Origin of the sequence: uncultured Cedecea sp., assembly GCF_947498825.1 — a bacterium.
Lineage (GTDB): Bacteria > Pseudomonadota > Gammaproteobacteria > Enterobacterales > Enterobacteriaceae > JGM124.
The window spans coordinates 1-57,671 of the sequence record NZ_CANMLV010000006.1; the positions used below are offsets into that span (position 1 = coordinate 1).

Here is a 57,671-nt window from a genome sequence, read left to right on the forward strand (position 1 = left end):
ATTACCGAACGCCACGCTGTCTTCCTCCGTTGCGCTCGAGGCCTGACCAATGGCCACGCTGTTTGAGCCGCTGGCAACTGCATTAACGCCGTTGTCTGATGAGCCAGTGCTGAAGTATCTGATGGGAATATTTCCCGAATTGATGAGATTCTGTACGCTGGTAATACTGCCATTGAGGTCGGTAATATCGGTAGTGTTCTGGTTAACCTTCGTCCCGAGAGAATTAACAGCGCTGTTCGTTGCAAACAGCTGGCTGCCGTTTACCGCATCGGTGCTACTTGAATTGAGCCGGCCGGCGGCAACGTAGGTAATTTGTCTTTCTGCGCCAACGGCGCCGATACTCAGCACGGAGCCTGCGGTTGGCGTTGCACCTGCAAAATTATAGGTATTGCCATTGATATCTGTACTTCCGGTGGCCACAGCCGCCTGAACGGATGAACCATCACCGAGTGCGATGGCACCATTAAGACCTGCGTTGATACTGATGTTATTCCCTATTGAAAATGCATTATTCGCTGCAACGGTATTGTTGTTGCCCAGTGAATAGGAATTCGTGCCGGATACCGAAGAGGGACTGCCAATCGCTCCGGAATTATCACCGGTAACACTGTTTTTCGCTCCGATACCGATAGCGTTGAGGCCGCCTGCGTTTGACTCGAACCCGATGGCTATGCCGTCAGCTTTCCCCACTCGGGAATAATGCCCTAATGCAATGCCGTGCATTGCATCTGTATCTGTTACTTGAGCATTTTCTCCGATGGCTATTGAGGCATAGCCAAATGTTCCTGTGTACGCGCCTACTGCGATGGTGCGGTCTGCATCAGCGCTAGAACGACGCCCCAGTGCTACCGAATTCCTGTAGATGGCCGTTGCTGCATCACCGATGGCAACACCATAATCATCTGCAGTGGCACCGCTGCCTCCGCCAATCGCAATCCCAAATGTTCCGCATGTGACCGGATCGTTACCCCCGCCTAAAGCTGTGCTTCTTCCAATCTCGTTCCCCTGAAGGCATGTCGCGGCCATAGTGGGGGCTGAGGATGCAAGCAACATAACCACAAGAACTGAATAAATGGGGGAATAATGAAATTTTACTTTTTGGGAACCTGAGAAAGTGTCAGCATCAACTTGTGAATGAGATAAGTTATATGCCTCACCGAATATAAATGATCTATCCATAATCATATTGGCGTAGCCAACCTCCAATAATGCGTCAGGACTCAAGCCTCACGCTATTACATGTTAACAAGGATATGCATTATGAGATTAAAATTTTCCAGAACAGGAGAAATACATAACTTTTTTATATGGTGTCTCATTTTTAAAAAATAAATAACTGTGTTATTTACCCGTTGTAATGGGACAGGTTACCTCCAGTGTTTTTGTATCTATACGGACAAATATCAAGAAACAATCCCAGACACTAAGATTAATCTTAATTTAGAGAAAAGCAATGATTTTATTTATTGTGTAATTTCAATCCTGTTTATAGGATATTATTGAAGTAAATTACCCCAAAAAACAGAGTGTCTTTTGGATGTTTTTTTAGATACAGGTTGGATAAATGTTTTATTCTTTAAGTGGATAGTGTGTATTTCAAGTGTTGCTCTGAATAAATTATTCAACGTGTTTTTACTGTATACGTCAATTAGATGGAGGACTGGAAGGAGATAACCGAATTCTGGTTATTAAGTTTCCTGTAAAATCAATTAATGTTAATTCTTTCAGGTAATGAAATCTACTGACGCTTTATCTGTTCTTAAATATACCCGTCATACTTTAAGTTGCCTGGGTGTTGCCTGCGTTCAGCCCGCAGAATCACAGAGTTTATCTATGCTCATCGACGGGCTGAACTGGATTCCGACAAGCAATTCGAATTATTTTGGGTATAAATAGAATAGAGTTGGTCGGGTCGGGTCGTGTTATATATCATTGTTGCACATAATCATTGCGGCGGAGTGAGATGATAGTTACTGAAAAATACCGGGTGATTTATGAAACAACCTTTCAAGATTCAGTGTCAGGTCAAGTCGCGACGAAAACAAGTACAGTGCCATATTGAATCAGGCACTGTACTTGTTTTCGTATTCGTCATATTCCTGTCAGTTCGCATTGTGCATCTACGTCTGGCAGGCTAAAGCTCAATCTCAATATCGCCCTTTGCTCTGCAACAGCAGGGGAGGATTTCCCCTGGCTGGATAAAGGCAAGTGGTTTAGTCAGCCAGTTAACTTCCCCAGCGACCAGTTTAACCCGGCATGAACCACAGTATCCCTCGCGGCATTGGTACTCAACACAGATATTGTGTGACTCCAGTGCGACCAACAATGAATGATGCTCTTTCTGGGTGATTAACTGTGCGCCAGTAATACTTAGCGTAATGCGAGCCATAACTTAAAGTTGGAAGTTGCTCAGATCGTCAGTATTGACTTCTGAGTCAATCTGACCAACCAGATAAGAACTCACTTCTACTTCTTGCGGTGCAACCTGCACATTGTCGGAAACCAGCCAGGCGTTAATCCATGGAATCGGGTTTGAACGGGTTTTGAAAGGCAAATCCAGTCCGACAGCCTGCATACGGATATTAGTGATATATTCGACATACTGGCAGAGAATATCTTTGTTCATACCTATCATGGAACCATCACGGAACAGATATTCTGCCCACTCTTTTTCTTGTTCTGCAGCCTGAACAAACAGGTCGTAGCATTCCTGGCGACATTCAAGAGCGATTTCAGCCATCTCAGGATCATCTTCGCCAGAACGTAACAGATTCAGCATATGCTGAGTGCCGGTCAGATGCAGGGCTTCATCGCGGGCAATGAGTTTAATGATTTTAGCATTGCCTTCCATCAGCTCGCGTTCAGCGAAAGCAAATGAACAGGCGAAACTGACATAGAAGCGGATGGCTTCCAGAGCATTAACGCTCATCAGACAGATATATAACTGTTTCTTCAGCGCACGCATATTAACTGTCACGGACTTACCGTTAACGTTGTGCGTTCCTTCACCCAGTAAATGCCAGTAACTGGTCATTTCAATCAGCGTATCGTAGTAGCCCGAAATATCTTTTGCCCGTTTGAGGATCTCTTCATTAGTGACGATATCATCAAATACCAACGCCGGATCATTCACGATATTACGAATGATATGGGTGTAAGAACGGGAGTGGATGGTTTCGCTGAATGCCCAGGTTTCAACCCAAGTTTCCAGTTCAGGAATAGAAATTAAGGGTAACAACGCAACGTTCGGGCTACGTCCCTGAATCGAATCGAGCAGAGTTTGATACTTAAGATTGCTCAAAAAAATATGTTTTTCATGATCGGGTAATGCCTGGAAGTCGATCCTGTCGCGGGAAACGTCGACTTCTTCCGGACGCCAGAAGAATGACAGCTGCTTTTCAATGAGTTTTTCAAAAATGTCGTATTTCTGCTGATCATAGCGCGCAACGTTAACTGACTGACCAAAGAACATGGGTTCGGCGAGCTGATCATTTTTATTCTGTGAAAATGTAGTGTAAGCCATTAAAAATATTCCTTATACAGAGGTCACGGGCCACATTCATTTATACCCGCCATCCCTTAAGTGGTTTGGGTATATGTGGCCCGGGAAGCGTCAGATCTTACATGCACCGCTTTCGCAATCGTCATCCTGAGCTGAAGGTAGCAGGTCATCCTGAGTATCTTCTGCACCGTCACGGGTGTTTTGGTAGTAAAGCGTTTTCACACCAAATTTATAGGCGGTGAGCAAATCTTTCAGCAATTGCTGCATCGGAACTTTGCCTGACGGAAAACGCGTTGGATCGTAGTTGGTATTGGCAGAAATCGACTGATCGATAAATTTCTGCATTAGCCCCACTAACTGCAAGTAACCATCATTATTTGGCAGATCCCACAACAATTCATAATTGTCTTTCAGCTTCTCGTAGTCCGGTACTACCTGGCGCAGAATACCGTCTTTAGATGCTTTAATGCTGATATGGCCACGTGGTGGCTCGATGCCATTAGTGGCATTCGAGATCTGCGATGATGTCTCTGAAGGCATCAGTGCTGACAGCGTTGAGTTACGCAGGCCGTGAGTTTTAATCGATTCACGCAGTGATTCCCAGTCAAGATGCAGTGGCTCATTACTGATAGCATCAAGATCTTTTTTATAGGTATCGATAGGCAAAATGCCTTTTGCATAAGTCGTTTCATTGAACCACAGGCAAGCACCTTGTTCTTTTGCCAGCTCATTAGAGGCTTTCAATAAATAGTATTGAATTGCTTCGAATGTTTTATGCGTCAGGTTGTTCGCACTGCCATCTGAATAACGAACACCGTTTTTAGCCAGGTAATAGGCATAGTTGATGACACCGACACCTAAAGTACGGCGACCCATTGCACCACGTTCGGCGGCAATAATTGGGTAGTCCTGGTAGTCGAGCAGGGCATCAAGCGCACGTACAGCAAGTGTTGCCAGGTCTTCTAACTCATCCAGGCTGTCAATAGCCCCCAGGTTAAAGGCTGACAGAGTACAAAGGGCTATTTCGCCGTTTTCATCTTTAATATCAGATAATGGTTTAGTCGGCAGGGCAATCTCAAGACACAAGTTTGACTGACGTACAGGAGCAACGGCCGGGTCAAACGGGCTGTGGGTATTGCAGTGATCAACGTTCTGGATGTAGATACGCCCAGTAGAAGCACGCTCCTGCATCATCAACGAGAACAACTCAACCGCTTTGATATGTTGTTTACGAATGCTGCTGTCTTGTTCGTATTTTGTATAGAGGCGTTCAAATTCGGTTTGATCGGCGAAGAATGCATCGTATAACCCAGGAACATCAGAAGGACTGAAGAGGGTGATATCTTCACCTTTCAGCAAACGGGTATACATTAATTTATTAATTTGTACCCCATAGTCCATATGACGTACGCGGTTACCTTCAACACCCCGGTTATTTTTCAGTACCAGCAGGCTTTCAACTTCCAGATGCCACATTGGATAGAATAGCGTGGCAGCTCCGCCACGAACGCCGCCTTGTGAGCAGGATTTTACTGCGGTCTGGAAATGCTTATAGAACGGAATACAGCCGGTATGGAAAGCCTCACCGCCGCGGATTGGGCTGCCTAATGCACGGATACGCCCAGCATTGATACCGATACCAGCGCGCTGGGATACATATTTTACAATCGCACTTGAGGTGGCATTAATCGAGTCCAGACTATCGCCACACTCAATCAGTACACAAGAACTGAACTGACGGGTAGGCGTACGTACGCCAGCCATGATAGGTGTCGGCAGAGAAATCTTGAAGGTGGAAACCGCATCATAAAAACGTTTCACATAATCAAGACGTGTTTCGCGCGGATAGCCAGAGAACAGACAGGCTGCGACCATAATGTACAGGAACTGTGCGCTCTCGTAGATTTCACCGGTCACACGGTTTTGAACCAGATATTTTCCTTCGAGCTGTTTCACCGCTGCATAGGAGAAGTTCATATCACGCCAGTGATCAATTAATGCATCCATCTGCTTGAACTCTTCTTCCGTATAGTCTTCCAGCAGATGTTGATCGTATTTACCCGCAGCAACCATTTTCTTTACATGATCATAAAGTGCAGGGGGTTCAAACTGACCATAGGCTTTTTTACGCAAATGGAAAATTGCCAGACGTGCAGCAAGATACTGGTAGTCAGGCGCGTCGCGGGAAATCAAATCAGCCGCGGCTTTGATGATCGTTTCATGAATATCAGACGTTTTAATGCCGTCATAGAACTGTATATGTGAACGGAGCTCGACCTGAGAAACGGAAACATCGTTCAGCCCTTCGGCAGCCCAGTCGATTACTCTGTGGATTTTGTCCAGATTGATACGCTCAGTGCGACCATCACGTTTTGTCACCAGCAGACTCTGATTCATGTACGTTATACCTGTCCGTGAGAAGAAGATACCCCTGTTTTATTCACATCAGTTAATCTGTGACTAACTCTGTGGATAAATACTATATGTAGGGGTTTGATTAAAAATAAATCACAAGATGGTGAGTATTTTAGTAAGGAATCTGTTTAGAACAAGTATTGATTTTGACGAAAAAGTCATGTTGTGAACTATGAGTTTCTGTAAGTCCACGCCACATAAGGCTTGGAACCATTGTCAATGGGATGCAAAAAAAATGAAAAATTTTTTTTGCTGCCGATTTCTTAAACTCAATGAATAAATGCGCAGCATTGCACTGCACATTTTTAAATATACATTTCTAAAATTTGCGTACGATTAAGCTTCAGTGTGCAACATATAATTTACATCGACACCAGGGCCGAGGCTAAAACGATTGGTCAGTGGGTTAAAATGTAACCCGGTCATATGACGTTCACGAAGAGGCGTTTGATCAATCCAGTGTAATAACTCAGCGGGTTTAATGAATTTTTTAACGTCGTGAGTTCCTTTTGGCACCATCTGTAATACGTACTCTGCGCCAAAAACGGCCATTAACCATGCTTTGGCATTGCGGTTGATGGTTGAAAAGAACACATGACCACCCGGTTTAACCAACTGTGCGCAAGCCACTACGACAGATTGTGGGTTCGGAACATGTTCAAGCATTTCCATACACGTGACGATATCATACTGACCGGGATGTTCACTGGCATGCTGCTCTACCGTTTCCTGGATATAATTGACCTTTACGCCATGCTCGAGAGCATGCAGTCGGGCCACTTGAAGAGGCTCTGCCCCCATATCGAGGCCGGTAACCTCAGCGCCTTCACGCGCCATACTTTCAGCCAGAATGCCACCACCACAGCCGACATCGAGAATTTTTTGACCAAATATGCCGCCTGAACGTTGGTTGATATAGCCCAGACGCAGCGGATTAATACGATGCAGTGGCTTAAATTCACCCTCCAGATCCCACCAGCGTGAAGCAACGGCTTCAAATTTGGCAATTTCTTGTGGGTCAACATTCTGCGAAACCGATTGGTTTTCAGGATTCATAACGGCGGTAACTCCTTGTAGAAGTGAATAACAGCAGTATATCAGGCTAACCGTGCGAATAAAGCGTCAGTAAAAGCGTTCTGGTTTCCCCACTGTGGGCCGTATGTGTTATAATTTGCGACCTTTGAATCCGGGATACAGTGAGAGGGATAGCGTTTACATGAGCGACCTTGCTAAACAAATTACACCGGTCAATATTGAGGAAGAGCTAAAAAGCTCCTATCTGGATTATGCAATGTCGGTTATTGTCGGCCGTGCACTTCCGGATGTCCGAGATGGACTCAAGCCAGTACATCGTCGTGTACTTTATGCGATGAATGTATTGGGCAATGACTGGAATAAGGCCTACAAAAAATCAGCCCGTGTCGTGGGTGACGTAATTGGTAAATATCACCCTCATGGTGATAGTGCTGTTTATGACACCATTGTACGTATGGCACAGCCATTCTCCTTACGTTACATGCTGGTTGATGGTCAGGGAAATTTCGGTTCAGTTGATGGCGACTCTGCCGCAGCGATGCGTTATACGGAAATCCGTATGGCGAAAATTGCTCATGAACTGATGGCAGATTTGGAAAAAGACACGGTAGATTTCGTCGATAACTACGACGGTACCGAAAAAATTCCAGAAGTGATGCCGACCAAGATCCCGAATCTTCTGATTAACGGCTCATCCGGTATTGCTGTGGGGATGGCGACTAACATTCCGCCTCACAACATTACTGAAGTGATTAATGGTTGTCTCGCTTTCATCGAAGATGAAAACATCAGTGTTGAAGGATTGATGGAGCACATTCCTGGTCCGGACTTCCCTACTGCGGCAATTATTAATGGCCGTCGTGGTATCGAAGAAGCCTATCGTACCGGACGGGGTAAAATTTATATTCGTGCGCGTGCGGAAGTGGAAGCCGACGCTAAAACAGGCCGTGAAACCATTATTGTTCATGAAATTCCTTATCAGGTGAATAAAGCACGCCTGATTGAGAAGATTGCTGAACTGGTTAAAGATAAGCGTATCGAGGGAATCAGCGGCTTACGTGACGAGTCTGACAAAGACGGAATGCGTATCGTTATTGAGATTAAACGTGACGCAGTCGGTGAAGTCGTTCTCAATAACCTCTATTCTCTGACTCAGCTTCAAGTTTCTTTCGGCATTAACATGGTGGCATTACACCAGGGTCAGCCGAAGATAATGACGTTGAAAGAGATCCTTTCGGCATTCGTGCGTCACCGTCGTGAAGTTGTAACGCGCAGGACGATTTTTGAACTGCGTAAAGCACGCGACAGAGCTCACATCCTCGAAGGTCTTGCTATTGCGTTGGTCAACATTGATCCGATTATTGAGTTGATCCGTAACGCATCAAACCCTGCTGAAGCGAAAGTCAGTCTGACGGCCCAATCATGGGAATTAGGCAGTGTCGCAGCAATGCTGGAACGTGCTGGTGATAATGCGGCTCGCCCTGAGTGGCTGGAGCCTGAGTTTGGTATTCGTGATGGAAAATATTACCTCACTGAACAGCAAGCCCAAGCTATCCTTGATTTGCGTCTGCAAAAACTGACGGGTCTTGAGCATGAAAAGCTGCTTGATGAATATAAAGAGTTACTCGAATTTATTGCTGAGTTACTGCATATTCTGGGTAGTGCCGATCGTCTGATGGAAGTGATTCGCGAAGAACTGGAGGCTATGCGTAGCCAGTTTGGTGATGAGCGTCGAACTGAGATAACAGCTAACTCGGCTGATATCAATATTGAAGACCTTATCAATCAGGAAGATGTTGTGGTTACGCTGTCCCATCAGGGATATGTGAAATATCAGCCTCTGACTGATTACGAAGCTCAGCGCCGTGGTGGTAAAGGTAAGTCTGCCGCCCGAATTAAAGAAGAAGACTTTATCGACCGTCTGTTGGTAGCGAATACCCACGATACGATTTTGTGTTTCTCAAGTCGTGGTCGCCTCTACTGGATGAAGGTTTATCAATTACCAGAAGCAAGCCGGGGCGCACGTGGTCGGCCAATTGTAAACCTGTTACCGCTTGAGCAAGATGAACGTATTACCGCTATTTTACCGGTACGTGAATATGCTGAAGGGGTTAACGTCTTTATGGCAACCGCTAGCGGAACCGTGAAGAAAACCATGCTGACTGAGTTCAGCCGTCCACGTTCAGCCGGTATTATCGCTGTGAATCTGAATGACGGTGATGAACTGATTGGTGTTTCCCTGACCGACGGACAAGACGAAGTGATGTTGTTCTCGGCAGCCGGTAAAGTCGTGCGCTTTAAAGAAGATGCTGTGCGTGCGATGGGACGTAATGCTACGGGTGTTCGTGGGATCAAGCTGGCGGAAAACGATGCTGTTGTATCGTTAATTATTCCTCGTGGTGAAGGCTCCATTCTTACCGTGACACAAAATGGCTACGGTAAACGGACTTCTGCTGCTGAGTATCCGACAAAATCGCGCGCTACTCAGGGTGTTATCTCTATTAAAGTGACTGAACGTAACGGCAATGTCGTGGGTGCTGTACAGGTTGAAGATACCGATCAGATCATGATGATAACAGATGCGGGTACCCTGGTACGTACCAGAGTGTCTGAAGTTAGCGTAGTAGGCCGTAATACACAAGGTGTGATTCTTATCCGTACGGCGGAAGATGAGAATGTTGTTGGCCTGCAGCGTGTCGCAGAGCCTGTTGACGACGAAGAACTGGACAGTATCGACGGATCGTTAGCAGAAGGGGATGATGAAATCGCTCCTGAAACTGAGAATGATGATGACGGTGATGTGACTGACGAATAATCTGAAAACAGGGTATTAAATTACCCTGATTCTTCAGGTGCAGAGGCAGTCAATAAGAGGAAAAACGCTTGTTTTTCCTCTTTTTTTTGCGCAGAGGTGGTCAAAAACAGTTGAATGATTTAGTTTTATTGTTTTGACAAAATTATCGACGATAATCTGGATATCACTTAAGGTTGCGGCAATGAGACGATTCGCCATTGCGGCTTCATTGTTTTGCGACTAACTTAACGATATCAGACTCCCTTTTACTCGCTTACTTTCAGGTCTAATTTGAACTATCTTGTCTCCTTCCGTAATACACTGAAAATATCCCGATATCTTTTTCGGGCCTTAGTGCTGTTGTTTTGGTTGCTGATAGTTATTCTGTCTGTATTCTATATTATCAATGCATTACATAATCGCGAGTCTGAAATAAGACACGATTTTAATACTAATTTTGATCAGGCACAGCGCTATATTCAGCGTACCAGTGATGTCATAAAAGAACTTAAATACGTCACCGAAAACCGGTTTGACACCTCCGGTACGATGATCTCGCCGATGGGGGGGGAAGGGCGTTTACCTGATATACCTGATTTTATTTCATTGAAGTCATCATCAGACTGTTCAGCAACCAGTGCACGCTGGAACAGCTCACTGCTGTCGATTGGTGGATATCTTCGTTACTGGCGTGAAAATTTTTCGACTACCCATGATTTGAACCGAATTTTTTTGATTGGTGGTGACGATCACTGTATTGCCGATTTCAGTTTAAGAGATACGCCATTTGAACGTGAAAGGACGTTCAAAATGTTTCAGGACAAGGTGCTGACATATTACAGAACACCGAAAAATGAACGAGCAGGTAATCTTTACTGGGCAGAGCAGGGTTCTCGTCCCGGAGTCGGCTATTTCTATACGGCAACGCCTGTCTATCAGGACAATCGGCTACAAGGGTTACTGGGCATCGAGCAAACTGTACGGATGGACAATTTTTTTGTGCCCGGTTCATTACCTGTCAGAGTCAGTATTTTCGATGACAGTGGGAAAATGCTGCTTTCTCTTAACGCCTCCGAATCGCGTATCGAACTGGAAAGTAAATGGCTACAAAGCCGAACGTGGTTTGGTTACAGCGCGGGTTTTAATTCGCTTATTTTGAAAAAGGATCTACACCCTACCTCATTGATCGTTGTTTATTCAATACCGGTCAATTTAGTGCTTGAGCATATACGTCTACTCATTATTAATGCCGCGGTATTCAATCTGTTGATGGGAATCGGCTTGCTATTGCTTACCAGAATGTATGAGCGCCGGGTTTTTGTTCCTGCAGAAAGTGATGCGCAAAGACTAGAGGAAAATGAACAGTTTAACCATAAAATTGTGGCATCAGCACCGGTTGGGATCTGTATCTTACGTACGCAGGACGGTACCAATATTCTCAGTAATGAATTAGCGCATAATTATCTGAGCATGCTGGCCCATGAAGACAGACAGAAGTTAACGGAGATTATCTCCGGACAGCAGGTTAATTTTGTTGATGTGCTGACCAGTAATCAAACTAACTTACAAATGAGTTTTGTTCATTCACGCTACCGTAATGAAAATGTCGCGATATGTGTTCTGGTAGATGTCAGTGCGCGTGTAAAAATGGAAGAGTCGTTGCAAGAAATGGCACACTCATCTGAGCAGGCGAGTCAGTCAAAATCGATGTTCCTTGCCACTGTCAGTCATGAATTGCGCACGCCATTATATGGCATTATTGGTAATCTTGATTTGTTACGCAGTGAAACACTGCCAAAAGGTGCAGACAGACTGGTGGCTGCAATGAGCAACTCCTCCAGTCTGCTATTAAAAATTATCAGTGATATTCTCGATTTCTCGAAGATAGAATCCGAACAGTTGAAAATAGAGCCGCGTGAATTTTCACCTCGCGAAGCTATTGGCCATATCACCGCGAATTATTTGCCTTTGGTTGTCAGAAAACAGCTTGGTTTGTACTGTTTCATTGAGCCTGATGTTCCTGCCATGTTGTTAGGTGATCCGATGCGACTGCAACAGGTTATTTCAAACCTACTGAGCAACGCCATCAAGTTTACCGATTTTGGCTGCATCGTTATTCATGTTTCTGTTCATGATGAATACTTGAGTTTTCGGGTGCGAGATACCGGGATCGGTATTCCGGCAAAAGAGGTGATGAGCCTGTTTGACCCGTTCTTTCAGGTGGGAAGTGGTGTTCAGCATAATTTCCAGGGTACAGGGCTTGGGCTGGCGATTTGTGAAAAACTCATCAATATGATGGATGGAGATATCTCAGTTGACAGTGAACCTGGAATGGGTAGTCAGTTTACTGTGCGTATACCGCTTTATCGTGCCCAGTTTGATATCGTTACAGTGGCTGATGAGGCATCAGAGTATTGCTGCTGGCTAAATATACGTAATGAGACATTGAGTTGTTTTATTGAATCATTGCTGACTAAATCTGGCATCAATGTACGTTACTGGACGGGAGAATCCCCGGCTGATAATGATGTATTGATAACAGATGAAGAGGTTACTGGTCGCTGGGGCGGGAAGGCGAGAATTCTGTTTAATCGTACCCATATTGGTCTTCCTGTTGAGCGAACTCCCGGTGAGTGGGTTTATAGTACGGTCTCACCGCATGAATTGCCGGCCTTTTTGGCGCGTATTTACAGCTCATCTGCCGCGCATCAGGATGATGTTCCTGAACTTCCCACATTACCGGAAGATAATGCACAAAATGACGATATGATGATCCTGGTGGTTGACGATCATCCTATTAACCGGCGCTTACTGGCTGACCAATTAAATTTACTGGGTTATCGCTGTAAGACAGCCTGCGATGGTGTTGATGCTTTGGGCGTTATCAAAAAGCATCATATCGATATTGTTCTCAGCGATGTTAATATGCCGAAGATGGATGGCTATACGTTAACACAAAATATTCGGCAGCTAGGGTTAACATTACCGGTGATAGGCGTAACGGCTAACGCATTGGCGGAAGAAAAGCAGCGTTGTATCGCATCGGGAATGGATAACTGTCTGTCGAAACCTGTGACACTGGAAGTGGTTAAACAGACTCTGACGCTTTATGCAACCCGCGTCAGAACCGAACGCCTGTCAGATAAGGCTGGCGATGATTTGTCGATTTGATGAGCTATTTCCACAATACAGACAGGAGAATAGCTCAACATGAATATGGCAGCTGGGTGTTATGACTCTTTATCTTCCGGCGTAAGGCTGACGGATGAGAGATAATTCAGCAAGCCAATATCATTTTCGACGCCGAGTTTCATCATGGCGGATTTCTTTTGGCTACTGATAGTCTTGATACTGCGATTAAGTTTACGTGCAATCTCGGTGACCAGAAAACCTTCCGCAAACAGACGTAAAACTTCACTTTCTTTAGGTGACAGACGTTTATCACCATAGCCGCCGGCGTTAATTTTCTCTAACAAACGGGCGACGCTTTCTGGCGTAAAGGTTTTGCCTTTTTGCAGTGCTGCCAGCGCTTTCGGTAAGTCGGTCGGCGCGCCTTGTTTCAGCACAATGCCTTCGATGTCCAAGTCTAATACAGCACTTAAAATTGCTGGATTATTGTTCATGGTTAATACGATGATAGACAAATCTGGAAAATGGCGCTTGATGTATTTGATAAGCGTAATCCCGTCACCGTATTTCTCTCCGGGCATTGAAAGGTCGGTTATCAGCACGTTAGCATCAAGCTTCGGAAGATTATTGATCAGTGCCGTTGAGTCTTCAAACTCACCAACAATATTTACCCACTCGATCTGTTCGAGAGATTTGCGAATACCAAACAGAACTATCGGGTGGTCGTCGGCAATAATAACATTCATATTAGTCATGTAATAGGCTACCTTGCTGAAGCAGACATTTGACATAAGTGTCAATGTCGTTGATATATTTTTGTATTTCCGGAGCATTATTATCGCGGATATGATGCTCTAATGTTTCACATAACTGCTTGCCAGAAAGGAGATTAAGCATAGCAAATACTCCTTTCAGGCGGTGGGCTACCTGCGCCAGTGCGTCAATGTTGTTTGCTGAAAATTCAGCATGTAATTTGGTTATATCTTCAGGTACTGTTTCGACAAACAGGGTGTAATAGCCGCTAGTATAAAGCTGTAATAACTCCTTGTCTGTTGATAATGCCGAGCCTTGCTCAACGGCTAGTTGAGATTCTATGAGATGTAGTACCGCATCTTGCATAGCACTACTGATATTAAAGTTAACTCTCAATTGTCCTGGAGCTATTGTTTGCATTTCAGCCTCATCATCGCTTAAAAGCAAGCCCGGAACGGTAAGGTTAGACAGATTATCGGTGAGAAATATATCAAAATGCTCACTAGAAGTCCTTTCATCAGTGATAATGCAACTTGCACCAAAGTTTTCAAGCCAACGTACGACTATTTTTCGTATGTCGCTGGAGGTGATATCCAGCATCGCGACAACATCATCCAGCAGTTTTTCATCATGGGAATCGGGTACGGGAACCATCGGCATCGTCACGCGTAAGTCGTAACGTGTCCCCATTTGCTGACTGGTTTTAAGCTGCAATGAACCGTCAAGCTTAGCTGCCAGTCGATTACACAGATGAAATGTTAAACCATTTGCCTTGCCATACCTGTCTTGATGCGTTTCATTCAGGAAGGGGAAGGCGAGATTGTCAACTTCTCCCCCTGTGATGCCTGAGCCGGTATCAAGTAAACGGAACAACAAACGGCCTGTTGCTGATTGATCCTCGCTTATTTCCAGCGTTATCTTACCAATTTGTGTGGTGGTCACAGCGTACTGTAACAGTAGTACCAAGATATGACGTAAAGTTTGTGGATCGCCATAACGTTCAGTATTCGGTGCCAGCGTGTTATCAACTACCAGATGTAACCCTTTACGTCTAATTAAAGGTAACATCATCTTGACAACTTCATCAACTAGCGAAGTTAACACGAAAATGCTGTCATGGCGCTGCCAGCTATCGCTTTCCAGACTATTAAGTAGTCTTATCTCATCAACTCTTTGGATAAGCGCCTGTACTGCATTAATAAACGTGGCTCGATGGTCTTCCGGCATTGCTGCTGAAAATTCCATAATATTCTGGGCAGGATGCTGTAAAGCTTCTCCAATATGCTGCATGAAAAGAACGCGTGCTTGCTGGTTTTTTTCATATAAGTTTTGTGCTTGTTTTAGCTTTTTATTCACCAGAATTTCGCGGTCTTGATCGCGGATAAAAAAGAGTTGTGTCTGCGGTGTCATATGACTGCGGAATTGCAGTATTTCATAGAGTTCATTATTGACAGTGACCTGAATAATTCCCTGGTGCTGCTGAGACATAGACATCACTTTCTGTAAGTTCAGATGGGGCAGCAGTCGGTCAGCCTGTTTATTACTTATAAGGGTACGATTTGCTTCCAGGTCCCATGCCACAAATCCCAAAGGAAGGTGGGTAATGATATCGTCATTCAGGATACGTAAAGCGAGCAATTCATCCGTTTTATTAACCGGTTCAGAAGCCGGAGTCCTGGAGCGGCGGAAGGTAATTAGCCCAAAAATAGCGAGTCCCAGTAAGCCGAGATTAAGTAATAAAGGCAGTAGAATATTTCTCAGAATGTCCTGTGCCAGCAAGCTATAGGACACTTGCCATGTTAGCGTCAGTGGTGTGGAGATAATCGGCGCATTAATCTCAAGATAGGCACGATTAAAACGAGTATTGACCACTCGCGGAATATCTTTTTCTGCTTGAGCTAGTTGCCCTGCTGGATTCTCAGGTCTAATCAGAAAATCATCAGGGGACATCGTTGGTGGAAGTAAATTATTAATAGGTAAATCAAAAGCGACCACGGTTGCCAAATGGCCTGGCTGGTTAAATGTTGTTCTCAGAGTAAAGTAATGAATGTTCTGCCAGTTAAGTTTACGCAGTGAGGAGAAGCTTTCACGCTCATCCAGCACATTCGCCTGGTGTAACATCTCAGTGCGGCGTGAGTCGATAATAGCCGCAAGAATGGAGTCACGGAATCCGGATGAAATGTCCCTTAACGGTAGGGTAGAGACGAGAATTAAACTATTATCAAGGCCATTTAAGTAGTACATCGACCAAGAATTGTCCTCTCCTCCCCAGAGAGTATCCAGATAACGAGAAATCTGCTGTGTCATGCCAAGCGTAGCGTTGTCGTGAGTGCCAAAGATCAGCGCTTCTGTTTTTACGCGTGGTTTTTCTAAATAATAGATGTCCTGACGTAGGCGAACCTCCTGAGTTTTGTCATCAGGCGGAGTCGGGTCAACAGTAATATTGTTATACAACTGCCATGTTGCATAACGATATGTCTCCACCCGTTTATTGAGTGAATCAGCAATACTGGCAACCTGTTCACTTTTTGCCTCTATCCAGTTACTTACTGCGCTTTGTAGCATCGCGCCGAGTGTGACTAGTAGCACAACTATCAGTAACAAAAAAAAGTGCGTGGTTTTACCAGACAAAAACGAAGCCTTGTTAACAGAAGCGTTCTCAGATTGATCCATTATTTATGCACAACCAGGCATAGAAGCCTATGTAAAGTGAACTAAGCCATGTCAGACGACGTAACAGAATACCGTAAATCCTCCCCGATCGTCGAACAATAAGCATTACATTTACCCTTCTTTTACAGCATCGAGACAACATTTAATGCGATGTTGAGACGGCATGGTATCAGTATGAAGAGTATAGCTGGTGATAGTGTGAAAAGTTAAAACGATGTAACGGTTTGATAAATAAATTTTTCGTTATAATTTTAAGATTAATCTCGCGTTAAATACTGGATAAGCGTTTACAGAATTTTTTTAGTCTGTAGATATGAACAGAAGATATAAAAATATTTTCTCTCAATCCTGCAAAATAATCGGAGATAACAGAGGGGGATAGCATGAGCTATAAAAAAACGATGGATTAATGACCAGAGAAGAAGTGAAGTTCATAACAGTAATGTAGAAATGTAATGAAAGGTAAAAAAAAACCGGATGTAAACATCCGGCATTAAAAAACGTAAAATGACATTCAGATTCGAATGACGATAATAAATAAAATTAATGATGATAGCGGGATCAATTTTAGGTGTTAGTAAGACAAAATGATTGTCATTCAGTGCTAAATTTCACTTTATTTTCATCTCTTTGATAAATAATGGTTTTATGTTTTTTTGATTATTAGTGCTAATATTATTCCTTAAGTAAGAATTTAAAAAGTTCCCTCTCATTAACTTTTTGTTACATCTATATTGATAAATGAAACATATATTTATTTTTAGTATCATAAAGCCATTGGATTATTTCCTTTTTGTTTCGGACAATGTGTGTGCCTGATGGTTAATACGTTGATCATTGGCAGTGGTAAATAAAAAGGCATATAACAATAGAGGGTCATAATATGAAACTTAAAGCTCTATCCCTGCTGATTCCAGCATTACTGGTAGCTGGCGCAGCTCAGGCTGCTGAAATTTACAACAAAGATGGCAACAAATTAGATCTGTATGGCAAAGTCGATGGCCTGCATTATTTCTCTAAAAATAAAGCAGAAGACGGCGATAAAACTTATGTCCGTATGGGCCTGAAAGGTGAAACTCAGATTCAAAACGATCTGATTGGTTATGGTCAGTGGGAATATGAAGTTAAGGGCAACACCGCTGAAGATTCATCTAAAAACTCTACTCGTCTGGCGTTTGCTGGCCTGAAATTTGGCGACGCGGGTTCTTTCGACTATGGTCGTAACTACGGTGTTGTTTATGATGTTACTTCATGGACTGACGTTCTGCCTGAGTTCGGTGCTGACACCTATGGCGCAGACAACTTCATGCAGTCTCGTGCGGGCGGTGTAGCAACTTATCGTAACACTGACTTCTTTGGTCTGGTTGATGGCCTGTCATTTGCGCTTCAGTACCAGGGCAAAAACAGCGATGGTTCAGAAGGTGGTAACCGCAATAGCCCATTAAACGCAAATGGTGACGGTTTCGGCGGTGCTTTGACCTATGAACTGGGTGACGGTATCAGCATTGGTTCTGCTATTTCTAGCTCTAAACGTACTGGCAGCCAGAACGATTTGGACTACGGCAGAGGTAAAGATGCAACTACCTATACTGGTGGTATGAAATTTGATGCGAACGACATCTATCTTGCTGCCCAGTACACTCAGACCTATAACGCAACCCGTTTTGGTAGCGATTCAAACATCGCTGGTTTCGCGAACAAAGCGCAGAATATCGAGTTAGTTGCACAGTACCAGTTTGATTTCGGTCTGCGTCCATCCCTGGCTTACCTGCAATCTAAAGGTAAGAGCATCAACAGTAACTATGGTGGCCAGAACTATGGCAATCAAGACCTGGTTAAATATATTGATGTTGGCGCAACTTACTACTTCAACAAAAACATGTCTACCTACGTTGACTATAAAATTAACCTGCTGGACAGCAATGAATTCACCAGAGCTGCCGGTATCAACACCGACAACGTTGTTGCTTTAGGTATGGTTTACCAGTTCTAATTTAACGTGCAGTGAAGAGGATATTTTTCCTCTTTGTCAGCCCAAAAAGGCCGCAACGGTAACGTTGTGGCCTTTTTATCTTCTTTCAGAAGCGAGCCAGATTCCCTTCTTTCAAAAGCAAACGCGGCAAGCAATCCAGCTACCATCCCAATGGTAAGATATTACTGACGCTATCCAGTTGCCAAAATTAAAGCCTGTCCGGACAAAGGTTCACCAGGAGCTTATCGGCAACGAATCCAGAATCACCCGCAACGATCAACATTCAGCCCAAGGGCATAACAGAATTAATGGCGGCGGGGAGCAGTCACCAGCTAAGTAAGTGCAATCTATCATTAAGGAGTGTAATGGTACATTGGTGAACGGTGGTATTGCAGAACAGAATGGAATTTGCGCATTTCTGTAATTAAAATAAGAAGATATACCTACAGATAAGGAGACTTTGAAGGCAAAGTGACCATTATTGCCGCCAGTCAGTCACGTTGCTCTCACGGGTTAGTACTATCTCTTACTGAGATTTTTTGTTGCTATTGCTTTCTGTTATCAATCTGTTTTGTATTCTTCTTATATCATATCCTGATATTCCTTAATAATGAGATATTTCCCCATGAATTTGTTTTTTTCTCGCCATAGCTGGCTTATGGTCTTATTTTTTCTCTTGGTGGGTTGTGATAACCAAGGAAAGGCTGTATCGCGTGGGCTGGTCCTTGAAGGGAAGACTATGGGAACTTATTGGCGAGTGAGTTTGGCGGGGGTCGATAGTTCGCAAGAGCAAGGTTTGCGCGAGAAAATTCAGTCCCAGCTGGATGCAGATGACAGATTAATGTCGACCTGGAAACAGGATTCCGCACTATCTCGTTTTAATCAGTTTAACAGCACAGCGCCTTACCCTGTCAGCGAAGCGATGAGTGATATTATTACTATGGCATTGCGTATTGGCGAAAAAACAGAGGGTGCCATGGATATTACAGTGGGGCCTCTGGTCAATTTATGGGGATTTGGTCCTCAGAAATCGCCTGAAAAAACACCTGATGAGGCAGAAATTGCGGCGGCAAAAGCATTAACTGGCTTAGAGCATCTTCAAGTTATTAATACTTCAGATAAACAATGGCTACAGAAGGATTTACCTGGTTTGTCGGTTGATCTTTCAACCATCGGCGAAGGTTACGCGGCAGACCATCTTGCGCGTTTAATAGAACAAAATGGTATCGCTCGTTATCTGGTTTCGGTCGGAGGAACAGTGGTTGCCAGAGGCATGAACAGCGAAGGAAAACCCTGGCGAGTTGCGATTCAGAAACCAACCGACAGAGAAAGTGCAATGCAGGCATTGGTGGATATTAACGGTCACGCGATCAGTACTTCAGGTAGCTATCTGAATTACTATGAACTGGATGGTAAACGGATCTCTCATATCATCAGTCCACAAACGGGAAGACCTATAGAGCATAATTTAGTCTCTGTTTCAGTAATTGCTCCAACCGCAATGGAAGCAGATGGCTGGGATACGGGATTAATGGTTCTGGGAACAGAAAAAGCAAAACAAGTGGCGGAGAAAGAGGGCTTGGCAGTTTATCTGATAACCAAAGGAAGTCAGGGTTTTGAAACCTGGATGTCTCCGCAGTTTAAAACTTTTTTGCTGAATGAGTATAACTGAGACATTACATTTCTGTTTTTTTGCATTAATACATCATGATGCGAGACCGTCAACATTACGGTCTCATCTTGCTTAAACCCGCTAAAGCGAATAAAAATGAGAATTATTCTTGAAGTGAGGAGCAGGCTGTTTAAACTGCAGGCTGTGTTACTTTAGATGATTGAACTATGGAACTTTTACGTGTGGTATACCGGCAGTATCGCTGGCCTTTTTTGATAGTCTTGTTACTTAGCCTTATTAGTGCAGCACTGGGCATCGGTCTGATTGCTTTCATCAGCAAACGCCTGATTGAAACTCCGGATCTTTCGTTATCCGTACTGCCTGAATTTCTCGGTTTACTGTTGCTGTTAATGGCCGTGACGCTTGCCTCTCAACTGGCGTTAACGACACTTGGCCACTATTTCGTCTATCGCCTGCGCAGTGAATTCATTAAACGGATTATGGATACCCACGTCGAACGGGTAGAACGTCTTGGTAGCGCTACTTTGTTAGCCGGTTTAACCAGTGATATTCGCAATATCACCATTGCTTTCGTACGTTTACCTGAATTAGTTCAGGGGATTATTTTAACGATTGGCTCAGTTATCTATCTGGGCTTATTGTCACCGAAAATGCTTTCTGTCACTGCAGTTTGGGTAATTATTACTATTCTCGGCGGCTACGTACTGGTATCACGCGTCTATAAACACCTTGCTGTTTTACGTGAAGTTGAAGATAAACTCTATAATGACTACCAAACTGTCATTGAAGGGCGTAAAGAACTGATGCTAAACCAGGAACGTGCAGAATGGATTTATCATCAAACTTATACCCCCCATGCTGCAAAGTACCGTCGCCATATTATTCGTGCAGACACCTTCCATTTAAGTGCGGTGAATTGGTCAAATATTATGATGCTGGGTGCCATCGGCCTGGTGTTTTGGATGGCAAACAGTCTTGGTTGGTCAGACAGCACTGTTGCGGCGACGTTTGCCCTGACGTTACTTTTTCTACGTACTCCGTTACTTTCGGCGGTCGGCGCTTTACCAACCTTATTAACCGCTCAGGTTGCTTTTAATAAGTTGAATACCTTTAAACTGGCACCTTTCGATCCCGCATTCCCTCGTCCAGCAGAAGCCGCATTGTGGCAGACCCTTGAGCTGCGAGATCTGGTATTTCAGTATGAAGATAATAATTTCAGCGTTGGACCGATAAATCTTACGATTAAACGCGGTGAACTGCTGTTTTTAATCGGGGGTAACGGTAGCGGTAAGTCGACCCTTGCGATGCTCTTAACCGGACTGTATCAACCCGTATCGGGAGATATATATCTTGATGGTAAACGAGTATCGGCTGAAAACATTCAGGAATATCGCAAGCTATTCTCAGCAGTTTTCACGGATGTTTGGTTATTCGATAAACTACTGGGGCCGCAGGGTAAAGAAGCTTCTCCTGAACGGGTTGCTGACTGGTTAGCTTATCTAAAAATGACCGATAAGCTGGAACTGGAAAACGGTAAAATACTCAATCTGAAACTTTCAAAAGGTCAGCGTAAGCGCGTTGCTTTACTTCTGGCACTGGCAGAAGAACGTGAAATTATTTTGCTGGATGAATGGGCAGCGGATCAAGATCCTCATTTCCGCCGTGAATTTTATCAGATACTGCTGCCGTTAATGCAGCAACGTGGCAAAACGATTTTTGCTATTAGTCATGATGACCATTATTTTAGCCATGCTGATCGTTTACTGGAAATGCGTCAGGGAGAACTTAGTGAGTTAACGGGGCTCGAACGGGAACAAGCCTCCCGGGATGCCGTTGCCCGTACTGATGTCTAAATTATCCTGAATGACCTCGACTAATTTCAAGGTGCTGAGCCAGTCCTTCTGATAAATGCAACGATTCATCAGGATTGGCCGGTGCCGGGAATTATGCCAGCGGGCTCCCGGTAGCATTCGTGTCTGCGACGCACTATCATCATAAACAGACTGCATAATTATTGATGAGAGCGGTAGTGTTATACTGCTGATAAACGTTATTCTTATGTCGCTTCAATAACCTGGTGAGCATATTCGGCAAAATAGCGTCAGCAGGTGCATGAGTGCATTCTGGATATTTTGCCCGCGTGATGTCGGTGTGACGGCAGCCGTTTCAATTATTTAGGGTGTATACTAGACAGAGGCTCATTATTTAATTTAAATCTCCATCCGATAAACCAGAGCTTCGCGCCAGGGAATCGCTTATTTATGACTGTCTTACGGAAATACAGTACGAAACAACGCGATATGGATCGCGCACGTATTCTTCATATCTTGCTACTGAATAAAACGGTTGCCACGGCCATTCTGGCGAAAGAGCCATTTGCAGAAGAACCCGGCGTTGAGCAAGATATTGCCGAAGTAATTAAGCTCGTTACCCGCTTGTCAGCGCCTGACTTAGCGGATGTGCTGGAAGCATTACCAACTGAAGAACGTCTTGCACTCTGGAGCCTGGTCGGTGAAGAAAGACGCGGTAGCGTACTGGTCAAAGCATCAGAAACCGTATGGTCTGACTTGATTGAAGATATGAGCGACAAAGCGTTGCTTAATGCTTTGCGGCCACTTGATTTTGACGACCAGATTTACCTCGCGCAGTATCTGCCTCGTGATCTGATGGGGCGTTTTTTACCGACCTTACCTCAGAGTGCCCGGGCGCAAGTACGTAAAATCCTCCACTATGATAAGCATAGCGTCGGCGCTATCATGGATTTCGAGGTTATCACTGTTCGGGCTGATATTACCCTGGAAGTGGTCCAACGCTATTTGCGTATTCGTGGAAAAGTCCCACAAAATACGGATAAATTATTTGTCACGCAACGGGACAATACGCTGATCGGTGAGTTGAAACTGACCACTATCCTGCTTCATCCTCCGCAAACTCTGGTCCAAAAAGTAATGGACGAGAACCCTGCATGTTTTGCCCCTGAGGATAATGACGAACAGGTTGCTCGTGATTTTGAACGTGATGATCTCATCAGTGCCGCAGTCATCGATAGCGGTGGCAAGCTGATGGGGCGTCTGACCGTTGATGAGATAGTTGACTTAGTGTACGAAGAAACCGATACCGACCTGCGTCGGATGGGGGGCCTGAGTGCTGAAGAAGATGTCTTTGCCCCGGTCAGTAAGGCGGTACGCACCCGCTGGGCCTGGCTTGCTATTAACCTGTGTACCGCGTTTATTGCTTCCAGGGTTATCGACCTGTTTGAACATACTATTTCTGAGCTGGTGGCCCTGGCATCCTTGATGCCGATTGTCGCCGGAATTGGCGGTAATACAGGGAATCAGACCATCACTATGATTGTGCGAGCTTTGGCGTTACAGCATATTCAGGCTGGCAATATCTCGTTTTTGATGATGCGTGAATTAGGCGTGGCGGTGATTAACGGTCTGGTCTGGGGTGGGGTGATGGGGGGCGTTACCTGGCTGTTGTATGACGATGTCGCCATGGGCGCGGTGATGACTCTGGCCATGATTCTCAACCTGTTACTTGCAGCGCTGATGGGGGTCGTTATTCCAATGACGATGGCAAAACTCGGTCGAGATCCGGCAGTTGGCTCAAGCGTAATGATTACGGCTATTACTGATACTGGCGGATTCTTTATCTTCCTTGGTTTAGCCACTGTATTCCTGCTTTGAAATCAACCTCTTTCCTGCCCGTAGCCGGGCAGGGAGCCCGTTCTTTCAGCCTGATTTGGGCCACCGTGTGATATTTATTGCAAAAAAAATCCCGCACAATGGCGGGAGAAAGGATATCAGGGCATAACCAATGAGGGTATATATAAGTAAGACCGAGTTGAAGCAGTAAAGTTCACTGTATACATAATAATTCCACTATATTTTTTACTTTGCAGAGGCCCTGACATGCTATCAACCGTTCTCATTGTTCTGGTCGCCGCTATTCATGTCTGTATTCTGATACTGGAAATGTTTCTCTGGGATACCCGCATTGGCCGTAAAGCATTTAATCTGACGGCTGATTTTTCTCGTGCGACAAAAACGCTGGCGGGCAATCAGGGCCTTTATAACGGCTTCTTGGCGGCAGGGTTACTTTATGGAATTTGGGCAGGTGAAAGTGGGCTTGAGTTTAAGATATTCTTTTTGGTCTGTGTCATTATTGCCGGAATCTATGGGGCGATAACCGCGAGTAAAAAGATATTTTATGTACAGGCACTACCGGCATTACTGGCACTTATCACTCTGTTTTTTCATTGATTTATTCCGGGTTTCAGCCATACCGGAACCACCAGTACAGCACAGAAACTGCCAATATATTCAATATTACGCTTATCATAAAATACTTTTTAAAAGGCTGTTTCTGCGTTTTATGCCGAAACAGTTTTTGACCAAAAACTGCACCGGGCCAGCCACCGACAAAACCAAACAGTAACAAAACAGATTCAGGTACTCTGCGCCAGGACTTTCGGGCCGCGTATTTATCGGCACCATAAATGGCAAACGTCAGCAGATTCACGAGACATAACCAAGTCATCTGTGGCTCAGGTTGAGACAGGCTTGCAGCAGCGGAGAGTATCAACAGCAAGTAACAAAAACGTTCAAGATTCATGCTATCAATACCACTGAACATCAGTTTAAAAAGAGATTAATAATAACCGATACTTATTGCTGTTTCATCGCTGTTAAATAAAGATCTTTCTGAATAAACCGCACTCTCATCAGACGCATTTTTGCAATATTGCTCCTGTAAACCTCGGCGATAGTGACCGGACATGTACACCGTCCCGTAGTGGGAATCTTTTGTGATATCCCTGCCTGTGTCTGCGGATCAATTTGTCCTGCTACTGCTTTGTGGTTTGCGACAAAAACGGTCTCTTCTGGCAATGATCCTGCATCGTTAATGACCCATCATTTTATGAATAACGCTTTGGTTAGCCACCATGTATCGGTTTAAACGAACACACCAGACCGCAGCACAGGAACTGTGAGTGTTCTGATTCAGGATTTTCTGCAACTGCGGGAAAAAGTGATAGCGTAAGAAGATGTCAGGCAGTTATGGCTTCACAATATTATTACCATGTTATTTATGACCCGGTTTTAACCGACTATCAAATTGGAATGGAATAGTCTCTGCTTTCCTGGATATCTCGTAGAAATCCGGATGTTCAGGGTTTAACAGGTAGTTATATTCCACGGGGGACAGGGCACTGGGGACGCGTAATGCTATCGCTCCCCGGGTAAAGGACCAGGCATCGCCGTATTCAGCTAACTGTACCGGAGCCTCTTCATCAGCCCAGTTATCGGGGAGTTCGTCCATATCAGCGCTCTGGATCTGGTTATCGGGCACGGCGATACGTAATAACGTAAAGTACTCCATGATTTGTGTCGAATGAAGGTGTACCAATGTTTCCAGCATCGTCAGTGAGGCGGTTTCGGATGCGTAAACCATTGAGATTCCAACACTGTTCCAGCGCCCCCCGGCCTCTTTTGCGCCGTATCCCGTCCAGGCCGTAGAAAGATACTTGGTCTTTATCAGCCGGTAGAGGATCAAGAGTACACCCCATGCTCCAGGCGAGTTATCAATTTCATGACTTCGTAAGCCCCGGTTTCAGATGCCATCAGCTCTGCGGGAACTTTCCAGCTTAAGGCGCGGTTTGCTTCATTTAGCCACTTCTGAGCTTCTTCCTTGTTACCTTCGAACAGCTCTACAGCCCTGTCAATAACGCGAATAATGCGTACCAGCCGTTCACTTTGCTCGGCACTGAATCGGGATTTTAAGCTGCGGCTGAAAGTGGTTGAAGGAATGCCGGACATTTTGCGCAAATCGCTTTGTGTTATTTGCGCCCAGTCGACAATAAGATTCGCCACCTTGCCATCAAGGCCTTCGTTAATTTGTCCCAGTAACGCTATACCATCTGAGGTGTTTAAACCGGCTGCTTGCCATAAGCGAGGCTGTCTGCTCGGCGTTGTTGACAGGCTGAATGTTTTCATACTTACCTCCATTTGGTTGTTTTATTATATCCATATGGTTGCCGCGGTGCAAACTCCACAAAAAAACCCGCAAACTCAAAGAGTCTGCGGGTTTTTTTGTGGGATTCAGTAGGTAACTGGTACATACCGAATATCGATTTGGTCGGCACGGAGAGATTTGAACTCTCGACCCTCGCCACCCCATGACGATGCGCTACCAGGCTGCGCTACGCGCCGATACTTAAACTTATACTACCGTTTTTACTATTGATTGCAAGACACAAATTGACTAACTGATTCATAAATAACCAATTAGTTAGAGATAAAACGTTTTTCATCAATCAGTACTTGCAGCAGTAGTCCCAGCAAAGGTTTGGTCTCTTTCATTTGCTCACCTTGCAGGTCATACATGCGGTAGCTGCCATTATTATTCAGAACCAGAGTCATCTCCGCGGTAGTGACGGCAAGGGTGCTATTATTGGCTGCAATCAACCAGTTATTCTTGCGGGTTGCAGCAAACAAATCCTCACCTTGCGAATACTCGTTGGTTGGCGTACGTACATTTAACAAACGTTGCATCAAAGTTGTCATAATATCCTGATGCTCAGTCAGTTTATTGATTCGCTGGGCTGGTGTACCCGGCCAGTGAATCACTAATGGTACCTGAATATTTGCGCGTGACCACGGGAAGCGGTTTTCTGCCTCAGTGAGAGGAATTCCGTGTCCGGCAGTAATAATGACGACGGTGTTTTGTAGTTTTCCGCTGGCCTTCAGAGTATCCAGAACACGCTTAATCTGTTCATCTACGCTGGCGGCGGCCTGATGATAATGCGAGACAAACTGCTGCTTTTCTGTGTTCTGATCAATATTCAGACCATTAAAGGAAATCCATGAAAACCAATGGTTCTCTTTGTTGGTCGATCCATTTAACCAGTTACTCCACTGCGTGACCGTCAGGCTATCTGACTGATGTTTCGCAGGTGGCAGAGAAAAATCTGATAACAATGCCTGGCGATAAACTGGGGAGCTAAAACCATCAGAGGCGAAAAGGCCTAATTGATAACCTTTCTGGTTCAGTCCGGTAATCAGTGCAGCAGGAACACGAGCGGCTATCACTCCGTCCATATAAGTCGGTGAGATACCATAGAACAAACCGAATATCCCAGCATCGGTGTGATTACCTGAACTCATATGTTGCTGGAAACTGATGTTGTTGGTGGCAAATTCACGCAGGGCAGGCATATCTTGCTGAGCACTTTGCGCGTTAAGCCCATCAACGGTTATCAACAGAATGTTTTTTGTCGCTGCTTCATCACGGAACTGCAGCGGACTTAATGGGTACTGCACTGAAAGTGCCGTCGGATCGCCTTGTTCTATCAGCCGCTGCTGATACTCCTGAGCATCCAGCAGACCATGTTTTTCCAGAAAACGACGCGCGGTCATCGGATAAGAGAGCGGAAGATTGGCCCTCTGCATAGTAATAGGTCGATAGAAATTTGCATCGGCCCAAATATACATCAGATGACTGGCGAAAAAAGAGACAATAAACAGTGCGACGACCGGTCGGGCATACTTGCGACGGCGTCCCAGGCTACGTAATTTATGCCAGCTCCAGGTCGCAAAAAGCATTTCCAGCAGCAAGATTACGGGAAGACTGATAAACATCAGCTGCCAGTCTCGCGCCACCTCGCCGTGATCGGGATTAACTACAACGTCCCAGACAATACGATTAAGGTGGAGGTGGAAACGGGTAAAAACTTCACTATCAATCAGCAGTGCTGTCATGCCTACGGCAGCAACGACGGCAGAGATAAACCGCAGCAGTCGTTGTGACATCACGACAAATGTCAGAGGAAAGATAATCAACAGATAGGTCGCAAAGACCACAAAACTAAAGTGACCAATAATGCTCAGATAAGAGTAAACACGCCCGGTAAGCGTAGACGGCCAGTCAGCCACGAATAAATAGCGGCTGCCGAGCAAGATGGCCAGTAAGATATTAAACAGGGCAAACCAGTGGCCCCAGCTTATCATCTGGGAAACTTTTTCACGGTAGCGCTGACGGTTGGTCACCATAACTTATTGATATCTTTTCTTAGTGTGCTTTTTCATCTCTCACAGAGGCCTGTAGTGCTTCTGCAAAAGAGCGAGCTAATGATACACGTTGTGCTGACGGGACACGGGTGTTCAGTAAGTGCGTTATCATATTCCCCAGCACCATCAGTGACAGATCGGTAGGGGCTTTGTGCTTTTCCAGCACGGCTGCAAGTTCAGCTAACATGACTTCGATTTCTTCGTCATTATAACGGGATGTTTGTGGCATAAATTTAAAATCATTCGTATACGAGAAATGGGGGGGATATCTTACCGTAGCAAGGACTTTTTTACTGCTTTTTTATCTACACTTGCTTAGCGACACTGGCAATGTTTGAATAACGCCCAGTCTTAGAGGAGAGTTTATCATGAGTCTGGATATCAACCAGATTGCCCTGCATCAATTGATTAAGCGCGATGAACAGACACTTGATGTCGTTTTACGCGACTCATTGCTGGTCAATAATAGCACTGTCGAAGAAATGATGGCTGAGCTGCATCGTGTCTACAGTGCCAAAAATAAAGCTTACGGGCTGTTTAATGAAGAAAGTGAATTAGCCGAGGCATTATCCCACCAACGTAAGGGGGATGAGGATTTTCTCGCTTTTACTCGCGCAGCAACAGGTCGTCTGCGTGATGAGTTAGCCAAGTATCCCTTTGCCGAAGGCGGAATTGTCCTGTTCTGTCACTATCGCTATTTGGCGGTCGAGTATTTATTGGTCGCAGTGCTGAATAATTTGAGCAGTCAGCGTGTGAATGAAGAGCTGGATATCAGCGCAACCCATTATCTGGATATTAATCATGCTGATATTGTGGCGCGCATTGACTTGACAGAATGGGAAACGAATCCGGGATCCAGCCGTTATTTAACCTTCCTGAAAGGGCGGATTGGACGTAAGGTTTCTGATTTCTTTATGGATTTCCTGGGAGCCAGCGAAGGGCTGAATGCTAAGGCACAAAATAAAGGTTTGCTGCAAGCGGTGGATGATTTTACCCATGAGGCACAACTTGATAAAAATACCCGTCAAAGTGCCCGTCAGCAGGTCTATGACTACTGTAAAGAGCAGTTAGATGCCGGGGAAGAAATAGAGCTGGCTTCGCTGTCTGAAAGTTTGCCTTGGGCTGTGGACGATAAAAGTTTCCAGGCATTTACGGCAGAAAAAGGTTACGAGCTTGAAGATAGTTTCCCGGCAGATCGCAGTACTTTGCGTCAGCTTACTAAATTTGCAGGTAGCGGTGGTGGCTTGACGATTAATTTTGATGCCATGCTGATGGATGAGCGAATTTTCTGGGACCCGGTGACAGATACCTTAACCATTAAAGGCACTCCACCTAATTTGCGCGATCAGCTTTCACGTCGGCTGTCGGGCAAGTAGACAGAAGCGGGGGAAGCTCCGCTTAAATGATAAGTTTAAAAAAATGCGCTGTTTTTATTTCAGAGAGCCCTGGTAGAAAGTCATCGAAGACAGGCTATACGGAAGTTGACCATCGGGAAGGCAGATACAGCAACGGGCACAATATAAGATTTAGAGATAAACAATAAATCAAACAGTTGTGCCCGTTTAACTCACCCGTAACGCGCCCTGAAAATTCAGTCCGCGTGATGGGTTATCAACTCAACGCGAAATTAAGCGCGAACGAAGTCGATGTGAGCCAGTTTTGGCTTGAACGGGTGACGCTGAACAGCCTGAACTTTAACTTTAACTTCTTTACCGTCGATAGACAGGGTCAGAACTTCGTCGTAAAAACCAGGTTTAGCTTGTTGGTTCATTACTGCGTCGTGATCCAGCTCGATGGAGATTGCAGCTTCATTTCCGCCATAAACGATAGCAGGGAATTTGTTAGCTACACGCAGGCGGCGGCTCGCACCCTTGCCCTGCTCTTTACGTACTTCAGCATTGATAGTAAACATTGAATGTTTCTCTTTAAATAATCCTGTTACAGGCGACCCAGCAACAGGTAAGTTTTCTGCTTTGCGGATGCAAAAGCGGGCGAGATTATAGCCATAACTGACGCATCGGGCAATGAAAACTACAGTTAACCGCGTAATTCATTCGCCCGGCGATAGCGCCCCTGGTAATCGAACACTTTTTCGCGAACATTCCAGAACTGACCATTTTTTCTCGCGACAACAAAATCCGGATGACGGAACAGGGCCTGCTGCGCGACCAGATCCTCTGCCGAGCTGAATTTAAGTGGAATACCGGGCGCGAGCAGGTGTGGGCGAACAAAGAGAAATTCAAAGGCCGTCTTTTGAGCCGGGGTTTGTAGCCGGAATCGCTCGCTGACATCCGTGCCGTCTTCATCATAATAAGTGACGCGTAACCACTCACCCTTGGCATCATGCCCTTGTTGCAAAGTCATTCCACTACAGCGTAATACCAGCGCATCTTTTAGCCTTAATGCTGCTTTCAGCATATCATCAGGATCAACCAGCACATGATCACATTGATGGCAGCGTCGCGCTGCGATGTCATTTTCGGCATTACAGTTAGGGCAGCTTTTAAATCTGAACCGGTAGTCGCATTGTTCACGTAAACCATCATCATCCTCAAACCATCCCTGACAGCGGCGACCGAAGTGTTCCAGAATCGTGCCATCGGACGTTTTTTTTCCCCAGAAGAGATTGGCGAAACCGCAAGAGGGACAAAACACCTGTACTGGCTGATTGTCACTTTTTTGTTTTGCGCCTCCCACTTCAGGCATAAACAGGTCGTGAGGGTTACCAGCATAATCCAGAATCAGGCAATCTTTTTTCCCGGGAGCCAGACGTAAACCGCGGCCGACAATTTGTTGATACAGACTGACTGACTCAGTGGGACGCAGAATCGCTATTAAATCAACATGCGGGGCATCGAATCCGGTCGTGAGAACGGAAACATTCACCAGGTAGCGATATTCCTGTTGTTTAAAACGTGCGATCAGCGCATCTCGCTCGGGGCCTGGCGTGTCTGCTGTAATTAACGCTGCCTGATGTAGCGGAAGCAGATTGGTGATTTCTTTGGCATGTTCCACGGTCGACGCGAAAATCATCACTCCACGTCGCTGTTCGGCAAAACTGACGATTTGGCTGATAATATGAGGTGTGATACGTTTTTGTTGGGCAAGTTCCCGATTCAGATCCGTTTCACTAAACAGTCCGTCGTTTTGTGCCTGTAATCGACTAAAATCGTATTGTACCACCGGCATATCGAGACGTTCAGGCGGTGTCAGGTAGCCATTTTTAATCATGTAACGCAGCGGTAACTCATAGATGCAGTCACGAAACAAGGCCTGCTCATCACCGCGAACCATACCGTGATAATGATAGTGATAAATCCATCCTTTCCCCAACCGGTAAGGGGTGGCGGTAAGGCCAAGAAGGCGAATTTCAGGGTTACTGGCCCGAAGATGAGACAGAATTTGCTGATACTGACTTTCTTCTTTATCACCGATGCGGTGGCATTCATCGACAATCAGCAGTGAAAACGTTCCGGTAAAATATTCCAGGTTACGTGCCACGGACTGCACGCTACCGAAGACGACTTTGCCCTGTGACTCTTTTCGATGCAGACCCGCTGCAAAAATATCGGCTTCCAGCCCTAACGCCATGTATTTAGCATGATTCTGCGCAACCAGTTCTTTTACATGAGCAAGAACCAGCACTCGGCCTCGAGCCAGGCGAGCCAGCTCGGCAATAACCAGGCTTTTACCCGCACCAGTGGGCAGGACAATCACAGCAGGATCACGGTGTTTACGAAAATAACGGAGCGTCGCATCTACCGCTTCTTGTTGGTAAGGACGTAGAGTAAAAGACATTGTGGCCCGGAAAATAACAAATATCAGACATGATTATGCCATGGATCGCGCTTTTACCTTGAGAGAGTTTTTGATGTCGTTATACTGACCCAAACTCGTTATCAGACAAACTAATTTTTATCTGACATCCGGTCTCCTCCTCCGAGTGTCAGTCAGTCTTTTTTAAACAGGCAATAGCGCAATGCGACTCGATAAATTTATTTCTCAACAGCTTGGCACCAGCCGGGCTATCTCTGGCCGAATCATTCGTGCGAATCGTGTGACAATAGATGAAGAGGTAGTACGCGATGCCTCTTTTAAATTACAGCCAGAGCATCAGGTGACTTTTGACGGTAATCCGCTGGTTCAGCACCATGGCCCGCGTTATTTTATGCTGAATAAACCACAAGGATATGTCTGTTCAACTGAAGACCCCGATCACCCGACGGTCCTCTATTTTCTTGATGAGCCATCAGCGCATAAATTACATGCAGCAGGGCGTCTGGATATCGATACCACCGGATTGGTGTTGATGACAGACGATGGCCAATGGTCGCATCGTATTACCTCGCCGCGTTATGAATGTGAAAAAACCTACTATGTGACGCTGGATGCACCGGTTGCCGATGATACGGCAGAACGCTTTGCCGTCGGGATCCAACTGCACAATGAAGATAACTTAACTAAACCTGCACAGCTTGAAGTCGTGACGCCTACCGAAGTTCGTTTGACTATCAGTGAAGGACGCTATCACCAGGTTAAACGTATGTTTGCCGCAGTAGGTAACCATGTTGTTGGATTACATCGGGAGCGCATTGGCGGAATTCAGCTTGATCCGGAACTGGGTGAGGGTGAATACCGTCAGCTAACCGAACAAGAAATTGCCAGTGTTGGTGCACGTTAATATTTTGGAGTGACTTTTGAGTCGTAAACAAAACTCGTCTGTAGGTATTGTCATTATTCTTGGCCTGTTGGCCATGCTGATGCCGTTATCTATTGATATGTATTTGCCTGCATTACCGATGATAGCGAAGCAGTTTGATGTCTCTGCAGGTAGTGTTCAGATGACATTGAGCATGTACATTTTAGGGTTTGCGGTAGGGCAATTATTTTATGGTCCGATGGCCGATAGTCTCGGACGTAAGCCTGTCGTGCTCGGTGGAACACTCATCTTTGCCTTGGCAGCCATAGCTTGCGCACTGGCGCAAAGTATCGACCAGCTGATCATCATGCGTTTTTTACATGGTCTGGCAGCGGCAGCAGCGAGTGTTGTTATTAATGCTCTGATGCGTGATATTTATCCGAAAGAAGAATTTTCCCGCATGATGTCTTTTGTCATGTTGATAACCACTATTGCTCCGTTACTTGCACCTATCGTTGGTGGTGCTGTGATGGTGTGGTTTAGCTGGCATTCTATTTTCTGGATCCTGGCCGCTGCGGCATTACTTGCATCAGCGATGATTTTTTTCTTTATTCATGAAACCTTGTCGCCTGAGTTCCGACAACCTTTTCGTTTACGTACCACTCTGGGTAACTTCGCAACACTGTTTCGCCATAAACGCGTACTTAGCTATATGCTCGCCAGCGGTTTTAGTTTCGCGGGGATGTTTTCGTTCCTGAGCGCAGGGCCTTTTGTTTACATTGAACTCAACCATGTATCACCCCAGGATTTTGGTTACTACTTCGCGCTAAACATCGTTTTTCTTTTTGTTATGACGATGATTAATAGCAGATTTGTTCGTCGCTTTGGCGCTATTAATATGTTCAAACTGGGCCTCTATATTCAGTTTGTTATGTCGATATGGTTGGTGGTTAGCTATCAGTTCAATTTCGGCTTCTGGGCTTTGGTACTGGGCATTGCCGTGTTTGTCGGTTGTGTATCTATGATTTCGTCTAATGCGATGGCGGTTATTCTTGATGAGTTTCCTCATATTGCAGGTACAGCGTCTTCCCTTGCAGGAACCTTTCGGTTTGGTATTGGCGCTTTGACGGGCGCATTGCTTGCCATCGCCAGTTTTAATACGGCATGGCCGATGATTGGTGCCATTGCCCTGTGTTCCAGCTGTTCATTATTATTTTATCGCTATGCCAGCCGTAAGGCTCATTAACAATACAAGGTATTCCTTTCGTGAATGCCTTTTCAAATCCTTCCTCAATAACCTGACTCCCGGTGATAATTGATTCATTTCAGGGTGATAACAGGCCATATCCAGAATACCAATGACAAAAAATGCGTAGTGATACACAAAAATGAATCAATCGCTTTGAATTTTTTTTAATAATATTAATTGTTTTTGACTTATCAGGCCGCAATTTGGCAACATTGTGTTAACCTATACGCAAACTACAAGAGAAGTGTTATTGATTGGGCCAGGCAGGGAAATGAGCTTGAATATATTACAACAGTCCATTGTTCACCGTTTACCTCAAAGTTATTGCTGGAGAACGGGATTTAAGGGTTCCTGTGTCGAACCCAGTGTGGCTAATGATAAAAACCTTGAAAATCAGTTGATTGGGCTAAAGTTGCTTGGTTATGAAGGCGAGAAAATTGTTATCATTATGGAAGCGCTGAGCCAGGCACTCAGTGATATCGACGTCGTGAGTTCGGTAGTTGAGTATGAAGGCGAGTTGTGTTTATTTGTTAACCAGAATGATGAACTGGCCGCTACCTGTCGCCTTAAAAACTGCGGTGTAGCTATCGCGGAGCTTATGACCACGCGATCGCTGTATTAATCACGCACTATCCCTTACGCTTTCCGGATGTTTTAACGACAAGGGGCTCTGTTGATTAAACTTTATTCAGCAGATCGCTATAGTGACGAGGTGCCTGATACCACTGAATAAACTGCTCAAGTGGGAGAGGGTGGCAGAAATAATACCCCTGAAGATAGTTTACCCCATGATCGATTAACCATCTTGCCTGTTCAGTTGTCTCTACACCTTCTGCAACCGTTTTTATATCAAGGCGATGGGCTATCGTCAGTATTGCATCCAGTACTGGTGAAGTCGCCGTCGCGACGCAGATAGAATTAATAAATCCCTTGTCTATTTTTAAATAATCTATGGTAAAACGTTCCAGATAGATTAATGCACTATTGCCTGTTCCAAAATCGTCAACAGAGATAAAAAATCCTTGCTGGTGTAACCAGCTAAATATATCGGTCGCTTCTTTTTCCTGAAGCATACCGCGCTCTGTAATTTCAAAAACTATTTGAAAATGATTCTGTGGCAATGCAGCGGCCAGCGTCAGAATATCGGCTTTAAAGCTTGAAGAGTAAAGATGGCTGGGAGATAAGTTGAGAGCCAGCTTTGTTCCGACCGGCAAAATTGTCTTTAGCTTGTGGATATCTTGTGCCACCAGACTGAACAGGTGACGGGTCAGCGGAACAATCAGCTGTTGAGCTTCGGCAGCATTGATAAACACATCCGGAGGAATAAGACCTGCTGTCGGGTGTTTCCAGCGCATCAGAACCTCAAAACCATCTGCATTTAATGTGGTTGAATTCATTGCCGGCTGATAGGCCAAATAAAACTGATTCTGCTTAATTCCAACCAGGATTTTATGTTCCAGCCGTCTGTGTACTGTCAAAATATAAGCGCCAAATGACCCCACCAGGACGCCGAAAATGACGCTGGCGAGTGCGGATAGCTGGAGATCTTCCGCAGGCAGAAGGGAGCCAAAAATATAGAGCTTAACTGGATAGCCAGGCACCTGTGCGATACGAACAGGATCGTCAGGAAGCTGGTCAGTGTTCACAATATGATTATTATTCGATGTCAGCGCTTTATCCCCTATGACCAAAGCGACAGAGGAGATATTTTGTTGGTTCGCACTAAACAGTAAATAGGGCGTAAGATTGATACTGATTGTGGCGTAAATACCGCTATTTTCAGCACCGGGCGAGCGAAACCAAGCCCCGATTATCGAGTTGTTATGCATCTTCAACGTTTCAGGCATGATAACGAAATCGACATCTTTGCTATCGTTAAGGCCGGGAGCCAGTTCCTTTAACGGCATTAACATATTGCCTGTCGCAGAAGAACAAAACGCGATACTGTCGCGCACCAAAATAAAGGTACGGATATTTATTTGGAAGGCTGCACGTGAGGTTAATTCCCAGTTACCATTGCGACAGTTGGCATGAAACAGAGGCTGAAGATCATAGGTTGTGTTTTGCAGGTGGCTAAAAAAAGTCTGCAAATAGCTGCTCATATTTTGAGCGAGGACATTATAGCCTGAATCACGTTTATTATATTGGATAAAACTGAAAATCCCGCCGAAAAATAGTGCGGCAATCAGCCCAATAACGATGCCCAGACTGGTTATCTGCTTAGTGGATAGATAATTGTCAGAGAATAGTGTTCTAGGCATGAAAGTATCAATCCCACATACGTAAGTGAGCCCTGTCAGACAATGCTCTGACTTTAACGCATAAAATCATTGTTGTTCTCATTTTCTTTCTGGCAAAGAGGCCCGAGCCGCCATTTAGTAATATAGCGAATACGGCAGATTGCAGGCATAAAAAAACGCTGCAAGGCAGCGTTTTTTTATTCTGGCTAACTGTTTGAATGACGACCAAGGGAATAATCGTCAAAACAGATAGCGGTGCATGCATCATTAACTGCTGCTACTCAGTACCCGACGAGCTTGGTTGTAGCGCTTATTCCAGTAAGGTTCATCCATATTTGAAATCATAACGCCGTTACTGGTAGAGGCGTGGACAAACTGGTTATTGCCGATATAAATACCCACATGACGCCCCGTAGAACCTGAACGGAATAACACTAAGTCACCCATTGCTAATTTATTACGGGAAATCGACTTTCCTGAACTTTGTTGTTCAGACGTTGAGCGCGGCAAAGTTAAACCAAATTGTTCTTGAAAAGTACGCTGCACAAAGGCGGAGCAGTCAATGCCATTACGGCTACTGCCACCAAGACGGTAACGCACGCCTTTCCAGCTAGCATATTGATCCATAAGACGTGATTTCACATCAACGTTACGAACCATCTCTTCAAATTCATCCTGAGAAGCTTGCAGTAAAAAACTGTTTTTACTGTCAACTGCATGCGTCTCAGAATGCATATTATTCGCTGTGTTAGTTGTACTACATGCGGAAAGTAAAGCTGCCACCGCAACTGCAGGAATCGCCCGCAGGATATATCTCAAAATAGGCTGAGACTTGACCATGTTATGTGTTTTCCCTTGCTGTCCTTAACGACAAATCGTTAGTAAAATGATGACCGTATGAGACTAGATACCTGTTAGCGACGAGACAATTTTTTCTTTAGAAAATTGCGATCTCGCGCATATTTTTTTAATAGCAGGTATAAAAGCGCATAATTTGAAACTTTTCTGAGGTTACCTTATCAATTAATGCGATGCGAGGTTTTTATTCCTAAAAGCGTAAGAAAATTTGACGATAGTCAAAAAAGGCATAAATCGGATAAGTTCCCAGCGGCGAATACTTTTTTTCAGCCATCAAGTGTTAGGATTTGTAAATCAATACAACGACTAAGGTTCTTGGTCGTTTTCCGGGATTGTTCAAAAAAACGGTATTTTTTTAATCAGTTTTCAGATGGCATCCCGGGAACGTGAAGGATTAAGGTAAACGCAGTTTTAATAATGCAGACTGTAAGGTATTCCAGTCGCTGAGTGCATCATTAATCAGTTCTATGCGACTATCAGGAGGCGGAACGGATTGCGTTTCGATATGGAAATCGCTTCCCTGACGATTGATACGGACAAGCCCTTCAGGAATACGTAAGACACCTTTAACACGCCCGACCGGGGCTAGCCTTGCCCATTCCAGCAGCCCAATGGTATCAAACTGGGTCTCTGCATCGAAAATCCAGCCACAGGCGAAATAGCCTTGCCCGCTGTTAATATTTCGTCGCCAGCGCTGATGTTCCGGCAAACTGAGTGCGGCAAGTCCTTGCTGGGGCTTCGGCGAATGGGTGTGCTCATGGCTGGCTGGCAATATACGTTGATTCTGGCGTGGTTCATCCAGAAGAGTGCCAGATATCTCCCCCTGTTCAGTAAAAAACACCTGACGATTTGCCTTCTCTTGCCCCAGCCAGGAGTCCAGAGCGGCAAGGCTTTCTGTATCTGCATTATCTTGTTTGTTGGCAATAATGATATCTGCGGCGGCTAACTGATCGCGGAAATTTTGATTGCCGGACACTTTGGGATCTAATAACTGGCGGGGATCGAGTAAACAGAGCGTTGCCTTTAAATCAATCCACGGCTGATAAACATCCGCAGTTAACAGGTCAAGGATCTGTTTTGGATGACCGAGTCCGGTAGGTTCGATAAGTAAACGGTCAGGTTTGCCTTGGCGTAGCAAGGTATTCAGCCCGACTTGCATTGGCAAACCATTGACACAGCACATGCAACCACCGGGAATTTCTTTAAGCAATGCGCCACTGTCTGCCAGCAACGCACCGTCAATACCCACCTCACCAAATTCATTAACCAGCACCGCCCAGACCTCATCCTTTGGCTTATTCGCCAGTAAATGAAGAATCGTGGTCGTTTTTCCACTTCCGAGAAAGCCGGTAATCAGGTTTGTTTTGGTCATGAGAACTCCGAAGTCTTCTTAAGGAGGGAAAGTGCAGTCTGATGGTGTCTGTCCGCAATAGCAGAGAACAAAAAGAGAAGGGGGCAAACTGCGGGAATCGCCGGACAGAACAAAATGATTGTCACCTGTCAGAAGAGTGCTGACTGACAGGTGACTTATCAGAATAACTATTAGTCAGCGCGGCCCATAGAGCGCTTTTCAGCGATATGAATACGAATACGCTCTCCGCTCACCATATATTCCGGTACCTGGATAACCAGCCCCGTAGACAGTGTGGCGGGTTTGGTACGAGAGCTGGCTGAGGCTCCTTTGATACCTGGCGCAGTTTCAATAATCTCTAAATCGACAGTCTGCGGCAGTTCCAGCGCTAACAGTTGGCCATCCCAGGTCAGCACTTGCATATCAGGCATGCCACCTTCAGGAATAAACTGCAACTCGTCTTCTATTTGGTCTTTGGTGAAGATATACGGAGTGTAATCTTCTTTATCCATAAATACATATTCGTTGCCGTCAATATAAGAGAAATCGACGAAGCGACGGGTCAGGGTGATGGTTTCAACAATATCATCGCCTTTAAAACGCTCTTCAACTTTCTGTCCGGTACGCACATCATTGAAACGCATTTTATAGAGTGTTGCAGCACCACGCGCACTGGGTGACTGAACATCAATATCTTTAACTATTAGCAGCTTACCATCATAATTGAGTACCATGCCGCGTTTGATTTCGTTCGCTCTGGCCATCGATATATCCTGTCAAAAAAGGGAGGGGCTAAAATATTGCGTAAAATTACTCGCGTGAGGCGATTGAGGCAAGCGGATTTCATCGCCAAGAGTGTGAATAAAGCAGAAAAGGGCATATCTTTATTGTCAGTGGGTTGTTAGAGTGCGGGCAGTTATCCTGAAGCAGTGGAGATGTGTTGATGGACTGTCGTCCGGACTGTGGCGCTTGCTGTGTGGCACCCTCAATTTCGACCCCGATCCCCGGTATGCCTGAAGGTAAACCGGCTAACACCCGTTGCATTCAGCTTTCTGAACAAAATCGCTGCCTGATTTTTGGCTCGCCTTTACGCCCGGCGGTTTGTGGCGGATTGCAGGCAGCTTACGATATGTGCGGTGATAACCGTCATCAGGCAATGACTTATCTTATCCATCTTGAAGCAGCAACAGCCCCTTAAACATCTTTGATGCGCAACAGGCAATACACAGCCGTTATGACCATACCTAATGCCAGATAAAAAACGCTGTGATAGCTCCAGATTTCAGCGACGGTTCCTGCCAGCGAGCCGGCCATTATCCAACCTACCCGAACAGTATTAGTATAAAGCGTCGTTGCTGAACCCGCTTGTCCGGGCATCAGATCCTGAAAATAAATCATGCCGATACCCGCCAGAATGCCAATAAATATCGCATTGCATAATTGCAGGATGAGTAACAGTATTTCACTCGTTATGGTGAGCATTCCGATGAAAAACAGTGCGCCTGCCAGAATCGCAAGTTGCATCAGTCTCTTTTTACCAAATCGTTTGGCGTAGTAACCTGCAATCAGCATCACGGGAATTTCCAGACCCGCTGCGGTACCCATCATTATCCCGGCCAGCCTATCCGGAAGATTGAGTTCATTAATAATATACAGCGGCATATTAATCAGATACAGGCTGTGGCATCCCCACATCATCGAACAGGCAACAAACAGTAACAGCGTATCGCGGCGGTGGCGACGCGGGGCTTCCAGAGGGGCTTCGCCGCTGACAGTGACGGCGACTTTCGGCATTGAAGGCAGTTTCCAGCGGACGATAAGGCCGCAGATAATAAAAGTGACAGCGGCCCCCAAGTACATGACATCGAAGCCGAAATTAAGAGCCAGAGCAAAGGCAAGTGGCGGACCAATAACCCAGGCCAGGGAGATTTGAGCACGTAACACAGAGCTAAACATGACGGCTTCACGCCCAGTTTTATCCGCATGTTCACGCGCCAGGGCAAAGACTTGTGGTGTAGCTGTCGAGCCAAAGCTGCTCAGAAAAACACCCACAAACAAGAGAATAAAGTAGTTGCGGTTCCAGGCGAACAGCAGGCAGGCCAGTGCGCCGAGAATACAACAGAAAAGAATCAATGATTTGCGATCGCCCCGACTGTCAGAATGCCGGGCCAGGTATTGACTGACCAGAATGCCGATTATCGCACTACCGGTAAAGAAGAACCCCACCATAACAGGGCGAACCTGGACTTCATCGGTTAAAAACAGACTGAGAGTCGGCGTTTGCAGGGCACTGGCGATACCCGCCAGAAATGCAATCGCCAGAAAGGCCAGGGAGGTTGAGTCTGCTGTCTTACGCAGGGAGGTCAGGAGCGTTTGCATACAATCCGGCTATAGATAAAAAGGGCCTGCGAAGTGTACTGATCTGAGGGCAAAATAAACAGCATTCACCGACAAAAACTAATGAAATAGCCTAAATAGTTAACTGCATGAAAATGCGTAAAATAAATAACTGGTTTGCAATTAAAAACGTCTGATAAATGTCGATTTGTCAGAAGGATCAAATACCTCCTTAACGTCATCACTTTTCATAACCCCCCTTGAGTTTGTATCTGTCATTATTTGACCATTAAAAGTGTAAGGATATAATGAATTCAAAATAAATACATTGGGCTATAATTTCTGGATACCCGAAAGACAAACTCAATGTTACCTCGGCATGGAGGCAGTATGGACTTGTCGCCACATCAGCAGGATGCAATGCCTTCCAGGGCTGCAAAGCGTCTGTGTGATCGTCTTTTCACATTAGTCAGTTCACCACCAGACCAACACAGCGGACTCACCGTCCCTGCTTATCGACACATTCTCTGGTATTGCGGCGTAAGACCCGACCTAACAGGATGGCGTAGTTTTCTGACAGTGTTCCTCACATTATTGGGCCTGATGGCGTTAGTGGCCGGAACGGTGTTTTTCATCGCTTGGAACTGGGCCGCTATGCCGAAGATGGTCAAGTTTGCATTAGCCCAATTGTTTATTATCGTACTCGCAATAGTGGTCTGGTGGCGCTGGTATGATGCTGTGGCACGTATGGCATTATTAGCGGCTGGCCTCAGCTTTGGCGGATTGTTTGCGTTGTATGGCCAGGTTTATCAAACCGGAGCAGACAGCTGGGAGTTGTTCTTTACCTGGGCTTGTGTACTGTTTCCTTTAGCCCTGCTGGGACGGCAAAATGCATTGTGGTTCTGTACTTGGGTTATCGCTAACCTGGCCTTCCAGCTTTATTATTTAAGTCAGATCACATTCTTTTTTGATGCTATCGTTTCTTCTTTTTTATCCTGGTTACCGAATTCTATTCTCTATGGCTATCTGATTGTTCAGATTGCCCTTTTGCTGATACGCGAAGCTTTGGCTGAATACGCCGCCAGACATGCATCTGGCAGCTGGTTGGTGAGCCGCTGGTGTTCACGTGTTATGGCCGCTTATCTGCTTCTGACACTGACATCACTGTTTATTAGATCCCTTTGGGAAGACTATCTTCCTGGCTTGATACTGTTTGTCTTGCTGGGAGGCGTCCTGGTGACAGGTTATTTTTACTATCGCTACCGGCGCCCTGACTTATGTATGTTAACGTTTGGCGTGATAAGCCTGATAGCCGTCGGTGATGCATTAATTATACGCTTCATTGCCGTATGGGATATCGGCACACTGTTTATTAGCGGTGTATTAATGGTGTTGTTATTGATTGCCGGTTTTGCACTGCTGCTGTTCTTGCGGCGTAAGCTGCCATCGGCGCAAACGACGAAACAGGTACAGAACGATGAGGCAAGCTTAATACAAGAACTCCGCCAGTCTCAGCTATTAAATGAAGCACAACGGGAGGCACTCGAAAAACACGATTGCTCAACTCATTTACCCTGGTATTTACTCGTTACACTGGTAACCGGTTGCTGGGTTGCCGCATTGATCATTTTGTTTCTGTTATTGCTGTTTCTCTACGTGACCGATCTATTTGATGATCTACTGGGTATTGGTCTGATAGTGCCCTCATTAATTATTGCTGTATTGGCCAGAATGATGTTGCGGACAACCAGCATCGGTAAACAGCATATTGGACTGGCATGGGCGATTGCAGCCACCTGTGGTCTGTGTATTAGTGTCTATTCACTGGTTGAACCCCGGGGCGTTTTTCATGGTTTCGTCGATTCTATCCTGTATTTGCCTGTCATTATTCTGATGGCGATAGCCATGCCCAATCGCCTGTATCGCATTATGGCCGTTGTGGGTTTTGTTTTTCTTTTTCTTCGCCCAGTGGCGTCTATTATCAGTGCCTTTTTATCCACCGGGTTTGCGCAGGGACCTATCGTGTTGCTGGTCGCAGGTATCGTCGCGCTATGGATATGGGGGCTCACTCGCCAGGAACAATACCAGACTGCTACCCGCCAAGAGTGGATGTCCGCTCTACTCTATGGCATACCCATTGGGTTGGGTTTACAGTCTCTCGCCGGTATGCAGTTTGGAATATTGGGTGAGATATTTGGGTCAAATTCTTTCTATAGCGGCTTGTCACAGGGGGCTGGCGTGGGGATAGCGGTGGGACTTATTGGCAGCGCATGTGTTCATGCCCTGGCCTTCAGAACACCGGCTTGTCGTATTTACCTGCCTGCAGCTATGCTCTGTGGAGCGATGGCGATTTTTGCTCCGGGTATTGGTCTGGGATTGATATTTGTATTGGTTGCGCGTTATCAGGGCAGTAAAGGATTATTGGTTTCTGCTGGCTGTTTTCTGATGTGGTATCTCAGTAACTGGTATTATTCTCTTGATGTCACTTTATTGTATAAATCACAGCTACTCTTCATCAGTGGGTTACTACTCCTGAGTCTGGCCTGGGCGGCCAGGCAATGGCTCCCTGCGACATCAGGAGAAACGCATGCAAACTAATCTCGTGCTGAAATGGCTGACAGCAGGAGCGCTCCTGCTGTCGCTCATCTTCGTGAATATCTCTATTTTCCAAAAAGAGCAGATGCTGAAAGAAGGGACTCTCGTGATCCTTGAACTGGCTCCGGTTGACCCGCGTTCACTGATGCAGGGGGATTATATGGTGCTGAACTATTCTCTCGCTCTCAGTTTATATGAGCAGTTTTGGCGTGAAGAACAGACGCATCCCCATAGCACAGGTACGCTTGTTGTTGAACTTGATCAGCAACATCGAGCCATACGGGCACACTTTGCTGAGAAACCCAGTCTGCAATCCCAGGAGGTACTGATGAAATATCGTCTTGTTCGCCACAGACTACAAATCGGTACGCCAAGCTATTTCTTCCAGGAAGGGCAGGCGAAACGGTTTGCGAATGCGCGTTATGGTGAGTTTCGTGTAAGCCCTGATGGTACTGCTCTTTTAACCCATTTATTAGATGAGGAAGGGAAACGCATCGAGCCCTGATTTTTATTCAGTCGGGTAGCAAGGCCTGTAATCAGGCCGTCTCGAATCCTTCATGCTACCCTGCGTTTCCTTGTCTGGATGTTTCTTTCTAATACCTTCCCGTATTGCGCCGTTCCTGTCAGAAAAAACAAATAATCTTTACTCATGTGGACGGATATTTTCAGTCATCGTTCAGGTTCTTGCGCTAACTGTGGATCTTGGCCGAAAAAACCGCTTTGCTGATAAGGCGCCTCTGTTGCTTTAAAAACTTCAGCTGGAGTGTGTTTATTAGCTGAAAATGTGCTGAAGCTCAAAATTATGAGTACAGAAAAGCGAGAACTATTGCGGCGGCAGTCAATCAGATCAAAAATGATTGAAACGTTTCAGCGATCTTCAGATCATCTCCAGCAAGTCCGATGAGGATTTTTTTTAAAGCGTGACTGAATCGATTCAATTCATAGGAGAGGAGCAACATGTTCCAGCTATCTGCCCAGAATATTCATCCCGGTTGTGCCGCCGGTAGTAAAGAAGAGGCTATCCGCATGATTGCCGCTGCACTCGAGCAAGCGGGATACACAGGCGAAGGCTATGTCAACGGCATGCTGGCCCGTGAGCAGCAAACTTCGACCTATTTGGGGAACGGGATTGCAATTCCTCATGGCACGACCGATACCCGCTCCCTGGTACTAAAAACCGGTGTGCAGGTATTTCAGTTTCCGCAGGGTGTGACCTGGGGTGACGGCCAGCAGGCTTATGTGGCTATTGGCATCGCCGCCAGTTCAGATGAACACCTTGGTCTACTGCGTCAGCTGACGCATGTGCTGAGTGATGACAGTATTGCTGAACAGCTGAAATCCGCCACTCAGGCTGAAGAGTTACGCGCCTTGCTGATGGGGGAAACGCAAACCGCAGATCTGCTGCTGGATAACAGTATGCTGACGCTGAATGTGGATACCCAGGATTTAGTCACTCTACAGGCATTAAATGCCGGGCGTCTTAAACAGGCCCAGGCCGTTGATGCGAATTTTGTAAGCCATGTTGTTTCGACTACGCCTGTTTATCTTGGTGCGGGTGTCTGGCTGAACGACAGTGCTGAAGGAAACTTGACCAGCGCGATTGCCGTCAGCCGTCCGGTTGCACGTTTCGACGCTTTCGATAAACCGGTTTCACTGCTGGTGACCGTAGCACAAGTTGATGATAAGCCGCTTCCGGTGCTCAAGCGTCTGGATGCGTTGCTGACAACGAAAGCCGCAGATAAATTAGCCACCGCAGACGCTTCCTTATTACTGATGTTACTGACCTCTGATGATGTTGAGACTGATTCGACCCTAAGCGCTGAGTTCGTGATTAAAAATGAACATGGCCTTCATGCTCGTCCGGGGACGGTTCTGGTGAATACCATCAAGCAGTTCAACTGTGAAGTGACAGTAATAAACCTTGATGGAACAGGAAAACCTGCCAATGGTCGCAGCTTGATGAAAGTGGTGGCATTGGGGGTTAAAAAAGGTCACCGCCTGCGCTTTAGTGCCCAGGGGGAAGAAGCTGAACAAGCGCTGAAGGCTATTGGCGAAGCAATAGCGGCGGGTCTTGGGGAAGGTGCACAATGAGCAGACGTGTTGCAACGATAACGTTAAATCCTGCTTATGATTTAGTGGGTTATTGCGCAGAAATTGAGCGCGGCGAAGTGAATCTGGTGCGTACTACCGGTCTCCATGCGGCGGGTAAAGGTATCAATGTTGCCAAAGTGCTTAAAGATTTAGGTATTGATGTCACGGTTGGCGGCTTCCTCGGTAAAGAGAACCAGGAAGGTTTTCAGCATCTGTTCAGCGACTTGGGCATTGCGAACCGTTTCCAGGTCGTTCAGGGGCGCACTCGCATTAACGTCAAACTGACAGAAAAAGACGGCGAAGTGACGGATCTTAACTTTTCCGGGTTTGAAGTAACGGGTGCCGACTGGGATCGCTTTGTTGCTGACTCTCTGACTTGGCTTGGTCAGTTCGATATGGTTTGCGTGAGTGGAAGCCTGCCTGCGGGAGTTTCACCGGAAGCCTTTACTGAGTGGATGCTACGTCTGCGTAGTCAGTGTCCGTGCATCATTTTTGACAGTAGCCGTGAAGCGCTAGTGGCAGGGCTGAAAGCCGCACCTTGGCTGGTGAAACCTAATCGCCGTGAACTTGAAGTCTGGGCGGGCCGTAAATTACCCGAGCTGAAAGATGTGATTGAAGCCGCTCATGCCCTGCGCGAACAAGGCATTGCGCATGTAGTGATTTCACTCGGAGCGGAAGGCGCCTTGTGGGTCAATGCCTCGGGGGAGTGGATTGCTAAGCCTCCATCTTGTGAAGTCGTCAGTACCGTCGGTGCCGGTGATTCTATGGTGGGTGGACTGATTTATGGTCTTTTGATGCGCGAATCGAGTGAACATACGCTGCGTCTTGCGACCGCTGTAGCGGCTTTGGCTGTGAGTCAAAGTAACGTCGGCATTACTGACAGAACGCAACTGGCTGCAATGATGGCCCGTGTTGAGCTAAAACCCTTTCACTGACAGCAGGAGAAACAGACCATGAAAACGCTGTTAATTATGGCCCCTGATATGGGGCAGGCGAGCGCCTATATTGCCAAGTTACGTCTGAGTGCAGCCGCTTCGAAAGCACAGTTCACTCTGACCGACACGCCCTCAGAGGCTGAGAGTGTTTTAGTGCTGGGAAGTGCCTTCCCGGAAGATGATGCTTTAATCAATAAAAATGTTTTACTCGCGGATATACAGCAAGCTATTGCTGAGCCGGAAGCATTACTGAATAAACTCGCTACTGAGGCTAAACTTTTTGTCGCTCCTGCGGCTGTTGTAAAACAAAGCAGTAGTGCAAAACGTATTGTGGCCGTCACCGCGTGCCCGACCGGTGTGGCTCATACCTTTATGGCGGCTGAAGCGATTACCAACGAAGCGAAAAAACGTGGCTGGTGGGTTAAAGTTGAAACCCGCGGTTCGGTTGGTGCTGGTAATGCGATTACTGCCGAAGAAGTTGCTGCCGCTGATTTGGTTATTGTGGCTGCAGATATCGAAGTTGATCTCGAAAAATTTGCCGGTAAACCGATGTACCGTACCTCGACAGGCCTTGCGCTGAAGAAAACGGCTCAGGAACTGGATAAAGCGGTTGTTGAAGCAGAACCTTACATCGTTAAAGGCAGCTCAAGTTCAGCCTCAACGTCCAGCAGCGGAAAAAAATCACAGACAGGCGCTTATCGTCACCTGCTGACCGGTGTTTCATATATGCTGCCGATGGTGGTTGCAGGTGGTTTGTGTATTGCACTCTCGTTTGCTTTTGGTATCGAAGCATTTAAAGAGCAAGGCACGCTGGCTGCAGCATTGATGCAGATTGGTGGTGGCTCCGCGTTTGCGCTGATGGTGCCGGTACTGGCTGGTTTTATTGCCTTCTCGATTGCTGACCGGCCTGGTCTGACCCCCGGCTTAGTGGGCGGTATGCTGGCAGTAAGCACGGGCTCTGGTTTTATCGGAGGCATTATCGCCGGTTTCCTTGCCGGTTATGTGGCAAGACTTATCAGTTCAAAACTGAAATTACCTTCCAGTATGGAAGCCCTGAAGCCTATCCTGATTATTCCCTTGCTCTCGTCACTGGTTGTGGGCCTGGCAATGATTTATCTGATAGGAACCCCGGTTTCTAAGATCCTCGAAGGACTGACCCACTGGTTGCAAACCATGGGCACTGCGAACGCAGTGCTGTTGGGGGCAATCCTCGGCGGTATGATGTGTACCGATATGGGTGGCCCGGTGAACAAAGCTGCTTATGCTTTCGGTGTTGGCCTGCTCAGTACCCAAACTTATGCGCCTATGGCTGCTATCATGGCTGCGGGTATGGTTCCTCCCCTGGCTCTCGGTCTGGCAACGTTTATTGCACGTAAGAAATTTGCCAAGGCAGAGCAGGAAGGTGGCAAAGCGGCGATAGTGTTAGGTATGTGTTTCATTACCGAAGGGGCAATACCTTTTGCAGCCCGTGACCCGATGCGTGTCTTACCTTGCTGTATCGTTGGCGGGGCTATCACTGGTGCACTGTCTATGGCTGTGGGCGCGAAACTGATGGCACCACATGGCGGATTATTTGTCCTGTTAATTCCAGGTGCGATTACGCCAGTCGTCGGTTACTTGCTCTCCATTATTGCCGGTACTGTGGTTGCTGGAGTTGCGTATGCTTTCCTGAAACGCCCTGACGCTGAGTTAACGTCTAAAACAGTGGCATAATATCGTTGTCTGGCACTCGCTATAACTGAGTGCCAGACAGTTTTAATCCCTCTCCGTATTGCTTCTCTCTGCTTCTGCCCCTTATTGAAGACGATGCCGGCTAATATCAGGCATTGTTCTAAAACTTCTCCTTTTTAGCCTGATGGTGCTTTTTTCGGGTTCCATTCAGAGAGACTCGTTCAGTGCAGCTTTTCAAGGCCGCACTCGCAGATGTGACGAAGAGATATTAAAAGGAGATTTAACGCGTTTGCTGTGCTTTCAACCAGGCAATCTCTTCAGCCCAGATATCCGGGTCAACGGTTTCCAGAATTAACGGAATACCATCAAAACGCGTATCGCGCATAATCCACTGGAAGGGCGTCAGACCGATATTGCCTGAACCCAGACTATGATGGCGGTCAACCCGGCTGGCGAATTCACTCTTGGCATCATTGAGATGCATGCCGCGTAAATATTCAAAACCAACAATATCTTCAAAGTCACTGAAGGTTTGCTCGCAGTCGGCTTCGGTGCGTAAGTCATATCCGGCGGCAAAAGCATGGCAGGTATCGATACAGACTCCGACCCGGGACTTATCTTCCACTCCCTCAATAATGGCGGCCAGATGTTCAAAGCGAAAACCGAGATTACTGCCTTGTCCGGCGGTATTCTCAATAACCGCAGTCACTCCCTCAGTCTGCTCAAGAGCAATATTGATCGATTCCGCAATACGCTGCAGACAGTCTTCAACGGGGATCTTTTTCAGATGACTACCCGGATGAAAATTCAGTAAGGTCAGTCCTAGCTGCTGGCAACGCGACATTTCATCAACAAAGGCAACGCGCGACTTTTCCAGCGCTTCTTGCTCAGGGTGTCCCAGGTTAATCAAATAGCTGTCGTGAGGCAGAATTTGTCCGGGCAGATACTGGTAACGTTCGCAAGCTTGCTTAAATTGCGTAATCACTTCCTCGGTCAGTGGCGGGGCATTCCATTGACGCTGATTTTTTGTGAACAGGGCAAACGCAGTGGCACCTATTTCGTGGGCACGGATGGCGGCATTAAACAGACCGCCAGAGGCACTAACATGCGCTCCAATAAACTTCATCTTCGTTCTCCTGTATAATCGACGACGACTGGTTAGCCATCATAGCGATTCAGCCAGGATTTTCAGCAATCAATTACCGCAAGCACCATAAATCTGACTGGATGTCGGTTTTAAATTTATACGCGCCTGGTCAGCCAGGCTCCCCAAAACAGGCTGGTAAAAAAACGCAGGGGCTCCTGAAAGCCTGCTTTGCTGAGCAAGTTAAAAACGGCTTCTTCCGACTGAGGAGGCTCCGCTCCTTGCAGGATCTTATTCATTTTGGCCTGAACCTCTTCTTGCCCGGCTCCGTTCATGCGCCAGCGATTTGCCCATGCTGCCATCAGTAAGGGTTCTGAAGCATAAGCGCGATAATTTCCTGCAACCACCAGGGGCGCTTCGGGTTTAAGACGCATGGCTATCCCGGCTAAAGTATCGTGCTTTTCTTTATCGCCAGGGAGATGGTGCAGCACGCCAATCATAATGGCGGCATCGAATAATCGGGCAGGATCTAAATCGGATAGTGCGCCATTAATCGTGTCTACCCGGTCAGCAATGCCTGCCCGGATAATATTCATACGGGCAAGATCCAACATGGGCTGAGACGGATCGACAGCGACGAATGACCAGTGTGGTTCCAGTGTTGCTGAGGTGATAATTTCACCCGCGGTTCCTCCCGCGCCTACGACCAGTATGCGGGCAGGTTTTCCTTCTCCCAGCGCGGCTGACAGCATGCAGGCGGAAAGTTCATGGCAGGCATCATATCCGGCAAGCGCAACCCGGCTTTGTTGGGCGTACTCCCCGGCGCGGGTTGCATCGAATTTAGCGGCTGAATTTTGCGTCATGAAATCTCCTGTCGGGCGTTTGGGTTATGGGTAATCACATCGTTTTAAGATAGGATAAAAGATTGCTGGTGATAAAGTGCGATAAAAACATGATTGAAAATCTGGTTTCTTCACTAAGATATGACCGATTGACGGCCTTCCTGCAAGCCTTCCCACTTCACACAATGCACTGTGATGCAACGGACTCAGCGAATCTTCTTATTATCGATAGCAATCGTTCGGGCAGCCCAACTCATTTGCTTTATCGCGCCAGGGCTTCCTGTCAGCTTCCCGCCGGGGCCGCGTTGTGCGCAGCGGCCCGGGTTGACTTTGGCGGTAGCGATAATCCATTGGTCGGAGCATTACCTGATGAACTGTGCTTTTCACTGACTGAGACGCCACAATTACAGGGACTGGTTGAGCTTATTGTGGCTGAGAACGAAACTGCACGTTGCGGCGGCTTCACTGTGCGAAGTCGTCTCTGTGAGGTGGTCATCGTATTAGCAATCCGGCGGGCAATAGCAATTGGTACCGTTGATGCCGGACTCCTGGCGGGACTTGCACACCCTAAACTTCATATGAGTCTCGTTGCCATGCATGACAAACCCGCCCGGAGCTGGAATATCTCTGACTTATCTGCCATCGCGGGAATGTCACGTGCGCAATATATTGAAGTCTTTAAGAAAACAGTCGGACAACCGCCTGGCGCCTATTTGACCCATTGGCGTTTAGCCTTGGGGAAAGCCAAACTGCAGTCCGGGTATAGCGTAAAATCTGCCGCCGCTGTGGTTGGTTTCGGCAGTGCCGCGGCATTTTCACGCGCATTTTCACGTAAATTCGGTCACTCGCCGGGTGAGAGTAAAACGCGTGAAGCCTGATTCTGAAGGAAAAGTGTTATCCGCTCTATCCCAGCAGTGAGTGTGTAACCAAGTTGATGGCTGCACCGCCGACTAATAACCAGATAAATAGCATCAGCGCCAGCAGTAACGGACGGGCACCTGCTTTTTTTAATGCACTGATATGGGTGGTAAGCCCCAGGGCCGCCATTGCCATTGCTAATAACAGGGTATCTATAAAAATCAATGCGCTAACGATATTCTCTGGTAATAGATTGAAAGAGTTAAAAACGGCGACAGCAATAAACAGTAGCGCAAACCAGGGCAGGGTTATCTTACCCGGTTGTTTAGTGGTGCCTGTCGATAATGTTTTAACGCGCATACTCAGAAAAATGAGGAAGGGTGCCAGCATCATCACTCGCAGCATTTTAGCTATCACTGCAGCATTTTCGGTTTCAGGGCTAATGGCGTGTCCTGCGGCGACGACTTGTGCGACCTCATGCATAGTTGAACCCACATAAATCCCGAAGGTTTCAGGTGTAAACCACTGCATGACTAAGGGATACAGCAAGGGATAGATAAAGATGGCCAGAGTACCGAAAATGACTACCGTCGCGACGGCAACGGCGACTTTACTCGACTCGGCTTTGACCACGGGCTCAGTCGCAAGAATTGCCGCTGCACCACAGATACTGCTGCCGGCACCGATCAGCCAGCGTGTTTGTCTGTCCAGCCCAAAGAAATATTTACCGGCAAAGCAGGCGAGGGCAAAGGTACTGCACAGGGTCAGAGCATCAATCAGTAAGCCGCTGAAACCGACTTCAGCAATTTGTGAAAATGTCAGGCGAAAACCGTAGAGAATTATCCCAAGACGAAGTAGCGTTTGCTTGGCAAACAGTACGCCACTGCCACACTTGGACTCTATTTTAGGATAGAGCGTATTGCCGACGATCATGCCCGCCAGAATCGCTAACGTCAGCGCTCCAAGGCCTAACTTCATTATTGCAGGTTCATTGCCGAGCCACAAAGCCACTGCGGTTATTCCACTGACCAGAATCAAACCCGGCAGTAAGCGGGGGGATGGAACAGGATGAATCTGTATCGGTAATATAGCCATAACCTTCTCCTCTTTGATAAGAAAAGATTACTCTTGGGTCGCATAAAGATAAAATTGATTATATATTTATAACTTATCTGTATAACTGGTAAGTAAGCACTTTTCCTGACTGTGAGAAAAATTATGCATATCACCCTGCGCCAGCTTGAAGTTTTTGCTGAAGTGCTGAAAAGTGGTTCAACCACGCAGGCCTCGCAGCGACTCGCCTTGTCACAATCGGCAGTGAGTGCTGCCCTGGCCGATCTGGAAGGACAGCTGGGGATCCAGCTATTTGACCGAATAGGCAAAAGATTACTGGTTAATGAACACGGACGGCTGCTTTATCCGCGTGCGCTGGCGTTACTGGAGCAAGCCCGGGATATTGAGCTACTGTTCACTGAAGATAAAGGGGCGATTCGCATTTATGCCAGCAGCACCATCGGTAACTATATACTGCCAGAAATCATTGCACGTTATCGTCAGGACTTTCCCGATCTGCCGTTAGAATTGAGTGTCGGCAATAGTCAGGATGTTATCAATGCGGTATCCGATTTTGGTGTGGATATCGGTCTGATTGAAGGGCCTTGCCGTGCCCCTGATATTGTTAGCGAAGTGTGGCAGGAAGATGAACTTGTGGTTTTCTCCTCGCCAAAAAATCCTTTTTTGCAGCAGACAGTGACTCTGGACAGTTTAGCGGTACAGCCGTGGATTTTACGTGAACAAGGTTCGGGTACACGGGAAATTGTTGATTATCTGTTGCTTTCTAACTTACCGCACTGCCGTCTGGGTATGGAACTGGGTAACTCAGAAGCGATTAAACATGCAGTCCGTCATGGCATGGGGATTAGCTGCCTGTCCCGGCGGGTGATAGCGGAGCAGCTGGAAAGTGGCTCATTGGTTGAGGTTCCGCTTCCTTTACCTCCTCTGATACGGACATTGTATTGTATTCATCACCGCCAGAAGCATATTTCAAAATCATTAGCCCGCTTTCTGCAGTACTGTAAAGGCTAATATTAAAAGCAGCAGTCCGTAATGAAGCGAAAGGAGAGAGGAAACGCCTCTCCAGCACGCTTAAAGCCTTTTGTGATATTCAGCAAATGAGGCTGCTGCTTATAATTCCCTGCCCATCATGAAGCTCTCTTATAACACGGCATTTCTTCTAACCAGAGAAGCCCTTTTTGTTACAATCAGCCATTATTATTTGTATGGACAACAATTTTCTATGGTTTCTGAGAGTAAAACCACACAAGCACCTGGCTTACGCCGCGAATTAAAAGCACGTCATCTGACGATGATAGCTATCGGTGGTTCTATTGGTACCGGACTGTTTGTCGCATCCGGCGCAACGATTTCCCAGGCGGGCCCGGCAGGCGCCTTATTATCCTATATTCTGATTGGCGCGATGGTCTATTTTCTGATGACCAGCCTCGGGGAACTGGCCGCGTTTATGCCTGTTTCTGGATCTTTTTCTACGTATGGTCAACTATACGTAGAAGAAGGTTTTGGCTTCGCCTTGGGCTGGAATTACTGGTACAACTGGGCGGTGACCATCGCCGTCGATTTAGTGGCCGCTCAGTTGGTGATGAATTACTGGTTCCCTGATACCCCTGGCTGGATATGGAGCGCATTGTTCCTGGGGATCATCTTTGCCTTGAACTGGATCTCGGTTAAAGGTTTTGGCGAGTCTGAATACTGGTTCTCTTTAATAAAAGTCAGCACGATCATTATCTTTATCGTTGTTGGCATTATGATGATACTGGGGATCTTTAAAGGCGTAGAGCCTGCAGGCTGGAGCAACTGGACAACTGGCGATGCGCCTTTTGCCGGTGGATTTGCTGCGATGATTGGTGTGGCGATGATAGTCGGTTTCTCGTTCCAGGGAACTGAACTTATCGGTATCGCTGCCGGTGAGTCAGAAAATCCACAAAAGAATATTCCTCGTGCAGTGCGTCAGGTCTTTTGGCGTATCTTGTTGTTCTATGTGTTTGCGATTTTAATTATCAGCCTGATCATTCCTTACACTGACCCGAGCCTGCTGCGTAACGATGTTAAAGATATCAGCGTCAGCCCCTTTACTCTGGTCTTTGAACATGCTGGTTTACTGTCTGCTGCAGCCGTGATGAATGCCGTTATTCTGACAGCGGTTCTCTCAGCGGGTAACTCTGGGATGTATGCCTCAACCCGTATGCTCTATACGCTGGCCTGTGATGGTAAAGCGCCGCGCATTTTCGCCAAATTATCAGCCGGTGGCGTACCACGTAATGCACTTTATGCCACCACAATTATTGCTGCGCTGTGTTTCCTGACATCGATGTTCGGCGATCAGACGGTGTACTTATGGTTGCTGAATACGTCGGGTATGACCGGATTTATTGCCTGGTTGGGTATCGCCATCAGCCACTATCGCTTCCGTCGCGGCTATGTGATGCAGGGTAATAATGTTAACGACCTACCTTACCGTTCGGGGTTTTTCCCATTAGGGCCTATCTTTGCTTTTGTTCTCTGTATGACTATCACACTGGGACAAAACTATGAGGCATTCCTTGCTGATAGCATCGACTGGGGTGGCGTGGTCGCGACCTATATTGGCTTACCTCTCTTCTTATGTATCTGGTTTAGTTATAAATTTATCAAAGGCAGTCGTTTCGTCCGTTATAGCGAAATGAGCTTCCCTGATTATCGCCAGCATAAATAAAATGAAAAGGCGCGATGTCAGTATCGCGCCTTTTTCTTTCACTTCCTTTTAGCCTCGTTTCATACATTTGATATACCTTTCTTAAACAGCAATATACTTTCCTTAATATATTGGTAATGCGATCTGTTATCATTCCCAACAAATCGCAAAGCAGGGATTAAATACTGTTTTCTGCTTTATTCACCAAAGTTATAAGGGTACAGATGTAATGAGTGTTACGACCGACCCACTCGTCACCAATGTAGGTCCTGACGTTATCATGGGACGCTATCAGCAAGTTTTACGCCACCGTTACTGGATTATGACCCTGCTGGTTATTGCTATTTTAGCCTCGTTATTACTGGATTTTACCCTCGGCCCTTCGGGCCTGCCGCTGGAAACGCTCTGGCAAACTCTGATTGATCCATCAAGTGCTAATCCTGGGGTGAGAGTGATTGTCTGGGATATTCGTCTGCCTTATGCCTTAATGGCGCTGCTGGTGGGCATGGCCCTTGGTCTGGCAGGGGCGGAGATGCAAACTATCCTCAATAATCCACTCGCCAGTCCCTTTACGCTCGGGGTTTCTTCTGCAGCAGCATTTGGTGCAGCACTTGCCATTATTCTCGGTATCGGTATTCCTGGGATCCCTGCACAATGGTTTATTTCCGCTAATGCCTTTGTCTTTGCTCTGTTTGCCGCCTTGATGCTGGATGGCATTACACGCTGGACGCGTGTTGCCTCTTCAGGGGTGGTACTGTTCGGTATTGCCCTGGTGTTTACCTTTAATGCGCTGGTCTCGATGCTGCAGTTTATTGCCAGTGAAGATACATTGCAGGGGCTGGTATTCTGGACTATGGGCAGTCTTGCCCGCGCATCATGGGATAAACTGGGCATTCTGCTATTAGCGTTTGCCGTCATTATGCCGATTTCGATGCTCAGCTCGTGGAAACTGACAGCATTGCGATTAGGCGAAGATCGCGCCATCAGTTTCGGTATAGATGTACGCCGTCTGCGCCTGGGCACCTTACTGCGTATCAGTATCCTTTCTGCACTTTCTGTCGCTTTTGTCGGTCCCATTGGTTTTATTGGCCTGGTGGCTCCCCATATCGCCCGAATGTTATTTGGTGAAGATCATCGTTTTTATCTGCCTGGCAGTGTACTGGTGGGGGCTTTAGTGCTCTCTTTAGCGTCTGTTGCCTCAAAAAATATCATTCCAGGCGTTATTATTCCGGTCGGTATTGTGACTTCTCTGGTCGGCGTGCCGTTTTTCCTGAGTATTATTCTGCGCCATCGGGGGAACGTATAATGCAGGGGCTACAAATTAGTGCCTTTAATGCGGGATATCCAAAGCGTAAAATTATCGAGAACTTAACGGTTCCAGTACTGCCGCGCGGCAAAATTACTGTGCTGCTCGGGCCTAATGGCTGCGGTAAATCTACCTTGCTGCGTTCGCTGGCGGGCCTGAACCGTGCTGAGGGTCAGCTATATCTGGATGGCGAAGATTTAATGGCTCTCCCTTTTGCCCAAAGGGCGGAAAAAGTCGTCTATCTTCCACAGTCATTGCCTCAAGGTGTACACCTGCACGTACTGGAGTCGATTATCGTTGCGCAGCGCGCTGCGGGGGGACTGCATAATACTGAAAGTGAGCAGCAGGTGATGCAGTTGCTGAAGCAACTGGGGATTTCTCATCTGGCGCTGCACTATCTCGATCAACTTTCCGGAGGGCAGAAGCAACTGGTGGGACTGGCGCAATCGCTGATCCGCCGTCCGTCGCTGCTTTTACTGGATGAGCCACTCAGTGCTCTTGATTTGAACTATCAGTTCCATGTTATGGACTTGGTGGCCAGAGAAACCCGTGAGCGTAATATTGTCACTATTGTGGTGGTTCACGATATTAATATCGCTCTGCGTCACAGCGAGCATGTATTAATGTTACGTGATGGTAAGCTGGTGGCATGCGGTGAACCCGAAGAGGTCATCACCCCGCAGAGTCTGGCCCAGGTGTATGGCGTCAGGGGGCGTATTGAACGCTGTTCACAAGGGGTGGCACAGGTACTGATAGACGGGCTGGTTGAAACACCACAAGTCTGATGCAAAAGCGGAGCAAATGGATAAGGGGAGCAATATGCTCCCCTTGGTTGTTTTAGTCATTCAGCAAATATTTGGCATGGAAGCGCAAGTGGTCTTCAATAAAACTCGCAATAAAGTAATAGCTATGGTCGTAATTCTGCTGAGTACGCAAGGTCAGCGGCCAGGCTTTCTGCTGCGCGATATCGGCAAATTTTTCCGGTTGCAGTTGTGTCGGTAAGAAAGGGTCACGACTGCCTTGATCAATCAGAATAGGGAGCTTTGCAGCGGAAGAAGCCTGCTGAAGTAACTGACAGCTGTCCCACTCCTGCCAGCTACCGGTATCGCTCCCCAGATAAGCGGTAAAGGCTTTTTGTCCCCAGGGGACCTCAGTCGGATTAACAATAGGTGCAAAAGCAGAAACTGAGCAGAAACGCCCCGGATTTTTCAGAGCCATAATAAGGGCTCCGTGTCCGCCCATTGAATGACCCGAAATCGATGCACGATCGCCAGTAATAAAATGTTCGGCGATGAGTTCAGGTAATTCATTACGCAGATAATCATACATCCGAAAATGGCTTGCCCAAGGCTCGGCCGTGGCATTGAGATAAAATCCGGCGCCCTGGCCCAAGTCATAATTATCGTTATTGGCAACCCCTTCACCACGAGGACTGGTATCCGGCATGACCAGCATAATTCCCAGTTCAGCAGCTAAACGCTGGGCTCCGGCTTTGGTGGTAAAGTTTTCATCATTACAAGTCAGCCCCGATAACCAATACAGCACCGGTGGGGGAGCCGTATTCTTTAAAGGCGGAACAAAAACACTTACTGTCATCGGGCAATTCAGAACCTGAGAATTATGACGCCAGCGCTGCTGCCATCCCCCAAAGCACAGATGTTCTTCCAGCAACTCCATTGTGCGTCTCCTTATAAATATTCAACAACAATGAACAAGTTTCACTTCACCTGAGTCTAACGATACCGCATTATATCTGCAACATTGCCCGTCATACTTCAGCTGACCTGGGTGTTGCTAATGTTCAGTTAGCCGAATCATAGGGTCTGGCAATCAGGGTTTAGATAGATAGCACGATATTAATAATTTGTGGGCGCTACTGGATTCTTCAG

At 46.4% G+C, this 57,671-nt stretch carries 44 protein-coding genes, 1 tRNA gene and 1 pseudogene; 22 read left to right on the top strand and 24 right to left on the bottom strand.

All coding sequences use genetic code 11. From position 1 onward, the window contains the following. The 5 genes and pseudogenes from Q1A40_RS08530 to ubiG all read right to left on the bottom strand — a co-directional run. A pseudogene (locus tag Q1A40_RS08530) lies at window positions 1–1,053 on the bottom strand (hypothetical protein); the annotation flags it as partial. A gap of 1,081 nt (window positions 1,054–2,134) precedes the next feature. Beyond that, on the bottom strand, window positions 2,135–2,389 hold the full coding sequence (gene yfaE / locus Q1A40_RS08535; RefSeq protein ID WP_299999261.1) for a class I ribonucleotide reductase maintenance protein YfaE: 255 nt from the start codon (window positions 2,387–2,389) through the stop codon (window positions 2,135–2,137). Between the two features lie 3 nt (window positions 2,390–2,392). Beyond that, entirely contained in the window at window positions 2,393–3,523 is a 1,131-nt protein-coding gene (nrdB, locus tag Q1A40_RS08540; RefSeq protein ID WP_299999262.1) for a class Ia ribonucleoside-diphosphate reductase subunit beta, read from the bottom strand. A 90-nt stretch (window positions 3,524–3,613) separates the two neighbouring features. Further along, a complete protein-coding gene (gene nrdA / locus Q1A40_RS08545; protein WP_299999263.1) occupies window positions 3,614–5,899 on the bottom strand; it encodes a class 1a ribonucleoside-diphosphate reductase subunit alpha in 2,286 nt (761 codons plus the stop codon). A 354-nt stretch (window positions 5,900–6,253) separates the two neighbouring features. Then, window positions 6,254–6,973, bottom strand: coding sequence for a bifunctional 2-polyprenyl-6-hydroxyphenol methylase/3-demethylubiquinol 3-O-methyltransferase UbiG (gene ubiG / locus Q1A40_RS08550; RefSeq protein ID WP_299999264.1), 720 nt, complete (start codon window positions 6,971–6,973; stop codon window positions 6,254–6,256). 160 nt (window positions 6,974–7,133) lie between these two features. Here ubiG and gyrA point away from each other — a divergent pair, with 160 nt between their 5' ends. Together gyrA and rcsC are read left to right on the top strand one after the other, a co-directional pair. Beyond that, window positions 7,134–9,767 carry a DNA topoisomerase (ATP-hydrolyzing) subunit A gene (gene gyrA / locus Q1A40_RS08555; RefSeq protein ID WP_299999265.1) on the top strand — a complete coding sequence of 878 codons (2,634 nt, stop codon included), beginning with the start codon at window positions 7,134–7,136 and terminating at the stop codon, window positions 9,765–9,767. Between the two features lie 270 nt (window positions 9,768–10,037). Beyond that, window positions 10,038–12,917, top strand: coding sequence for a two-component system sensor histidine kinase RcsC (gene rcsC, locus Q1A40_RS08560; RefSeq protein ID WP_299999267.1), 2,880 nt, complete (start codon window positions 10,038–10,040; stop codon window positions 12,915–12,917). A 59-nt stretch (window positions 12,918–12,976) separates the two neighbouring features. Here the strand turns inward: rcsC and rcsB are convergent, their stop codons facing one another. Beyond that, window positions 12,977–13,630 (bottom strand): response regulator transcription factor RcsB, encoded by a 654-nt coding sequence (rcsB, locus tag Q1A40_RS08565; protein ID WP_299999268.1) that lies wholly within the window; start codon window positions 13,628–13,630, stop codon window positions 12,977–12,979. Continuing rightward, window positions 13,623–16,301, bottom strand: coding sequence for a phosphotransferase RcsD (gene rcsD / locus Q1A40_RS08570; protein WP_299999269.1), 2,679 nt, complete (start codon window positions 16,299–16,301; stop codon window positions 13,623–13,625). The genes rcsB and rcsD overlap by 8 nt, the downstream gene beginning before the upstream one ends. Window positions 16,302–17,184: 883 nt before the next feature. Here rcsD and ompC point away from each other — a divergent pair. From ompC to Q1A40_RS08595, 5 genes are all read left to right on the top strand, one after another. After that, window positions 17,185–18,294, top strand: coding sequence for a porin OmpC (gene ompC / locus Q1A40_RS08575; RefSeq protein WP_299999270.1), 1,110 nt, complete (start codon window positions 17,185–17,187; stop codon window positions 18,292–18,294). A 604-nt stretch (window positions 18,295–18,898) separates the two neighbouring features. Then, the gene (gene apbE / locus Q1A40_RS08580) at window positions 18,899–19,945 is read left to right on the top strand and encodes an FAD:protein FMN transferase ApbE (RefSeq protein WP_299999272.1); all 1,047 of its coding nucleotides are present in this window, start codon (window positions 18,899–18,901) and stop codon (window positions 19,943–19,945) included. Between the two features lie 167 nt (window positions 19,946–20,112). Next, window positions 20,113–21,759, top strand: a complete 1,647-nt coding sequence (locus Q1A40_RS08585) for a multidrug ABC transporter permease/ATP-binding protein (protein WP_299999273.1) — start codon at window positions 20,113–20,115, stop codon at window positions 21,757–21,759. A gap of 408 nt (window positions 21,760–22,167) precedes the next feature. After that, on the top strand, window positions 22,168–23,595 hold the full coding sequence (gene mgtE, locus Q1A40_RS08590; RefSeq protein ID WP_299999275.1) for a magnesium transporter: 1,428 nt from the start codon (window positions 22,168–22,170) through the stop codon (window positions 23,593–23,595). Window positions 23,596–23,820: 225 nt separating this feature from the next. Further along, a complete protein-coding gene (locus tag Q1A40_RS08595; RefSeq protein WP_299999277.1) occupies window positions 23,821–24,171 on the top strand; it encodes a DUF1304 domain-containing protein in 351 nt (116 codons plus the stop codon). 13 nt (window positions 24,172–24,184) lie between these two features. On the opposite strand, the gene Q1A40_RS08600 is transcribed toward Q1A40_RS08595, so the two are convergent. From Q1A40_RS08600 to Q1A40_RS08625, 6 genes are all read right to left on the bottom strand, one after another. Beyond that, window positions 24,185–24,523, bottom strand: coding sequence for a DUF1294 domain-containing protein (locus Q1A40_RS08600; protein WP_299999279.1), 339 nt, complete (start codon window positions 24,521–24,523; stop codon window positions 24,185–24,187). Between the two features lie 471 nt (window positions 24,524–24,994). Then, on the bottom strand, window positions 24,995–25,465 hold the full coding sequence (locus Q1A40_RS08605; protein WP_299999281.1) for an RES family NAD+ phosphorylase: 471 nt from the start codon (window positions 25,463–25,465) through the stop codon (window positions 24,995–24,997). Next, window positions 25,462–25,905, bottom strand: a complete 444-nt coding sequence (locus Q1A40_RS08610) for an antitoxin Xre/MbcA/ParS toxin-binding domain-containing protein (protein ID WP_299999283.1) — start codon at window positions 25,903–25,905, stop codon at window positions 25,462–25,464. Before Q1A40_RS08610 ends, Q1A40_RS08605 begins: the two co-directional genes overlap by 4 nt. A 139-nt stretch (window positions 25,906–26,044) precedes the next feature. Beyond that, window positions 26,045–26,121: transfer RNA gene (locus Q1A40_RS08615), tRNA-Pro, on the bottom strand. A 75-nt stretch (window positions 26,122–26,196) separates the two neighbouring features. Continuing rightward, window positions 26,197–27,960: an LPS biosynthesis-modulating metalloenzyme YejM gene (yejM, locus tag Q1A40_RS08620; protein ID WP_299999284.1), complete on the bottom strand. Its 1,764-nt coding sequence runs from the start codon at window positions 27,958–27,960 to the stop codon at window positions 26,197–26,199. Window positions 27,961–27,979: 19 nt separating this feature from the next. After that, window positions 27,980–28,207, bottom strand: coding sequence for a YejL family protein (locus Q1A40_RS08625; RefSeq protein ID WP_299999285.1), 228 nt, complete (start codon window positions 28,205–28,207; stop codon window positions 27,980–27,982). Between the two features lie 139 nt (window positions 28,208–28,346). On the opposite strand from Q1A40_RS08625, the gene yejK reads away from it, so the two are divergent. After that, window positions 28,347–29,354 (top strand): nucleoid-associated protein YejK, encoded by a 1,008-nt coding sequence (gene yejK, locus Q1A40_RS08630; RefSeq protein WP_299999286.1) that lies wholly within the window; start codon window positions 28,347–28,349, stop codon window positions 29,352–29,354. 251 nt (window positions 29,355–29,605) lie between these two features. Here yejK and rplY read toward each other — a convergent pair whose 3' ends face one another. Together rplY and Q1A40_RS08640 are read right to left on the bottom strand one after the other, a co-directional pair. Further along, a complete protein-coding gene (gene rplY, locus Q1A40_RS08635; protein ID WP_259049145.1) occupies window positions 29,606–29,890 on the bottom strand; it encodes a 50S ribosomal protein L25 in 285 nt (94 codons plus the stop codon). Window positions 29,891–30,015: 125 nt separating this feature from the next. Continuing rightward, window positions 30,016–31,776, bottom strand: coding sequence for a DEAD/DEAH box helicase family protein (locus Q1A40_RS08640; RefSeq protein ID WP_299999289.1), 1,761 nt, complete (start codon window positions 31,774–31,776; stop codon window positions 30,016–30,018). Window positions 31,777–31,957: 181 nt separating this feature from the next. Between Q1A40_RS08640 and rsuA the strand changes: the two genes are divergently transcribed. The 3 genes from rsuA to Q1A40_RS08655 all read left to right on the top strand — a co-directional run bounded on the left by rsuA (window position 31,958) and on the right by Q1A40_RS08655 (window position 34,488). Then, a complete protein-coding gene (gene rsuA, locus Q1A40_RS08645; RefSeq protein WP_299999290.1) occupies window positions 31,958–32,659 on the top strand; it encodes a 16S rRNA pseudouridine(516) synthase RsuA in 702 nt (233 codons plus the stop codon). Between the two features lie 16 nt (window positions 32,660–32,675). Beyond that, a complete protein-coding gene (locus tag Q1A40_RS08650; protein ID WP_299999291.1) occupies window positions 32,676–33,863 on the top strand; it encodes a Bcr/CflA family multidrug efflux MFS transporter in 1,188 nt (395 codons plus the stop codon). Window positions 33,864–34,143: 280 nt separating this feature from the next. Continuing rightward, a complete protein-coding gene (locus tag Q1A40_RS08655) occupies window positions 34,144–34,488 on the top strand; it encodes a hypothetical protein (protein ID WP_299999589.1) in 345 nt (114 codons plus the stop codon). A 55-nt stretch (window positions 34,489–34,543) separates the two neighbouring features. Here Q1A40_RS08655 and Q1A40_RS08660 read toward each other — a convergent pair whose 3' ends face one another. The 4 genes from Q1A40_RS08660 to yeiP all read right to left on the bottom strand — a co-directional run bounded on the left by Q1A40_RS08660 (window position 34,544) and on the right by yeiP (window position 39,079). Then, a complete protein-coding gene (locus tag Q1A40_RS08660) occupies window positions 34,544–36,127 on the bottom strand; it encodes a cyclic di-GMP phosphodiesterase (RefSeq protein WP_299999293.1) in 1,584 nt (527 codons plus the stop codon). Window positions 36,128–36,373: 246 nt separating this feature from the next. Next, the gene (gene mepS / locus Q1A40_RS08665) at window positions 36,374–36,946 is read right to left on the bottom strand and encodes a bifunctional murein DD-endopeptidase/murein LD-carboxypeptidase (protein ID WP_299999294.1); all 573 of its coding nucleotides are present in this window, start codon (window positions 36,944–36,946) and stop codon (window positions 36,374–36,376) included. A 412-nt stretch (window positions 36,947–37,358) separates the two neighbouring features. Then, complete coding sequence (locus Q1A40_RS08670) at window positions 37,359–38,336, bottom strand: GTP-binding protein (protein ID WP_299999296.1); 978 nt, start codon at window positions 38,334–38,336, stop codon at window positions 37,359–37,361. 170 nt (window positions 38,337–38,506) lie between these two features. After that, window positions 38,507–39,079: an elongation factor P-like protein YeiP gene (yeiP, locus tag Q1A40_RS08675; protein ID WP_299999298.1), complete on the bottom strand. Its 573-nt coding sequence runs from the start codon at window positions 39,077–39,079 to the stop codon at window positions 38,507–38,509. A 179-nt stretch (window positions 39,080–39,258) separates the two neighbouring features. Between yeiP and Q1A40_RS08680 the strand changes: the two genes are divergently transcribed. After that, entirely contained in the window at window positions 39,259–39,513 is a 255-nt protein-coding gene (locus tag Q1A40_RS08680; protein ID WP_299999300.1) for a YkgJ family cysteine cluster protein, read from the top strand. Here Q1A40_RS08680 and Q1A40_RS08685 read toward each other — a convergent pair. After that, window positions 39,510–40,694 (bottom strand): sugar efflux transporter, encoded by a 1,185-nt coding sequence (locus Q1A40_RS08685; protein ID WP_299999301.1) that lies wholly within the window; start codon window positions 40,692–40,694, stop codon window positions 39,510–39,512. The genes Q1A40_RS08680 and Q1A40_RS08685 overlap by 4 nt on opposite strands. Window positions 40,695–41,042: 348 nt before the next feature. On the opposite strand from Q1A40_RS08685, the gene Q1A40_RS08690 reads away from it, so the two are divergent. From Q1A40_RS08690 to fruA, 5 genes are all read left to right on the top strand, one after another. After that, window positions 41,043–43,250, top strand: coding sequence for a DUF4401 domain-containing protein (locus Q1A40_RS08690; protein ID WP_299999303.1), 2,208 nt, complete (start codon window positions 41,043–41,045; stop codon window positions 43,248–43,250). Next, window positions 43,240–43,752 carry a GDYXXLXY domain-containing protein gene (locus tag Q1A40_RS08695; RefSeq protein WP_299999305.1) on the top strand — a complete coding sequence of 171 codons (513 nt, stop codon included), beginning with the start codon at window positions 43,240–43,242 and terminating at the stop codon, window positions 43,750–43,752. Before Q1A40_RS08690 ends, Q1A40_RS08695 begins: the two co-directional genes overlap by 11 nt. Window positions 43,753–44,204: 452 nt before the next feature. Beyond that, the gene (gene fruB, locus Q1A40_RS08700) at window positions 44,205–45,338 is read left to right on the top strand and encodes a fused PTS fructose transporter subunit IIA/HPr protein (protein WP_299999306.1); all 1,134 of its coding nucleotides are present in this window, start codon (window positions 44,205–44,207) and stop codon (window positions 45,336–45,338) included. Then, window positions 45,335–46,273 carry a 1-phosphofructokinase gene (gene fruK / locus Q1A40_RS08705; RefSeq protein ID WP_299999308.1) on the top strand — a complete coding sequence of 313 codons (939 nt, stop codon included), beginning with the start codon at window positions 45,335–45,337 and terminating at the stop codon, window positions 46,271–46,273. The genes fruB and fruK overlap by 4 nt, the downstream gene beginning before the upstream one ends. Window positions 46,274–46,291: 18 nt before the next feature. Further along, entirely contained in the window at window positions 46,292–47,986 is a 1,695-nt protein-coding gene (gene fruA, locus Q1A40_RS08710) for a PTS fructose transporter subunit IIBC (RefSeq protein WP_299999310.1), read from the top strand. A 238-nt stretch (window positions 47,987–48,224) separates the two neighbouring features. Here fruA and nfo read toward each other — a convergent pair whose 3' ends face one another. Further along, window positions 48,225–49,070 carry a deoxyribonuclease IV gene (nfo, locus tag Q1A40_RS08715; RefSeq protein WP_299999311.1) on the bottom strand — a complete coding sequence of 282 codons (846 nt, stop codon included), beginning with the start codon at window positions 49,068–49,070 and terminating at the stop codon, window positions 48,225–48,227. A 116-nt stretch (window positions 49,071–49,186) separates the two neighbouring features. After that, the gene (locus Q1A40_RS08720; RefSeq protein WP_299999313.1) at window positions 49,187–49,891 is read right to left on the bottom strand and encodes a class I SAM-dependent methyltransferase; all 705 of its coding nucleotides are present in this window, start codon (window positions 49,889–49,891) and stop codon (window positions 49,187–49,189) included. An 89-nt stretch (window positions 49,892–49,980) separates the two neighbouring features. Between Q1A40_RS08720 and Q1A40_RS08725 the strand changes: the two genes are divergently transcribed. Next, window positions 49,981–50,748 carry an AraC family transcriptional regulator gene (locus Q1A40_RS08725; protein ID WP_299999315.1) on the top strand — a complete coding sequence of 256 codons (768 nt, stop codon included), beginning with the start codon at window positions 49,981–49,983 and terminating at the stop codon, window positions 50,746–50,748. 25 nt (window positions 50,749–50,773) lie between these two features. Here Q1A40_RS08725 and Q1A40_RS08730 read toward each other — a convergent pair whose 3' ends face one another. Further along, window positions 50,774–51,823 (bottom strand): YeiH family putative sulfate export transporter, encoded by a 1,050-nt coding sequence (locus tag Q1A40_RS08730; protein ID WP_299999317.1) that lies wholly within the window; start codon window positions 51,821–51,823, stop codon window positions 50,774–50,776. Between the two features lie 123 nt (window positions 51,824–51,946). On the opposite strand from Q1A40_RS08730, the gene yieE reads away from it, so the two are divergent. The 4 genes from yieE (at window position 51,947) to Q1A40_RS08750 (ending at window position 56,567) form a co-directional block, all read left to right on the top strand. Continuing rightward, window positions 51,947–52,813 carry a DNA-binding transcriptional regulator YeiE gene (gene yieE / locus Q1A40_RS08735; protein ID WP_299999319.1) on the top strand — a complete coding sequence of 289 codons (867 nt, stop codon included), beginning with the start codon at window positions 51,947–51,949 and terminating at the stop codon, window positions 52,811–52,813. 211 nt (window positions 52,814–53,024) lie between these two features. After that, window positions 53,025–54,497 (top strand): amino acid permease, encoded by a 1,473-nt coding sequence (locus Q1A40_RS08740; protein ID WP_299999321.1) that lies wholly within the window; start codon window positions 53,025–53,027, stop codon window positions 54,495–54,497. Between the two features lie 208 nt (window positions 54,498–54,705). Beyond that, complete coding sequence (locus Q1A40_RS08745) at window positions 54,706–55,782, top strand: iron ABC transporter permease (protein WP_299999323.1); 1,077 nt, start codon at window positions 54,706–54,708, stop codon at window positions 55,780–55,782. After that, complete coding sequence (locus Q1A40_RS08750; protein WP_299999591.1) at window positions 55,779–56,567, top strand: ABC transporter ATP-binding protein; 789 nt, start codon at window positions 55,779–55,781, stop codon at window positions 56,565–56,567. Before Q1A40_RS08745 ends, Q1A40_RS08750 begins: the two co-directional genes overlap by 4 nt. Window positions 56,568–56,619: 52 nt before the next feature. On the opposite strand, the gene fghA is transcribed toward Q1A40_RS08750, so the two are convergent. Further along, window positions 56,620–57,459, bottom strand: coding sequence for an S-formylglutathione hydrolase (gene fghA / locus Q1A40_RS08755; RefSeq protein ID WP_299999325.1), 840 nt, complete (start codon window positions 57,457–57,459; stop codon window positions 56,620–56,622). Between the last annotated feature and the right edge of the window lie 212 nt (window positions 57,460–57,671).

What these genes read in the sequence shown, in the direction of transcription:
- Q1A40_RS08695 (WP_299999305.1), top strand. Translation starts at nt 43,240, where the DNA reads ATGCAAACTAATCTCGTGCTGAAATGGCTGACAGCAGGAGCGCTCCTG.
- yejK (WP_299999286.1), top strand. Translation starts at nt 28,347, where the DNA reads ATGAGTCTGGATATCAACCAGATTGCCCTGCATCAATTGATTAAGCGC.
- fruA (WP_299999310.1), top strand. Translation starts at nt 46,292, where the DNA reads ATGAAAACGCTGTTAATTATGGCCCCTGATATGGGGCAGGCGAGCGCC.
- ompC (WP_299999270.1), top strand. Translation starts at nt 17,185, where the DNA reads ATGAAACTTAAAGCTCTATCCCTGCTGATTCCAGCATTACTGGTAGCT.
- Q1A40_RS08585 (WP_299999273.1), top strand. Translation starts at nt 20,113, where the DNA reads ATGGAACTTTTACGTGTGGTATACCGGCAGTATCGCTGGCCTTTTTTG.
- Q1A40_RS08720 (WP_299999313.1), bottom strand. Translation starts at nt 49,891, where the DNA reads ATGACGCAAAATTCAGCCGCTAAATTCGATGCAACCCGCGCCGGGGAG.
- yejM (WP_299999284.1), bottom strand. Translation starts at nt 27,960, where the DNA reads ATGGTGACCAACCGTCAGCGCTACCGTGAAAAAGTTTCCCAGATGATA.
- Q1A40_RS08600 (WP_299999279.1), bottom strand. Translation starts at nt 24,523, where the DNA reads ATGAATCTTGAACGTTTTTGTTACTTGCTGTTGATACTCTCCGCTGCT.
- yfaE (WP_299999261.1), bottom strand. Translation starts at nt 2,389, where the DNA reads ATGGCTCGCATTACGCTAAGTATTACTGGCGCACAGTTAATCACCCAG.
- Q1A40_RS08690 (WP_299999303.1), top strand. Translation starts at nt 41,043, where the DNA reads ATGGACTTGTCGCCACATCAGCAGGATGCAATGCCTTCCAGGGCTGCA.
- rplY (WP_259049145.1), bottom strand. Translation starts at nt 29,890, where the DNA reads ATGTTTACTATCAATGCTGAAGTACGTAAAGAGCAGGGCAAGGGTGCG.
- nfo (WP_299999311.1), bottom strand. Translation starts at nt 49,070, where the DNA reads ATGAAGTTTATTGGAGCGCATGTTAGTGCCTCTGGCGGTCTGTTTAAT.
- Q1A40_RS08625 (WP_299999285.1), bottom strand. Translation starts at nt 28,207, where the DNA reads ATGCCACAAACATCCCGTTATAATGACGAAGAAATCGAAGTCATGTTA.
- Q1A40_RS08595 (WP_299999277.1), top strand. Translation starts at nt 23,821, where the DNA reads ATGCTATCAACCGTTCTCATTGTTCTGGTCGCCGCTATTCATGTCTGT.
- mgtE (WP_299999275.1), top strand. Translation starts at nt 22,168, where the DNA reads ATGACTGTCTTACGGAAATACAGTACGAAACAACGCGATATGGATCGC.
- fruK (WP_299999308.1), top strand. Translation starts at nt 45,335, where the DNA reads ATGAGCAGACGTGTTGCAACGATAACGTTAAATCCTGCTTATGATTTA.
- Q1A40_RS08680 (WP_299999300.1), top strand. Translation starts at nt 39,259, where the DNA reads ATGGACTGTCGTCCGGACTGTGGCGCTTGCTGTGTGGCACCCTCAATT.
- nrdA (WP_299999263.1), bottom strand. Translation starts at nt 5,899, where the DNA reads ATGAATCAGAGTCTGCTGGTGACAAAACGTGATGGTCGCACTGAGCGT.
- Q1A40_RS08640 (WP_299999289.1), bottom strand. Translation starts at nt 31,776, where the DNA reads ATGTCTTTTACTCTACGTCCTTACCAACAAGAAGCGGTAGATGCGACG.
- fghA (WP_299999325.1), bottom strand. Translation starts at nt 57,459, where the DNA reads ATGGAGTTGCTGGAAGAACATCTGTGCTTTGGGGGATGGCAGCAGCGC.
- yieE (WP_299999319.1), top strand. Translation starts at nt 51,947, where the DNA reads ATGCATATCACCCTGCGCCAGCTTGAAGTTTTTGCTGAAGTGCTGAAA.
- Q1A40_RS08725 (WP_299999315.1), top strand. Translation starts at nt 49,981, where the DNA reads ATGATTGAAAATCTGGTTTCTTCACTAAGATATGACCGATTGACGGCC.
- Q1A40_RS08730 (WP_299999317.1), bottom strand. Translation starts at nt 51,823, where the DNA reads ATGGCTATATTACCGATACAGATTCATCCTGTTCCATCCCCCCGCTTA.
- Q1A40_RS08745 (WP_299999323.1), top strand. Translation starts at nt 54,706, where the DNA reads ATGAGTGTTACGACCGACCCACTCGTCACCAATGTAGGTCCTGACGTT.
- rsuA (WP_299999290.1), top strand. Translation starts at nt 31,958, where the DNA reads ATGCGACTCGATAAATTTATTTCTCAACAGCTTGGCACCAGCCGGGCT.
- rcsB (WP_299999268.1), bottom strand. Translation starts at nt 13,630, where the DNA reads ATGACTAATATGAATGTTATTATTGCCGACGACCACCCGATAGTTCTG.
- rcsD (WP_299999269.1), bottom strand. Translation starts at nt 16,301, where the DNA reads ATGGATCAATCTGAGAACGCTTCTGTTAACAAGGCTTCGTTTTTGTCT.
- fruB (WP_299999306.1), top strand. Translation starts at nt 44,205, where the DNA reads ATGTTCCAGCTATCTGCCCAGAATATTCATCCCGGTTGTGCCGCCGGT.
- yeiP (WP_299999298.1), bottom strand. Translation starts at nt 39,079, where the DNA reads ATGGCCAGAGCGAACGAAATCAAACGCGGCATGGTACTCAATTATGAT.
- Q1A40_RS08610 (WP_299999283.1), bottom strand. Translation starts at nt 25,905, where the DNA reads ATGAAAACATTCAGCCTGTCAACAACGCCGAGCAGACAGCCTCGCTTA.
- nrdB (WP_299999262.1), bottom strand. Translation starts at nt 3,523, where the DNA reads ATGGCTTACACTACATTTTCACAGAATAAAAATGATCAGCTCGCCGAA.
- Q1A40_RS08660 (WP_299999293.1), bottom strand. Translation starts at nt 36,127, where the DNA reads ATGCCTAGAACACTATTCTCTGACAATTATCTATCCACTAAGCAGATA.
- ubiG (WP_299999264.1), bottom strand. Translation starts at nt 6,973, where the DNA reads ATGAATCCTGAAAACCAATCGGTTTCGCAGAATGTTGACCCACAAGAA.
- Q1A40_RS08740 (WP_299999321.1), top strand. Translation starts at nt 53,025, where the DNA reads ATGGTTTCTGAGAGTAAAACCACACAAGCACCTGGCTTACGCCGCGAA.
- apbE (WP_299999272.1), top strand. Translation starts at nt 18,899, where the DNA reads ATGAATTTGTTTTTTTCTCGCCATAGCTGGCTTATGGTCTTATTTTTT.
- gyrA (WP_299999265.1), top strand. Translation starts at nt 7,134, where the DNA reads ATGAGCGACCTTGCTAAACAAATTACACCGGTCAATATTGAGGAAGAG.
- mepS (WP_299999294.1), bottom strand. Translation starts at nt 36,946, where the DNA reads ATGGTCAAGTCTCAGCCTATTTTGAGATATATCCTGCGGGCGATTCCT.
- Q1A40_RS08685 (WP_299999301.1), bottom strand. Translation starts at nt 40,694, where the DNA reads ATGCAAACGCTCCTGACCTCCCTGCGTAAGACAGCAGACTCAACCTCC.
- Q1A40_RS08670 (WP_299999296.1), bottom strand. Translation starts at nt 38,336, where the DNA reads ATGACCAAAACAAACCTGATTACCGGCTTTCTCGGAAGTGGAAAAACG.